Source organism: Rhodococcus sp. NPDC059179 (assembly GCF_042754885.1).
Classification (GTDB): Bacteria; Actinomycetota; Actinomycetes; order Mycobacteriales; family Mycobacteriaceae; genus Rhodococcus_G.
This window is the reverse complement of sequence record NZ_JBHZBV010000004.1, coordinates 1-57,671: the sequence shown is the minus strand read 5'-3', so window position 1 is coordinate 57,671 and position 57,671 is coordinate 1. Positions and strand designations below refer to the sequence as shown.

Here is a 57,671-nt window from a genome sequence, read left to right as displayed (position 1 = left end):
CACCAGGGCGGCGATAGAGGCGGGCATCTCGCGCACGGTCACCGTCCGGGAGGCCGATGATTTCTTCTTCGAGGTCTCCCGCTTCCTCACCGCCGTCGAGGGCCTTCTCGGTGGCGATCGTCAGCTCGCGGACGTGCCGCACGCGATTGTGGGGAGGTCTGCCTAGCAGGGGATCTGCGGCGGAAATGAAATAAGTTGGCATCTCGTCGATGGACTAGGTGGTACGCCGCGACGTGTACTCGTATCATTGACGACAGGTAGCCGCCAACGTCGGAAACCCGCCGATTCGTCCCAACGGATCGGTCGCCATCTTTAGTGCCGGAGGAGGTACCGTGCCACTCTCCGAGCACGAGCAGCGGATGCTCGATCAGATCGAGAGCGCTCTCTATGCCGAAGATCCGAAGTTTGCCTCTTCTGTGAGGGGAGGCCGCATGCGTGCGGCTTCAAGCAAGCGTCGGCTTCAGGCGGGGGCTCTCTTCTTCCTCGGACTCGTCCTATTGGTCGCGGGCGTTGCGCTCCCGTTCAAGCCGGGCGGATTCCCGATCATCAGCCTGCTCGGTTTCGTCGTGATGTTTGGAGCCGGGGTCCTGTTCCTCATGCGGGGATCGAAGAGGGGCCTCTCGGCAGTGCCCGACGAGTCCGGTGGGCCCGTGAAGGGGCCGGTCGGAGGCAAGCGCTCGGACGGCCGCAAGGGCGGCAACAGCGGCGGCGGAGGGTTCTCGTCGCGCATGGAAGATCGTTTCAAGCGGAGATTCGAGCAGGAGTAGTCGGAAGGCCGTCGCGGAGGCAGGGGGCCGGGCGGCGGGCGACGAACACGGCGGCGTGACACCAGTTGGTGTCGCGCCGCTTTTGCGTTGACGCCCCGGCGGCCCGACTTTCCCCCACATTCCTCCACGCGGCGTCCCGTCGCGATACGAGCGCATCTCGGTGCCCCTCTGAACTGGCGATTTCGGTGGGGTCGGGCGGCGAAACTCATCCGACGCCCCGATGGTGGGGAAGATCGCACAGTTTTTCCCCACTTTGCACCACCGCTGTGAGCTGGGTCTTTAGGGCGATTTCGGGACGTGGAGCCCTAAATTGGCATTGAAAGTGGAGGAAAGTGGGGTAACGTGGTGCGCAGCGGAACGCGGAAGCGGACCGCAAGGGCCTAGGGCGTTCGAGTTGGAGCGCAGGGTGGAGGTGTCGAGTGTTTCTCGGTACCTACACGCCGAAGCTCGACGACAAGGGGCGACTGACGTTGCCCGCGAAGTTTCGAGATGCACTGGCGGGAGGGTTGATGGTCACGAAAGGGCAGGACCACAGCCTCGCGGTGTATCCCCGAGAAGAGTTTGCAGCTCTCGCACGCCGAGCCGCCGCAGCATCACGCAGCAACCCGGAGGCCCGCGCGTTCGTGCGCGGCCTGGCGGCAGGCACCGACGAGCAGCACCCCGACGCCCAGGGACGGATCACCCTCTCCGCCGACCATCGCCGCTACGCGGGGCTGTCGAAGGAGTGCGTGGTGATCGGATCGGTCGACTTCCTCGAGATCTGGGACGCGCAGGCGTGGCAGGGCTACCTCGAGGAGCACGAAGAGAGCTACTCCCAAGCCAGAGCCGAGTCACTGAGCGAGATCTTCTAGCTCAGCCAGAGCCACACGGCGAGTGCCGCGAGGCCTCTGCCCGAACGCCGACCCTGACGCACTTCCCCAGCGCCAGGTTCGGTCAATCGGACAGGGACCTCGAGGCATTCGTCAACTCTTCCCCTTCGCGATCGGAAATTCCCGCAGTACTTCAAGACCCGGAGGCAGCCATGGTGGACGATGAGGCAGACGGCCCCGCCTCCACCGGCGAGTTCGGGCACGTCCCGGTCCTGCTCGGTCGCGCGGACGAACTGCTCGGACCGGCGCTGACGGCGGTTGCGCCAGATGCCGCCGGGGCGGTGATGATCGACGCGACACTCGGCCTCGGCGGCCACTCCGAGCACTTTCTGCGGACCTACCCGGGTCTGCACCTGATCGGGCTCGACCGTGATCCCGCCGCGCTGGCCATCGCAGGCCGTCGACTGGAGCCGTTCGGTGATCGAGTCACGCTGGTGCACACCAGATATGACGGAATCGTCGCCGCGCTCGAGCAGGCCGGACTGCCGCCGGTGGAGTCGGTGCACGGAATCCTGTTCGACCTCGGCGTCTCGTCGATGCAGTTGGACGAGGCCGATCGTGGCTTCGCGTACTCCGTGGACGCGCCGCTGGACATGCGGATGGACCCCACCCGCGGATTGACCGCGGCGGACGTGCTCAACACCTACAGTCACGGCGATCTCGCCAGGGTGCTCAGCACCTACGGCGAGGAGCGCTTTGCCGGCCGGATCGCATCAGAGATCCTGCGCCGCAGGCAGATCGAGCCGTTTACCACCAGTGCGCAGCTGGTCGAGGTGCTCTACGCGTCGATTCCCGCGGCGACCAGGCGTACCGGCGGTCACCCCGCGAAGCGGACCTTCCAGGCACTGCGGGTGGAGGTCAACGGAGAACTCGATTCGCTCCGCGCGGCGATCCCGGCGGCGCTCGATTCCCTCGCCGTCGGGGGTCGTGTGGTCTTCATGTCGTACCAGTCGCTCGAAGACCGAATCGTCAAGCAGGAACTGACGCCGCGCACCAAATCCCGCAGCCCGGAGGGACTTCCGATGGAGCTGCCGGGAATGGGCGCGGAGTTCGCGCTGCTCACCCGTGGGGCGGAGCGGGCGAGCGAGCAGGAGATAGCGGAGAATCCGCGGTCGGCCCCGGTCCGATTGCGTAGTGCCGAACGGATTTCCAGGAGGGTGACGGCATGACAGTTCCCGTGAGGCCGGGCGGTTCTCGATCCGGCGGTGCCGGAGTGGTCAGGCCAAGGGGGCGCGGCCGTGTCGCGGTTGCCGCGGGCAAGCGTTCCACCGCGGCGCAGCGCGCGTACGAGCGCAGGCAGCAGCGTGCCGCAATCCATCCGGTAAGCGAGGTGGAGGACCGTCGTCGCGGCAAGTTCACGGCGCGAATCCCGTTCGTCGCCACCATCATCGGCATGCTGTCCGTCGGACTGGCGCTGACCCTGCTGCTGACCACCAGGGCCGCGGAGGACTCCTACGAGCTCAGCGCCGCCAAGGCGCACAATCAGAGCCTGATCGAGCAGCGGTCCGCACTCGAGCGCGACGTCCAGGAGGGCAACTCCGCGCCGGAACTGGCCCGCAAGGCGACGGCACTCGGCATGATCCCGGCGAAGGATGTCGCCCGGCTCGTCGTGCACCCGAACGGCGCGGTGGACATCGTCGGCAAGCCGACACCCGCGCAGGGCGCGCCGGCCGCGCCGCTGAACGCGCCGGCGCCGGCGCAGGCTCAGGCTCAGGCCAACGCGCCACGGGTCACGGCGCCGATCACCAGGCCCGCCGCACCGACCACGACGGCGCCACGTCCCGGCGCGCCGTTGGCGGCCAATCAGCCGGAGCTGCAGGCACAGGGTGAACAATTGGTACCCATGAACAGGCCCACCCCGGACACCGGACAGGCAGGTAACGCAGGCGGTCGCGGGTGACCCGAGGTACCGCGCCCGCACCGCCGCCGCGTCGCGCGCCGGTCCGCCGCGGTGCCAGGCAGGACGACACCTCCTCGTTCCGGTTCCGGTACCGGACCGGGCGGGTGGTCATGTTCATCGCACTCGGGATCGCCTCTGTGCAGTTGCTCTGGATCCAGGGCATCCAGGCGCCGACGCTGTCGGCCGAGGCCGCGAACCAGCGGTCGGTGACGGTGATCGATCCGGCCACAAGGGGATCGATCACCGACCGCCGCGGCAATCCGATCTCCTTCACGATGGAGGCGAAGGCGCTGACCTTCCAGCCGTCCAAGGTGCGCAAGGAGATCGAGGCGGCCCGCGCGAAGAGCGACAAGGCACCGAAGGTCGACGATCGGCTCGAGGCCATCGCCAAGGCGGTCAACGCCAAGCTCGGCGACTCGGCCCCGAAGAAGGACGTGCTCGCCAAGCTCAAGAGCAAAGAGACCTTCGTGTACCTGGCTCGCAGCGTCGACCCCGCGGTGGCGGCGAAGCTCAGCGAGGACTTCCCCGAGATCGGGCTCGAACGTCAGGACATCCGTGAGTACCCCGGCGGCTCGCTCGCCGCGAACCTGGTGGGCGCCACCGGGTGGGACGGTCACGGGCTGCTCGGGCTCGAGGATTCGCTCGACTCCACCCTCGCCGGTACCGACGGCTCCCAGACCTACGATCGCGGCTCGGACGGCGCCGTCATCCCGGGTAGCTGGCGCGACAAGCAGCCCGCCGTCGACGGCTCCACCGTCGAGCTCACGATCGACTCGGATCTGCAGTACTACGTGCAGCAGCAGGTGCAGCAGGCCAAGAACCTCTCCGGCGCGAAGAATGCCTCCGCGGTGGTACTCGACTCACACACCGGCGAGGTGCTGGCGATGTCGAACGACAACACCTTCAACCCGTCGCTTGGGGTCGGTAACAGCGGCAAGGCCGAGCTGGGCAACCTGCCGGTGAGCACGCCGTTCGAGCCCGGTTCGGTGAACAAGATCGTCACTGCTGCCGCGGCGATCGAGTACGGGCTCACCAAACCCGATGAGGTGCTGCAGGTTCCGGGTTCGATCCAGATGTCGGGAGTGTCGGTGAAGGACGCCTGGTCGCATGGTGTCGCGCCGTACACGGCGACCGGAGTGTTCGGCAAGTCCTCCAATGTCGGCACGCTGATGCTCGTGCAGCGGGTCGGGGAGGACCGTTTTGCGGACATGCTCAGCCGCTTCGGCCTCGGCCAGCGCACGGACGTGGGCTTGCCCGGCGAGAGCGCGGGCGACGTGCCCAGCCGCGATCAGTGGTCGGGCGGCACCTTCGCCAACCTGCCGATCGGCCAGGGCCTGTCGATGACCCTGCTGCAGATGACCGGCATGTACCAGGCGATGGCCAACGACGGCGTCCGGATCCCGCCAAGGGTGGTGCGCGCGACTGTCGACGCGGACGGGAACCGCACCGAGACCGAGCGGCCGGAGGGCGTCCAGGTGGTCAGCGCGCAGACCGCGGCGACCGTGCGGGACATGTTCCGGGCGGTCACCCAGCGGGACCCCATGGGATACCAGCAGGGCACCGGCGCACCCGCCGCCGTCGACGGCTACCAGATCAGCGGCAAGACCGGCACCGCACAGCAGGTGGATCCCGCGTGCAAGTGCTACTCGAACTCGAACTACTGGATCACCTTCGCCGGTATCGCCCCCGCGGACAATCCGCGCTTCGTCATCGGGATCATGCTCGACGCCCCGGTGCGCAGCGCCGACGGCTCCGGTGGCCAGTCCGCTGCGCCGCTGTTCCACAACATCGCCTCGTGGATGCTGCAGCGGGACCGCGTTCCGCTCTCAGCCGATCCCGGGCGACAACTGGTGCTCCAGGCCGACTGAGCTCCACATGCGCCTGGTCAGCGGCGTATTCGATCACCGAGTCCAGTCTGTGACCGTTCGCCGGTAACCTGACACGTCGGCCAGCCGCCCAGCCACCGATCCGAACCCGAGAGGAGCCACCTGCCCGTGCATGGGACGAACACTCCGCAGCACTCGACGGGAGAGGTGGGACGCACAGGAGGCGGCCTGCGCCCCGAGCACCCGCCGCAGACGCAGGTGGCCGCGCTGGCCGAGCTGACCGGGGCGACGCTGCACTGGATAGGCGAGCCCGGTCCCGTGTCCGTCACGGGAGTGGAACTGCGCGCCCAGGGAATCGAGCCCGGCGACCTGTTCGCCGCGCTGCCCGGAGCCCGAGCGCACGGCGCCGAGTTCACCGCGACCGCCCTCGAGCGCGGGGCCGTCGCGGTGCTGACCGACGCGGCGGGCCTCGCCGCGGTCCAGGGGCTCTCTCCGGCGACCGCCCTGCCCGTGCTGGTGCACCCGGATCCGAGGTCGGTCCTCGGCGAGCTCTCGGCCACGATCTACGGGCGTCCCGCGGACCGGCTGCAGGTCATCGGGATCACCGGGACCTCGGGCAAGACCACCACCGCGTACCTGATCGAGGCCGGGCTGACCGCGTCGGGCCGTCGGGCCGGACTGGTCGGGACCATCGAGACCAGGATCGAGGGTCGCCGCGTGCCGAGCGCGCTGACCACCCCCGAGGCCCCGCAACTGCACGCGCTCTTCGCGGTGATGCTCGAGCGCGGGCTCGACACGGTGGTGATGGAGGTGTCGAGTCACGCCCTCTCGCTCGGCCGGGTGGACGGAACCGACTTCGCGATCGGCGCGTTCACCAACCTCTCTCAGGATCACCTCGACTTTCACGACGGGCTCGACGACTACTTCGAGGCCAAGGCCCGACTGTTCGCACCGGACTCCACCGTCCGGGCCCGCCGCGCCGTGGTGTGCATCGACGACGAGTGGGGCATCCGGATGGCGGAGGTCGCGGCGGCGGTGCCGCCAGAATCCACCGCGGCGGCGGTGCCGCCAGAATCCACTGCGGGCGAGGCCCCGCCCACGACCGTCTCGACAACGACCGATGGCGCGGACTGGACCGCCTCCGAGGTGGCAGCGGCCGACGACGGTTCGCAGCGGTTTCTCGCGCACGGTCCCAACGGATCGTTGTCGGTCGGGCTGCGGCTGCCCGGCCACTACAACGTGGCCAACGCCCTGCTGGCGCTGGCGACCCTGGACGCGGCAGGCGTCGATCTGTCGCAGGCCGTCGACGGCATCGGGTCGGTCGACGTCCCCGGCAGGGTGCAGCGCGTCGACCGCGGGCAGGATTTCCTCGCGGTGGTCGACTACGCACACAAGCCTGCGGCACTCGAGGCGGTCATCGCGACCCTGCGCGGGCAGTCGGCGGGCCGGGTTGCGGTGGTGATCGGCGCCGGTGGCGACCGTGACCAGGGCAAGCGGCCGATGATGGGTGAGGTGAGCGCAAGGGGAGCCGACCTGGTGATCATCACCGACGACAACCCGCGCACCGAGGACCCGGCCACGATCCGGGCCGCGGTTCGCGAGGGGGCGCTCACAGTGCCCGAGTCGACACGAGCGCAGGTCCGCGAGTTCGCGGACCGGGCGGAGGCCATCGCCGACGCGGTGCGCTGGGCCGAGCCGGGGGACGTGGTCCTCGTCGCGGGCAAGGGACACGAGATCGGACAGGAGATCAACGGGGTGAAGCACCCATTCGACGACCGCGAGGTCCTCGCCGCGGCGATAGACAGGGAAGCCGGGGGATCACGATGATGCCGATGAGCCTGGCCCGGATCGCCGAGATCGTCGGCGGCACCCTGCACGACGTGCACGATCCCGACACCATGGTGACCGGAACGGTGGAGTTCGACTCCCGTGAGGTCACCGAGGGTGGGCTGTTCCTCGCGCTGCCCGGCGCCCGCGTGGACGGGCACGATCACGCCGCGGCCGCCGTCGCCGCAGGGGCGGTGGCCGTGCTCGCCGCGCGCCCGGTCGGCGTGCCCGCGATCGTGGTCGCCCCGCTGCCGCCCGCGCAGACCAACGCGATGGCCCTCGAACACGACACCGACGGCTCCGGGGCTGCGGTGCTCGCGGCGCTGGCCGCGTTGGCGCGGGCGAGCACCGACGACCTGGCCGCGCACGGCCTGACGGTGGTCGGGGTCACCGGGTCGTCGGGCAAGACCTCGACCAAGGACCTGCTGGCCGCGGTGCTGGCGCCGCTCGGCTCCGTGGTCGCGCCGCCCGGATCGTTCAACAACGAGCTCGGCCACCCGTGGACCGCGCTGCGCGCCGACGCGGGCACCGACTTCCTGGTGCTCGAGCTGTCCGCACGGGGCACCGGGCACATCGCCGCGTTGGCCGAGACGGCCCCGCCGCGGATCGGCGTCATCCTCAACGTCGGCACCGCCCACCTCGGTGAGTTCGGCTCTCGGGAGGCGATCGCGCAGACGAAGGGCGAACTCGCCGAGGCGCTGCCCTCGGCGGCCGACGGTGGGGTGGCGGTGCTCAATGCCGACGACCCGCTGGTCGCGGCGATGGCCGAGCGCACCCGCGCCCGGGTTGTGCTGGTCGGGCAGTCCGAGCGCGCGGATGTGCGCGCGATGGACGTGCGACTCGATGCGGAGGCCCGTCCGGGCTTCACGTTGCAGTGTCGCTATCCCGAGGGCTCCGCCCACGAGGGCGACATCGCGACCACCTCGATCCAGCTCGGTGTGCACGGTGAGCACCAGGTCGGCAACGCGTTGGCCGCCGCCGCGGTGGCGCTGGAATGCGGTGCGACCCTGGGTCAGATCGCCACGGCGCTCGGCTCGGCGACCGCCGCGTCGGTGCGCCGGATGGACGTTCGCCATCGCGCCGACGGCGTCACGGTGATCAACGATTCGTACAACGCCAACCCGGATTCGATGCGCGCCGCGCTCAAGGCCCTCGTCTCGATGGGCCGTTCGGGCGAGGGCACGCCGCGCCGTACCTGGGCGGTGCTCGGGGAAATGGCCGAGCTCGGGCCAGAATCAGTGATCGAACATGACGCGATCGGGCGGCTGGCGGTGCGGCTCGACGTCAGCCGGTTGATCGTGGTCGGCACCGGCCGACCCTCCCGCGCGTTGCATCAGGGCGCGGTCATGGAGGGTTCGTGGGGCGAGGAGTCGATCCTCGTTCCCGACAAGGCGGCCGCGATCGCGGTTCTCGAGGCCGAACTGGCCGGCGACGACATCGTCCTGGTCAAGGCCTCGCAGTCGGTCGGATTGTGGGCGGTGGCGGACACACTGCTGGGTGGGCAGCGGACGAGTACGGAGGAAGACCAGTGAGACAGATCCTCTTCGCGGGAGGCATCGCGCTCGCCGTGGCGATCCTGCTCACCCCGGTCCTGATCAAGGCGTTCTCGCGCCAGGGCTTCGGTCAGGAGATCCGGGTCGAGGGTCCGGCCAGCCACCAGGCCAAGCGCGGCACACCCACCATGGGCGGCGTCGCGATCATCGCCGGCCTGTGGGCCGGTTACTGGGGTTCGCACCTGATCGGCATCGGCTATGACGCGGACGGCCCGAGTGCCTCCGCGCTCCTGGTCCTCGGCCTGACGACGATGCTCGGCGGCGTCGGCTTCCTCGACGACTTCATCAAGATCCGCAAGCAGCGCAACCTCGGGCTGAACAAGACCGCGAAGCTGGTCGGCCAGTTGATCGCGGCGGTCCTGTTCGGAATCCTGGCGCTGCAGTTCCCCGGCGGGACGGGCCTGACGCCCGGCAGCACGAACCTGTCCTACGTCCGCGACATCACCACGGTGTCGATGGGTTCCATCGTCTTCATCCTGTTCTGCTACCTGCTGGTCAGCGCCTGGTCGAACGCCGTGAACCTCACCGACGGCCTGGACGGGCTCGCTGCCGGGTCGATGACCCTGGTGCTCGGGGCCTACACGATCATCACCTTCTGGCAGTACCGCAACTCCTGCGAGACGAACCCGGCCAACGGCTGCTACGACGTCCGCGACCCGCTCGACCTGGCGCTGATCTGTGCCGCGGCGGCAGGCGCGTGCATCGGCTTCCTCTGGTGGAACGCCGCGCCCGCCAAGATCTTCATGGGTGACACCGGCTCGCTCGCTCTCGGTGGCCTGCTCGCCGGGCTGTCCATCGTCACCCGCACCGAACTGCTGATGGTGGTGGTCGGCGCGCTGTTCGTCGCCGAGGCCGCCTCGGTGGTCGTGCAGGTCGCGGTGTTCCGCTCGAGCAGGCGCCGAGTGTTCCGGATGGCGCCGTTCCATCACCACTTCGAGCTGGCCGGGTGGGCGGAAACCACGGTGATCATCAGGTTCTGGCTGCTCGCCGCGATAGCCTCGGCCATCGGACTCGCGCTGTTCTACAGCGAGTACCTCGCCGACATCGGGGGCTGAGCTTGTCACTGCCAGACGCCACAGCACTTCCACCCGAATTCGCCCGCCTGCGCGGCAGCCGGGTCCTCGTTGCCGGATCAGGGATCTCCGGCCGCGCCCTGATCACTCCGCTGCGTGAGTTGGGTGCAGACGTCACCGTCACCGACGGCAACCAGAAGTCGCTCGACGGCCTGGCAGCAGCGACCGGGGTCACGGTCGCGGCGCCCGCGGAGGCGGCGGCCGGGATCGGCGACTTCGCGCTCGTCGTCACCAGCCCCGGTTGGCGCCCCGACGCGCCGGTGCTGTCTGCGGCCGCGGGTGCAGGGGTACCGATCTGGGGGGACGTGGAGTTCACCTGGCGGATCGACCGAGCGCAGGTCTACGGCCCCACCCGGCGCTGGCTCGTGGTGACCGGCACGAACGGCAAGACCACCACGACCTCGATGCTCGAATCCATCCTGCGGGCCGCCGGGATCGCGACGGTTGCCTGTGGAAACATCGGCCTGCCGATCATCGACGCGCTCCGCGCCGACAGCCCCCGCAACGACGTGCTGGCGGTCGAGCTCTCCTCGTTCCAGCTGCACTGGGCGCCGTCGGTACGCCCGACGGCTGGGGTCATCCTCAACATCGCCGAGGACCACCTGGACTGGCACGGCGGCATGCAGGGCTACATCGACGCCAAGGCGCAGGTGCTGACCGGGGACGTCGCGGTGCTCGGGCTCGACGACCCGGTCACGGCCGGACTCGCCGGGGTGTCGCCGGCGGGGCGGACCACCGGGTTCCGGCTCGGGATGCCCGCGCCAGGCGAACTCGGCGTTGACGGTGACCGGCTCGTCGACCGCGCCTTCGCGGACGACGAGACGCTCGCGCTCGTCGACGAGATCACCCCGCCAGGGCCTGCCGGCCAGATGGATGCGCTGGCCGCGGCCGCGCTGGCCAGGTCGATCGGCGTCGCCGCCGCCGCAGTCCGGGAGGGTCTGCGCAGCTACCAGGTCGGACCGCACCGGGCGGCGCTCGTCGCCGAGGTGGACGGCGTCACCTACATCGACGACTCGAAGGCGACGAATCCGCACGCGGCGCGTTCCTCGTTGCTCGCGCATCCGCGGGTGGTGTGGGTCGCGGGCGGGCTGCTCAAGGGCGCCAGCGTCGACGAACTCGTGGCCGAGGTGGCGGATCGGCTCGTCGGCGCGGTCCTGCTGGGCCGCGATGCGATACAGATCGCACAGGCGCTCGCGCGACACGCACCCCAGGTGCCGGTCGTGCGGGTGGATGCGGGAGACGATGCAGGGGTGAGTGCCGCGCAGAGCCCGGAATCGCCCGACGCCGTGATGGCGCGCGCGGTCCGAGCGGCCGCGTCGATGGCCCGGCCGGGGGACACGGTGCTGCTGGCGCCCGCGGCCGCCTCGCTGGACATGTTCACCGACTACGGCCACCGCGGCCGCAGTTTCGCGCAGGCCGTGGCGGACGTGCCGGGTCAGTCGCGATGACCAAGGCCGCGGGACCCCGTACCCGGTTCGGTGCCTGGCTGGCGCGTCCGCTCGCGTCCTTCCATCTGATCGTCACGATCACCGGACTGCTGACGGTGCTCGGGCTCGTGATGGTCCTGTCGTCCTCGAGCGTTGAGGCCTATGCCGACACCGGCTCCGCCTACAGCACCTTCACCACGCAGGTGATCTTCGTCGCGGTCGGGGCCGTGCTGTTCTACGTGGCGCTGCTGCTGCCGGTGCGGGTGATGCGCACCATGGCGCTGCCCGCGTTCACGGTGTCGGTGGTGCTGTTGGCTCTGGTGCTCATCCCCGGCGTCGGTACCTTGTCGGGCGGCGCAAGGCGCTGGTTCACCCTTGGCCAGCTCTCGTTTCAGCCCTCCGAACTGGCGAAGGTGACCCTGGTGGTGTGGGGGGCTCACCTGCTGGCCTCCCGTCGCCGGGAGAACGCCACCGTCAAGGAGATGGTGGTGCCGCTGGTGCCCGCCGCACTCCTGGTCTGCCTGCTGATCGTGCTGCAGCCGAACCTGTCGACCACCATCGCGTTCGGCATCATCCTGGCGGCGCTGCTCTGGTTCGCCGGCCTCCCGCTGCGGCTGTTCCTCGGCATCGTCGGGGCAGGTATCGCGGCGGCGGTGGTGCTGGCGTTGACCGCAGGCTACCGATCCGACCGCGTCAAGGCCTATCTGAATCCCGGCGCCGACCCGCAGGGCATCGGGTACCAGGGCAGGCAGGCCAAGTTCTCGCTCGCCGACGGCGGATTCTTCGGGCGCGGGCTGGGGCAGAGCCGGGCCAAGTGGAGCTACCTGCCGAACTCACACAACGACTTCATCTTCGCGATCATCGGTGAGGAACTGGGCTTTCTCGGCTGCATGCTGGTGATCGGGCTGTTCGCGCTGTTCGTCTACGCAGGCCTGCGGATCGCGATGCGCTCGGTCGACCCGTTCCTGCGCCTGCTCACCGCGACCGCGACCACCTGGATCCTGGCCCAGGCGCTGATCAACATCGGCTACGTGATCGGGATGCTCCCAGTGACCGGGCTGCAGCTGCCGCTCGTCTCGGCGGGCGGCAGCTCGATCGCGATCACCCTGTTCATGTTCGGCGTCATCGCCAATGCCGCCAGGCACGAACCGGAGGCCGTCGCCGCGCTGCACGCCGGGCAGGTGGGTCGTTTCGGCAGGCTGCTCCGGCTGCCGATGCCGGAGCAGTACTCTCCCGCCAAGGCAGAGGCCGCCCGCAGGGCCGCACAGGCGAAGGCGGCCCAGAAGCGAGCGGCCCAGCAGCGCGCCGCCGCCGCGCCGCCGCGCAGGCGGGCGGTGTCGGGCAGGGGCGAGGACCCGCGGCGCGCGGATCCGCGGCGCGGGCGGGCACTAGCATCAGACGAGCGGACACGACGATCGAGTGGCCGCACAGGAGAGCGAGGATTTCGTAGGTGAGCGGCACATCAGAGACTTACCCCGTCGCTTCGCCCGCCTCCACCGGCCCGTCCGTCGTCGTCGCGGGCGGTGGCACCGCCGGGCACATCGAGCCCGCGATGGCGGTGGCCGATGCGTTGCGCCGACTCGACCCGACCGTGACGGTGACCGCGCTCGGCACCGAGCGTGGACTCGAGACGACCCTGGTCCCCGAGCGCGGCTACCGCCTGGAGCTGATCCCGCCGGTGCCGTTGCCGCGCAAGCCGTCCAAGGACCTGCTCCGGCTGCCCGGTCGGGTCGTGCGCTCGGTGCGACGCACCCGTGAGGTGCTCGAGGAGACGAATGCCGACGTGATCGTCGGTTTCGGTGGTTACGTGGCGCTGCCCGCGTACCTGGCGGCAGGCCGGGGGCTCACCCGCCGCCGTCGACGGGTCCCCGTCGTGGTCCACGAGGCCAACGCCAGCGCGGGTATCGCGAACAAGATCGGTGCCAGGGTCGCGGCCAGGGTGCTGGCCGCTGTCCCGGGTTCCGGGGTCGCCGCGCGCGGGGCCTCGGACGCGGAGGTCGTGGGGATCCCCGTGCGCGCCTCGATCACCGGGCTGGACCGCGCCGCGCTGCGCGCCGAGGCCCGAGCCCATTTCGGTCTGCCCGCGGACGGTCCGGTGCTGCTGGTGTTCGGTGGATCCCAGGGCGCGCGCTCCCTGAACGAGGCCGTCTCCGGAGCCGCAGCAGCGCTGGCCGAGGCCGGGATCTCCGTGCTGCACGCACATGGCCCGAAGAACACCATCGACGTGGCGCAGCTGAGCCCGGCCGCGCCGTACGTCGCGGTGCCGTACCTGTCCCGGATGGACCTGGCGTACGCGGCTGCCGACGCCGCGATCTGCCGCTCCGGCGCGATGACCGTCGCGGAGGTCTCCGCGGTCGGGCTGCCCGCGGTCTACGTGCCGCTGCCGCACGGCAACGGCGAGCAGGAGCTCAACGCCAAGCCGCTCGTGCAGGAAGGCGGTGGCATGATCGTCGCCGACGCGGACCTCACGCCGCGGTTCGTGGCGGATACGGTGGTCCCGTTGCTGGGCGACGCCGCCCGGCTGGGCGCGATGGGCAGGTCCGCCGCAGGAGCCGGGCACCGGGACGCCGCGGATGCGGTTGCCCGGATCGTGCTCGACGTGGCGAGAGGGCTCGGCCCGGACGGGCAGAAGTCGGAGGGTGGTCGATGACCGAGGTGCGCGGGGCGCAGTTGCCCCCCGAATTGCAACGCGTCCACATGGTCGGCATCGGTGGCGCGGGCATGTCCGGCATCGCCCGGATCCTGCTGGCCAGGGGCGGCCAGGTGTCCGGCTCGGATGCCAAGGAGAGCCGCGGGGTGCTCGCGCTGCGGGCCCGCGGTGCGCAGGTCAGGATCGGGCACGACGCGGGCGCGCTTGACCTACTGCCCGGCGGACCGACCGTCGTGGTGACCACGCACGCGGCGATCCCGAAGGACAACCCGGAGCTGGTCGAGGCGCACGAGCGCGGCATCCCGGTACTGCTGCGCCCGGCTGTCCTCGCCTCACTGATGCACGGCCAGCGCACGCTGCTGGTCGCGGGCACGCACGGCAAGACCTCGACCACCTCGATGCTCGTGGTGGCGTTGCAGCACTGCGGCGTGGACCCGTCTTTCGCGGTCGGCGGCGAGCTCAACGAGGCGGGTACCAACGCCCATCACGGGTCGGGGGACGTCTTCGTGGCCGAGGCCGACGAGAGCGACGGCTCGCTGTTGCAGTACGACCCCGACGTGGTGATCGTGACGAATGTCGAGGCGGATCACCTCGACTATTTCGGCACCACCGAGGCCTACGTCCAGGTCTTCGACGATTTCGCCGAGCGGATCGCCCCCGGCGGACTGCTCGTGGTGTGCCTGGACGACCCGGGTTCGGCGTCGCTGGCGCAGCGGGTGGCCGCGCGCGAGCTGCCCGGCATCCGGGTGCTCGGCTACGGCAGCGGCGACGTCGCGGCGCAGGGGATCGAGCTCGGTGCGCGACTGGTGAGCTGGCAGGCCCGCGACACCGGCGGCGTCGCGGAGTTCGAACTATCCGGCGAAAAGGGCGTGCGCACACTGCGACTGGCGGTGCCAGGCAGGCACATGGCGCTCAATGCGATGGGTGCGATCCTCGCGGCCCGCGAGGTGGGCGCGACGGTCGAGGAGATCATCGAGGGCATCGCCGGGTTCGGCGGCGTGCACCGGCGCTTTCAGCTGACCGGCCGCGAGAACGGTGTGCGGGTGTTCGACGACTACGCCCATCACCCGACCGAGGTCCGCGTGGTGCTCGGGGCGGCGCGCGAATTGGTCCGGCCCGGAACAGAATCGGCGAACGGCCGGGTGATCGTGGTGTTCCAGCCGCACCTGTACTCGCGGACGCTCGCGTTTGCCGAGGAGTTCGGCGCCGCGCTCGATCTGGCGGACGAGGTCGTGGTGCTCGATGTGTACGGCGCGCGGGAGGAGCCCCTGCCAGGGGTCAGCGGCGCGCTGGTCGCGCAGGCGGTCTCCAAGCCGGTGCACTACCAGCCCGATCTCTCGCAGGCCCCACGCCAGATCGCCGCGCTGGCGCGGTCCGGTGACATCGTCATCACCATGGGTGCGGGCGACGTGACCATGCTCGGCAAGGAGATCCTCGGCGCACTCGGGGCCACGCCCTCCGCGGGCCGACCGCGGTGACGACGGAAAGCGCGGAGCGCTCCGCGCGCCCCGACCGCAAGGGGGCCAAGCGAGCCGCCAGGAAACCCCGTCGGGGCACCCGTCCGCGTAATCGCAAGCGGCTGTTGATCATCGCCATGTCGGTCGTCGCGCTGCTCGGTCTCGGCGCGGCCGCCTGGTTCACCCCACTGCTCTCGGTGCGGAAGGTGTCCGTGGTCGGCAACGTCGGGGTCCCCGGCGACGAGGTCTTGGCGACCCTCGCAATTCCGGCCGGCAAGCCGCTGTTGCAGATCGACGTGGACGCGGCCGCCAGGCGGGTGGCCGCGATTCCCAAGGTCGATCATGCGCGGGTCGAGCGGCGGTATCCGTCCACGGTGCGGGTCACGGTCGTCGAGCGGGCGCCTGCCGTCTTCTACGACGCGCCGGAGGGTACCCACCTGATGGATGCGGGTGCGGTCGCCTATGCGATCGAACCGCCACCGCCGGGGGTGCCGCGATTGAAGGTCGAGCGGCCGGGGCGGGAGGATCCGGTGACCGTCGACGCGTTGACGGTGCTCACCTCGATGCCGCCACCGCTGCGGGCCCAGGTCGGGGAGATCGCCGCCGGCTCCATCTCGGATATCCGGGTCACCCTGCTCGACGGCAGGCAACTGGTGTGGGGGAGCGTGGAGAACACCGAGCGCAAGTCCGCCATCGCGCTGCCACTTCTCGGCCAACCGGGGAAGGTCTACGACATCTCCAGTCCCGATCTGGTCACCGTCAAATGAGTGGGATGACAAATCGTGTCGCCCGTCGGCGCGCCTGCTGGCGGATCGGCCCTGTCGTGCATAGCGTTTCGTTTCAGTCAGCCACTTGACATAACTCTAACCCTATGGTTGAGGTTGAGGGTTTCTTCATTCACACACACGGAAGGCGAGAGCCCATGACGCCCCCGCACAACTACCTCGCCGTTATCAAGGTCGTCGGCATCGGCGGCGGCGGCGTAAATGCGGTCAACCGCATGATCGAGCAGGGACTCAAGGGAGTCGAGTTCATCGCCGTCAACACCGACGCGCAGGCGCTGCTGATGAGCGACGCCGACGTCAAGTTGGACGTCGGTCGAGAACTGACCCGCGGTCTCGGCGCAGGCGCCGACCCCGAGGTGGGCCGCAAGGCCGCCGAGGATCACAAGGACGAGATCGAAGAGGTCCTCAAGGGCGCGGACATGGTGTTCGTGACCGCAGGCGAGGGCGGCGGCACCGGTACCGGTGGCGCCCCCGTCGTGGCGAGCATCGCCCGCAAGCTGGGTGCGCTCACCGTCGGCGTGGTCACCCGGCCGTTCTCCTTCGAGGGCAAGCGGCGCGGCGGCCAGGCCGACAACGGGATCCAGGCCCTGCGCGAGTCCTGCGACACCCTGATCGTGATCCCCAACGACCGACTGCTCCAGCTCGGCGACGCCGCCGTCAGCCTGATGGACGCGTTCCGCAGCGCCGATGAGGTCCTGCTCAACGGAGTCCAGGGCATCACCGACCTGATCACCACCCCCGGACTGATCAACGTCGACTTCGCGGACGTCAAGGGCGTCATGTCCGGAGCCGGCAGCGCGCTCATGGGCATCGGATCCTCGCGGGGCGAGGGCCGGGCGATCAAGGCTGCCGAGTCGGCGATCAACTCGCCGCTCCTCGAGGCCTCGATGGAGGGTGCGCGCGGAGTGCTGCTGTCCATCGCGGGTGGATCGGACCTGGGTCTGTTCGAGATCAACGAGGCGGCCTCGCTGGTGCAGGAAGCCGCTCACATCGACGCGAACATCATCTTCGGAACGGTCATCGACGATTCGCTCGGCGACGAGGTCCGGGTGACGGTCATCGCGGCTGGCTTCGACGGTGGGACGCCGACGCGTCGCCCGGTCGAGCCGGCCGCCGCCGCCGCGGCGAGCAATGGCTCGATCGGAGCCGGCCGCGCCGGTGAGATCGGTCGGCCGCCGCAGCATCAGGCCCCGGATCCCACGCCTGCCCCGAACGGCCGCGATGGTCGCGACGCCCGCGACGGTCGCGAGCGTCGGGAGAACGCCGGATCCAGCGTGCCGCCTGCTCCGGTGCCAGCCCAGAGTCGAGTCGTGCCGGTCACCGACGACGTGGATGACGTGGACGTGCCTGACTTCATGCGTCGGTGACGGGTGGATTCCGGGTTCGTCGGGTAGTCACCTCTCGAACCGGGGGCGTCTCGGCGCCTCCGTATGACTCCTTCAATCTCGGCGACCACGTCGGCGATGACCCGGCCGCGGTTGCGACGAATCGTCGTCGACTCGCGGCCGGGATCGGGTTGCCGTTCGAGCGGCTGGTCTGGATGGAGCAGATCCACAGTCGGAACGTCACCGTTGTCGACGGACCGGTCGCAGGCGTCGTCGAAGCGACCGACGCGCTGGTGACCGACGTTCCTGACCTCGCATTGGTGACGCTGTCCGCGGACTGCGTCCCGTTGCTGCTCTCGGACGATCAGGCCGGGGTCATCGCCGCGGTGCACGCCGGTCGGGTCGGCGCCCGGATCGGGATCGTGCCAAGGGTGCTCGATGCGATGGTGGCGAAGGGCGCCGCGGTCGAACGGATCGGCGCCTTCCTCGGACCCGCGGCGAGCGGCCGTCAGTACGAGGTGCCCGCGGCGATGCGCGCGGACGTCGAGAGGCATCTGCCTGGCAGCGCGACCACGACGGTCAGGGGTACACCGGGGATCGACCTGCGGGCGGGCCTGCGCCGCCAACTGCTCCAGGCGGGCGTGTCAGGGGTGGCGGAGGATCCGCGCTGCACGATCGAGGACCGCACCCTGTTCAGTCACCGCAGGGGAGCGCCGACCGGACGGCTGGCTGGCGTCATCTGGATGGAGTCGACGAGCGGTGAATGACATCTCGTCGCCGCGGGCAACCGAGATCGCGGCCGCACTCGGCGCGGTCGGCGAGCGGCTGAACCGGGCCTGCCTCGCCGCAGGCCGCGACCCGGCCGACGTCCAGTTGCTGCCGGTGACCAAGTTCTTTCCTGCCTCGGATGTCGCGATCCTGTACGGCCTCGGCTGCCGTGAGTTCGGTGAGTCGCGCGAGCAGGAAGCCTCCGCGAAGGTCGCTGAGTTGGCTGCACTGACCGCCGCCGATCCCAGTGCCGTCCGCTGGCACATGATCGGAAGCGTGCAGCGGAACAAGGCCCGCTCTATCGCCCAGTGGGCCTACGCAATTCACTCCGTGGACAGCCCCAGGCTGATCGATGCCCTCGCGAAGGCCGCGACGGCCGCGATGGCGGAGGGTGGCAGGGAGCAGCCGCTGCGGGTGCTCCTGCAGGTCAGCCTGGATGGCGACCCGCTTCGTGGGGGTGTTCCGCTCGACGAGCTCGCGGAACTGGCAGACCACGCCGAAGCGGCTGCCGGGCTTGAGCTTTCGGGCCTGATGGCAGTTCCGCCGCTGGGGTCCGATCCGGAGCGGGCGTTTGCGGCCCTGCACTCCGCCCACATGGACCTGTTGCGCAGCCACCCGGCGGCAAAGACGTTGTCGGCGGGGATGACCGACGATCTCGAGGTCGCGGTGCGGTACGGTTCCACCTGCGTGCGTGTCGGAACCGCACTGTTGGGTTCCCGGCCGATAACCTCGAATTGATCGGCGCACCGCCCGATTGTCCGCCGCGCCAAGGAAGGTCGACGATGAGCACTCTGCACAAGTTCAAGGCTTACTTCGGCATGGTCCCCCTCGACGATTACGAAGACGATTACCTCGAGGAGCCGCGTCGCGCACCCCGCGGTGGACGCTATGAGGGTGAACTGGATCGTGAGTACGAGGACGCCGGTTACGCGCCCCGCGACGATCTCGACGACCTGGACCGTCCGGCCCCGCCGCGACGGATGGAGCCGCTGCCCGCCCGCACCAGTCGTCCCGGTGCCCCCGTCGGCGCCCGCCAGCCCGCGACCCGCGGCGCGCTCGCGGTCGACTCCCAGCCGCGCGTCGAGAGCCGACGCGCGCCCATCTTCGACGAGGGCGGACCGCTGTCCAAGATCACCACGCTCCGCCCCCGCGACTACGGCGAGGCCCGCATCATCGGCGAGCGCTTCCGCGACGGCACCCCGGTCATCATGGATCTGGTGGAGATGAGCAACGCCGACGCCAAGCGGCTCGTGGACTTCGCGGCCGGCCTGGCGTTCGCACTGCGTGGCTCGTTCGACAAGGTGGCCACAAAAGTGTTTCTCCTCTCACCTGCCGACATCGACGTTTCGGCCGAGGAGCGGCGCCGGATCGCCGAAACCGGCTTCTACAACCAGAAATAGGCGGTCCCGGCCGGTCAGAAGTAGGCTGACCCGGCCGGATGTCCGGAGGCCGGTACGGACCGATCTCGTTTTGATTGGTCCGGCCGTGTCATGCAAAGTGATGGAGTGCCCTTGTTCGCGGTGATCTACTTCCTGCTCTTCGTCTTTTGGTTGTTGCTCATCGGACGGATCATCGTCGAGTTCATCCGGACATTCGCTCGCGATTGGCGACCCACCGGCATTGTGGTGGTCATTCTCGAAGCGATTTTTACGGTCACGGATCCACCGATCAAGCTGCTTCGGCGGCTTATTCCATCGATATCGCTCGGTGGGGTTCGGTTGGACCTATCAATCATGGTCTTGCTGTTCATCGTCTTCATCTTGATGTCGGTCGTTCAAGGACTGGCCGCATGATGACGATGGTTGAGTCGTGGCGCGACCTACGGGTCTGGTGTGACAGAATGGACGCCAGTTACAGTCGGATTGCTTGGTTTTCCACTGTATGCGCTATAACTGAATGCTTGCTCGACCGCCAACAGACGCGTGAAGGGATCCTTCCATGCCGCTGACACCAGCTGATGTGCACAACGTCGCGTTCAGCAAGCCGCCAATCGGTAAGCGGGGCTACAACGAAGACGAGGTAGATGCGTTTCTCGACCTCGTCGAGCAGGAGCTCTCGCGACTGATCGAGGAGAACGCGGATCTCCGCCAGCGCGTGGGTGAGCTCGACCAGGAGCTCGCGGATGCGAAGAAGGCTCCTCGGCCGGCAGGCGCCGCGCCGGAGCCCGTTCGGGTCGTCGAGCCGCCCAAGCCGGTCGCCCCGGTCGCGGCCCCCGTTGCCGCCGCTCCCGTCGCCCGCCCGGGCAACACCGAAGAGGCGAACCTGCAGGCCGCCAAGATCCTGGGCCTCGCCCAGGAGATGGCGGACCGCCTCACCGGCGATGCCAAGTCGGAGTCCGAGCAGCTGGTCACCACGGCGCGGACCAACTCCGAGCAGCTCGTCAGCGACGCCCGGACCCGCTCCGAGGCGATGATCTCCGACGCCAGGCAGAAGTCCGAGGCGCTGCTCTCCGACGCCCAGACGCGTTCCGAGACGCAGCTCCGTCAGGCCAAGGAGAAGGCCGACGCACTGCAGGCCGACGCCGAGCGCAAGCACACCGAGATCATGGCCACGATCAACCAGCAGCGCAGCGTGCTGGAGGGCCGGATCGAGCAGCTCAAGACGTTCGAGCGCGAGTACCGGGTGCGGCTCAAGTCCTACCTGGAGTCGCAGCTCGAGGAGCTCGAGCAGCGCGGCTCCGCGGTCCCGGTGGACGGTGGCCAGGAGGCGTTCGGCAGCGAGGCCTCCAAGCCCGGCCTGAGCCAGACGTTCGCCAAGGGCAACAACTAACCCGATCACGCCCGTGCTGGTCCTGACGCTCGTTATGGCAGCGGTGGGGTTCGCGCTGCTGGTGATCGCCCTGATGACCGGGTCGGTCATCTGGGCCTGGGGATGCATCGTGGTCTGCGTGGCCGGGGCGGTGTTGTTGCTGGTGAGTTCACTGCGCAACACCGCCGCCCCGGACACGGTCGAACCCGACGGCAAGCAATCGGACGGGCGATTTGACCGCCCCGACTAGAATCGGCACTGAGTACATGGCGATGATCCGGCCATCACCGGGGAGCCTTCGGAAGAACAGCACGCGTTCGGCAGAACGAGTAGCCCAGTAGAACCGAACGGGTGGGCCCGTCACAGCCCAACGATGAGAGGTCCGGGACTCGACGCCGTCGCGTCCGGGCAAGCGGGGTGGTACCGCGGTCGCAGCGCAGAGGCGCTGCCGTCGTCCCCGTGCCAGACACGGCACGAGGAGTACTGGGTTGACGAACAACTCGACCGGCAACGGAACCGATCAGACGGGCGCCGGCTATCCGCGAGTTGACCTCGGCGGCGGCAAGGCCAACGCGAACGCGCGTTTCCCCGAGCTCGAACAGCGGGTGCTGGCCGAGTGGGCATCGGACGACACGTTCCGCGCCTCCATCGCCAACCGGGCGGACGCGCCCGAGTTCGTCTTCTACGACGGCCCGCCGTTCGCCAACGGTCTGCCGCACTACGGCCACCTGCTCACCGGGTACGTCAAGGACCTCATCCCGCGATTCCAGACGATGCGCGGCAAGAAGGTCGAACGCCGGTTCGGCTGGGACTGTCATGGCCTGCCCGCCGAACTCGAGGCCGAGAAGCAGCTCGGCATCAAGGACAAGTCCGAGATCGAGCAGATGGGCCTCGCGGAGTTCAATGCCGCCTGCAAGTCCTCCGTGCTGCGGTACACCGACGAGTGGCGTGAGTACGTCACCCGGCAGGCACGCTGGGTCGACTTCGACAACGACTACAAGACGCTCGACCCCGACTTCATGGAGTCGGTCATGTGGGCGTTCAAGGAACTCCACGACAAGGGGCTGATCTACCAGGGCTTCCGGGTGCTGCCGTACAGCTGGTACGAGCAGACCCCGCTGTCCAACCAGGAGACCAAGCTCGACGACGCGTACAAGATGCGTCAGGATCCGGCGGTCACGGTGGACATGCCGCTGACAGCCGAGGGCTCGCCCCTGGACGGCGCGAACGCGCTGATCTGGACCACCACGCCGTGGACGCTGCCGTCGAACCTGGCGATCGCGGTGCACCCGGAGCTGGACTACGTGCAGGTGCGGGGCGCGGACGGCAAGCGCTATGTGCTCGCCGCGGCGAGGGTCGGTCACTACGCCCGCGAGTTCGGCGAGTCGCCGGAGGTGCTCTCGGAGCACAAGGGCACCGAGCTGGTCGGGCTGACCTACGATCCGCCGTTCGATTTCTTCCACGGGCCCGACAAGGGCCACGCGAACGCCCACCGGGTGCTCGCCGCCGACTATGTCACCACCGATTCCGGCACCGGAATCGTCCACCTCGCACCGGCTTTCGGTGAGGAGGACATGGACGTCGCGGCGGCGAACGGGATCGAGATCGTGCAGCCGCTCGACGCGGGCGGCAAGTTCACCTCGATGGTGCCCCCGTATGAGGGCATGCTCGTCTTTGACGCCAACCCGGTCATCTCCAAGGACCTCAAGGCCGCCGGAAAGCTGTTCCGGCACGAGACGATCGAGCACTCGTACCCGCACAGCTGGCGCTCCGGGCAGCCGCTGATCTACATGGCGGTGCCGTCCTGGTTCGTCGCGGTGACCAAGTTCCGGGACCGGATGGTCGAGCTGAACCAGGAGATCACCTGGGTGCCCGAGCACATCCGTGACGGCCAGTTCGGGAAGTGGCTCGAGGGTGCCCGCGACTGGAACATCAGCCGGAACCGCTACTGGGGCAGCCCGATCCCGGTCTGGATGTCGGATGATCCGGCGTACCCGCGGATGGATGTCTACGGCTCGCTCGACCAGCTGGAGGCGGACTTCGGGGTGCGCCCGACCGACCTGCACCGACCGATGATCGACGACCTGGTTCGCCCGAACCCGGACGACCCGACCGGCAAGTCGATGATGCGTCGGGTGCCCGAGGTGCTGGACTGTTGGTTCGAATCCGGCTCGATGCCGTTCGCCCAGGTGCACTACCCGTTCGAGAATCGCGAATGGTTTGACGGTGTCAAGGGCGGCTCTGACGAGCAAGCCGCTGGCCACAACCCCGGCGACTTCATCGTCGAGTACAACGGCCAGACCCGCGGCTGGTTCTACACGCTGCACGTGCTGGCAACCGCGCTCTTCGACCGTCCGGCATTCAAAACGGTTGCCGCGCACGGCATCGTGCTCGGGGACGACGGCCTGAAGATGAGCAAGTCCAAGGGCAACTACCCGGATGTGAACGAGGTGTTCGACCGGGACGGTTCCGACGCCATGCGATGGTTCTTGATGTCGTCGCCGATCCTGCGCGGCGGCAACCTGGTGGTCACCGAGCAGGGCATCCGCGAGGGCGTGCGCCAGGCTCTGATGCCGCTGTGGAACGCGTGGAGCTTCCTGCAGCTGTACGCAGGCAAGCCCGGCCAGTGGCGGACGGATTCGCCGAATGTGCTCGACCGGTACATCCTCGCGAAGCTGTCGGACACCAGGGACGCGATCACCGATGCGCTCGAGGTCAACGACATCGCGGGTGCCTGCGACGAACTGCGTACCTTCTGCGACGCGCTCACCAACTGGTATGTGCGCCGCTCCAGGACCCGGTTCTGGGACGAGGACCGCGACGCCATCGACACCCTGCACACCGTGCTCGAGGTCGTGACCCGTCTCGCGGCTCCGCTGCTGCCGTTGGTGAGCGAGGTCATCTGGCGCGGCCTGACCGGCGGCCGCTCGGTGCACCTGACGGACTGGCCGGAGGCGACCGAGCTGCCGTCCGATCCCGAGCTGGTCAGCGCGATGGACGAGGTCCGCTCGGTCTGCTCGACCGTGCTCGGCCTGCGCAAGGCGCAGAACCTGCGGGTGCGGTTGCCGCTGCCCGAGGTGACGGTGGCGGCCGAGGACGCGGAGCGGCTGCGCCCGTTCATCGGCATCATCGCCGACGAGGTCAACGTGAAGAAGGTCGACCTGACCGACGACGTCGACGCGCACGGCAAGTTCGAGCTCGTCGTCAACGCCCGTGCCGCGGGCCCGCGCCTCGGAAAGGACGTGCAGACGGTCATCAAGGCGGTCAAGGCCGGGGACTGGTCCGAGGTGGACGGGGTGGTGACGGCCGCGGGCATCGCCCTGCTCCCGTCCGAGTACACCCAACGGCTGGTCGCCGCCGAGCCCGAGTCCACCGCCGCGCTCCCGGAGAACGCGGGACTGGTGGTGCTCGACTCGGTGGTCACCGAGGAGCTGGAGGCCGAGGGCTGGGCCAAGGACCGCATCCGGGAGCTTCAGGATGCGCGCCGCGCGGCCGGGCTGGAGGTCTCGGACCGGATCGTGGTCACCCTGCAGGTGCCCGCGGACCGGCTCGACTGGGCGGCCAGGCACCGCGAGCTGATCGCTGGGGAGATCCTCGCGACCAGCCTCGTGCTCGGCGAGGCCAACGGTCCGGATGCCGTCGACCTCGGCGAGGGCACCCGGGTCGTGATCGCCAAGGCGTGAGGAGTTCGGTACTCCCGTGTCGGGGTACCGGCGTAACTTCCCACCCATGAGCACCAACAAGGAGACGGTCGCGCACGTCCTCGGGCAGCTCGAGCCCCTGGACGTGCGCGCCCGCGCGATGTTCGGCGAGTACGCCCTGTACTGCGACGACAAGGTCGTCGGGTTCCTCTGCGACAACACACTCCTGGTCAAGCTGACCGACGTTTCGGCCGAGTATGCGGCCGACCTCCCGCTTGGCAGGCCTTACCCGGAGGCCAAGGACTATCACGCGGTACCAGGGGAACGGCTTGACGACACCCGCTGGCTGCACGAGTTCATCCAGCGCACCGCCGACGTGCTGCCCAAGCCGAAGAAGAAGAAACCCAAGGCCAGATGACCCGCCCGTCCACCTCGCGGCGCTGGGTGCTGCACCTCGACATGGACGCGTTCTTCGCCTCCGTCGAGCAGCTCACCCGGCCGACCCTGCGCGGGCGGCCGGTGCTCGTCGGGGGGATGGGAGGTCGCGGGGTGGTGGCCGGTGCCAGCTACGAGGCCCGCGCCTTCGGCGCGCGGTCGGCGATGCCGATGCACCAGGCCCGGCGTCTCGTCGGCGGGGGCGCCGTGGTGCTGCCGCCGAGGGGCGGGCTGTACTCGTCGCTGAGCAAGTCGGTTTTCGACACCCTGCGCACCCGGATGCCGGTGCTCGAGATGCTCTCCATGGACGAGGCGTTCGGCGAGCCGCCGGAGCTGGCCGGGGCCGACGCGGAGGCGGTGCGGGTGTTCGCGGAGGAGCTGCGCGCGCTGATCAGGGAGCGGACGGGGCTGGTGGCCTCGATCGGCGCCGGGGCGGGGAAGCAGATCGCGAAGATCGCGTCCGGCCTGGCGAAACCCGACGGGGTCCGGGTGGTCACCCCTGGCGAGCAGCGCGAGCTGTTCGAGGCGTTGCCGGTCCGCAAGCTCTGGGGGATCGGCCCGGTCGCGGACGAGAAGCTGCGCAGGCTCGGGATCGAGACGATCGGCGGGCTGGCCGCCACCTCCGAGACGGAGATCGTCGCGGTGCTCGGCGCCACCGTCGGGCCGAGCCTGCATCGCCTGGCGAAGGGGATCGACGACCGTCCGGTGGCCGAGCGCGCCGACGCGAAGCAGGTGAGCGCCGAGACCACGTTCGCGGCGGACCTGGTCACCCTGGGGGAGCTGCGCTCGGCGGTGGAACGCACGGGGGCCGCCGCGCACGCCCGGCTGCTCGGCGACGGCCGGGCCGCGAGGACGGTGGTGTTGAAGCTGAAGAAGTCCGACATGAGCATCGTCACCCGGTCGGCCACCCTGCCGTACGCGACGACGGACCTGCAGACCCTGGTGGCCACCGCGCAGCGCCAGGTGATCGATCCGATCGAACTCGGGCCGGTGCGGCTGGTGGGCGTATCGCTCGGTGGACTCACGTCAGTTCGGCAGGGTTCGCTGTTCCCCGACCTGGATCAGGGCGACGTGATGCTCATCACAGAAGTGGAGCGGCCTGCGGTGGCGCCGACCCCTGCGGCCGCCGAGCCGGCGCGCTGGCACCCCGGCCAGGACGTCGCGCATCACGAGTTCGGCCACGGATGGGTGCAGGGCAGCGGCCATGGCGTGGTCACGGTTCGTTTCGAGACCCGCTCGACCGGACCGGGACTCGCGCGTACCTTTGTCGAGGACGACGACGGTCTGGCCCCCGCCGACCCCGAGGCGAGTCTTCATTAAGGATCGCCTTATTTTTGTCGTGTTGACTACTGTCCCAGACGGACTCTGAGCTACAACGAGCACCGAGAACATGTTCACCCGAGAAAAGGAAAAGCATTGATGCTCCGTAAGACCCTCATCGCCGGTGTCGCCGTGGCGGCCGCCCTCTCGCTCGCCGCCTGTGGTGACGACACCACCGAGGCCAAGACGACCACGAAGGCCTCGGCTACCACCACCGCGTCTGAAAGCATCGAGTACCCGGCCGCGCCCACCGCTGTCGAGCTGAACGCGCTGCTGGTCAAGGGCCTCGATCCGGCCACGCCGGTCGCCGAGAAGGTTGTCCTGGTTCAGGACGGCGAGGCTGACCCGGGTCTGTTCGACGCGGTGGCCGCGGCCGCCAAGCAGTCCAACGCCACCGTCACCGTCGTGGACCCGATCCTCGACAACGGCGACGGCACCCTCACCGCCACCGTCAACATGGACATCGGCGGCCAGGTCAGCGCCGGCACCGCCGGCTTCGTGGTCGAGAACGGCACGTGGAAGCTGTCGAAGGAGTACGCCTGCAACATCGTCAAGCTGGCGAACCTCACCTCGCCTGCCTGCGTCTGACGCTCAGCTAGAACCCGACCGAATGCCGGTGCCCCGCAAGGGGTGCCGGCATTCGGCGTCTCAGGAGGTCGTTGCCCCGCGGACCCGGTCGGCGGCGGTACGGGCCAACCGCGTGAGCAGGTCGGGGCCGATCGGCTCCTGGCCGGAGGCGACGAGCTGGACCAGGGTGGAACCGATCTGGATGATCACCACGTCCGAGGTCATCGTCACCCCGTCGCTCGATGTCAGCAGGCGGACCGAGGTCGAGGCGTCGCCCACCGCGGGCTGATCGAGGCCGCCGAGGCGGTACTGCACCGCGAAACCGTCGGCGTCCGTGCCCCGATACTCGGTGCAGCCGGAGAACGTCTCCTGGACCCGAGCCAGCGCCTGCGCGACGCCGCCGTCCGGGTAGCTCGCGGCGTCGATGTCGATGCTGGTGAAGTCGGAGCCGCCGAACCGGGCCACCGCGCGCGCCGCCGAACCCGATGCCTGGTCGGCCAGTTCGCGCAGCACGGACGCGCAGGCCCGCGGATCGGTGCTCGATCGGTCGGCGGCGTCGTACTCCGGTGCGGGAGGCAGTCCCAGGTCCGCCACCGGATCCGCAAGGGGCGCAAAGCCGGTCGGGAGGTCGGCCGCGGTGAGCAGCGCGGCCCGGAGCCGGTCCGGGTCGGTGATCGGCCCCGAGGCCGACGGCTGCTGTGCCGCGACCGGGGCGGGCAGCGGCGGCATCGAGGTCGCCGCCTCCTCGCCGCCGGGTCCGGCGCACGCCGCGAACAGGGGTAGCGCAGCCAACGCGCAGGCGGCGACGCGCGTGGTGCGCATCAACCCGCCCACTGCACCCGGTTGGTGATGGTCTGCCGAAGCGTCGTGGTGCCGTTCGGGTCGCTGTAGCTCTGATGGCCCCCGACGGTGACGTCGCCGCCGACGGGCAGCGGCTGATTCAGGTCGACGACCATCGTGCCGGTTCCCATCATGACGTAGGTGTCGATGTTGAGCCGGCTCGACTTGTCCGGCAGATCCCACACCGAAGACTCGGGCGTCTGGGTCACCGAGACATCGACGGTCAGCCGGTCCCCGTCCCGTTCACGCAGGGTCGCGGTCGTCACCTGGTCGAGCGCGATCCCGCTCATCACCTGCTGCCGGAGGGTCCACACCGCTCCGACCCCGATCTCCGCGTCCGGGAACGACACCGTGCGATAGACGGACTGGTAGAGGGCCTGCTCGATGGCGGAGCGGGCAATGTCCTTCGACTCGGGTGCGGGCTCGATCCGGAGCGAGGTGATGGCACCGGTGGGGGTGACGGTGAATCCGGCGCCCGACCCCTCCGACTCCTGCAGTGCGTCCTCGAGGCGCGGATCAGGGGTGCCGATGGAACCAAGCGTCGCATCCACCTGGACGGCCGGATCGGACTGTTCGCCGCGAACGGTCGCGGTGATCGGGGTGCGCAGCTCCGGGGTCGAGAAGTCCTGCTGTGGCTGATCGTCGATCTGCTGATAGACCAGCGAGCTGGTGGTCAGTGTGGCCCGCTGCTCGCCGCCATTCGGCGGGTGCACGGTCACGCGCTGACGCGGCTCCGCGCCCGGCTCCAGGACGGTGGCCGTCACGGCCGAGACCGGGACGGTGACCTCTTTCGCGGACGCGGTGGGGACGTCGGCGGGGGTGGTGTCACCGCCGGACCCGCACGCCGAGACGAGGGAGGTGAGGGCGAGGGTCGCGGCGACCAGAGCGGTCCTGGCCGTCGCCGTTGCCGGGAGGGCTGACCGAGGAGAGAACACAGACACCCGACCAGGTTAGCCACGGTTGGGTGTGGTGGGGCCCGGCATGCCGCGGTAAGGGATGATGGCGGGGTGAGTGAAGCGGAGAATGCGGACAACCCCGGTATCGGGGCGAGCGAAGCGACGGGGGGTGTGACCGGGGTGGTTGCCGAGCAGGCGCCGCTGAGGATGCCGATGCTGATCGCGATCGCGGCACTGATCCTGGGCCTGGACCTGATCACGAAGATTCTTGCGGTGCGGCACATCGAGCCCGGAAACCCGATCAGCGTGATCGGCGACGTGGTGACGCTGACCCTGGTCCGCAACCCCGGCGCCGCGTTCTCGATGGCCACCGGCATGACCTGGGTGCTGACCCTGGTCGCGATCGGTGTGGTCATCGGCGTCATCAAGATCGGCAGGACGCTGCGGTCGCCGTGGTGGGCGCTCGGCCTCGGGCTGGTGCTCGGCGGCGCGCTCGGCAACCTGATCGACCGACTCTTCCGCGCTCCAGGGCCGCTGCAGGGTCACGTCGTCGACTTCGTGTCGGTCGGCTGGTGGCCGGTGTTCAACGTCGCAGACTCGGCGATCGTCTGCGGCGCGATCCTGCTGGTGGCGCTCACCCTGTTCGGATTCGAACCCGACGGAACCCGCGGCGCGAAGGCGGCGGGCGAATGAGGGAGACACGCTCGATGCCCGTCCCGGACGGGCTGGAGGGCATGCGCGTCGATGCGGGCCTGGCCCGGCTGCTCGGCCTGTCGCGGACCGCGGTGGCCGCGCTCACCGACGAGGGTGCGGTGCAGCTCGACGGCACCGCCGTCGGTAAGTCGGACCGGCTGCCCGCGGGGGCCTGGCTGGAGGTGGAGTTGCCCGAGCCGGCGCGGCCGCTGACCGTGGAGGCGCAGCCGGTCGAGGGCATGGAGATCCTGTATTCCGACGACGATGTCGTGGTGGTGGACAAGCCGGTCGGCGTCGCCGCACACGCGAGCGTCGGGTGGACCGGACCGACGGTGATCGGCGGCCTCGCGGCTGCCGGGTTCCGCATCTCCACCTCGGGCGCGCACGAGCGGCAGGGCATCGTGCACCGGCTCGACGTCGGCACCTCCGGCGTGATGGTGGTCGCGACGAGCGAGCGGGCGTACACGCTGCTCAAGCGCGCGTTCAAGCAGCGCACCATCGACAAGCGCTACCACGCGCTGGTGCAGGGGCACCCCGATCCGAGTAGCGGCACCATCGACGCCCCGATCGGGCGGCACCGCAGCAACGACTGGAAGTTCGCGGTCACCGCGGACGGCAAGCCCAGCATCACGCACTACGACACGGTGGAGGCCTTCCAGGCCGCGAGCCTGCTGGACATCCACCTGGAGACCGGTCGTACCCACCAGATCCGGGTGCATTTCGCGGCGCTGCGGCACCCCTGCTGCGGAGACCTGACCTACGGCGCGGATCCGCGGCTTGCGGAGCGGCTCGGCCTCGAACGGCAGTGGCTGCACGCGCGCCAGCTCGGGTTCGCGCATCCGTCGGACGGCCGCTGGATGGAGATCACCAGCGACTATCCGAAGGACCTGCAGCACGCGCTCGAGGTCCTCAGGAGTGTCTGACCGGGCCAGGGCGGTCGCGGCGGCGGGTTGTGCGCTCGCCCTGGCCGTTCTGGTCGTGACGCTCGGGGTGGTGAACCCGCCGCGGCCGACGTCGATCGTCACCGACCGGCTCGGTCCCGACGGCGGCGAGGAGGTGGCGGACTATCTGGTTCGCGCAGGCGAGTCGGTGCGAGGCTCCGACACCGACAAGCGCTGGGCACTGGTCACCCTCGGCGGCGAGGTGACCGCGGACGAGGCCTACGTGCTCGCCGACGGTGTCCGGATCTCGGGGATGCTGTTCCGGGTGCCGCTCGATCGCGTGCAGACCCAGTTGATCGGGGTGGACGTGCCGTCGAACGAGGAGGCGGTGCGCCGCTCGCCCGGCGTCGCGGCAGGCCGACTGCAGGGATCGGCGGGGGAGTGGGATCGGCAGGCCCGCATCGATGCGGTGTCGGCGGGCCGTCTCGCGACCGGGTGCGCCTGCGTGGTCGGGATGACCGTGCGCGGCGACCTCGCGCAGCTGCGCGCATTGGCGGCGCGGCCGGGCGTGCGGGCCGTCGAGGCGCTACCCGCGGACGCCGTCCACGGCCGCTTCGCGGTCACCCCGCTGCTGCCCGAGCACACCGACGTCGTGCGACCCGGCCCGGACGACGGCGAGGTGCCGCAGCGGTGAGCCACCCGGTCCGGACGGATACAGAGATCGGGGTCGCGTCCGCCGTCGGCGCGCACCTGATGTGGGGGTTGTTCCCGATCTTCTTCGGCCTGCTCGCCCCGGCGGGCGCCGTGGAGATCCTCGCGCACCGGATGCTCTGGACGCTGCTCGTGATGCTGCTGATCGGGGCGCTGTTGCAGCGGCTCTCGCGACTGCGCGCGCTGACCCCGAGGGCCGTCGCGATGGTGGCGGCCGCCGCGCTGATGATCTCCGTGAACTGGGGCATCTACATCTACGCGGTCCTGTCCGGAAGGGTGGTCGAGGCCGCGCTCGGATACTTCGTCAACCCGCTGGTCAGCGTGCTGATGGGAATGCTGATCTTCCGGGAGCGGGTCAACCGGTGGCAGGCGGCCGCGCTGGCTCTCGCGGCGGTCGCGGTCCTGGTGCTCACGCTCGACTACGGCAGGCCGCCGTGGATCGCGCTCGTCCTGGCGCTGAGCTTCGCCGCCTACGGCGTGATCAAGAAGGTGGTCCCGCTCGACCCGGTGACCAGCCTCACCGCGGAGGGCATGGTGACGGCGCCGTTCGCGATCGGCTACCTGGTCTTCCTCTGGGTCGCCGGCACGGGCACGTTCGTCGGCCACGGCCTCGGCCACACGCTGCTGTTGATGGCCGCGGGTGTGGTGACGGCGGCGCCGTTGCTGCTGTTCGGTGCCGCCGCGCAGCGGGTGCCGCTGGTGGCGCTCGGGATCATCCAGTACCTGACCCCGTCGCTGCAGATGCTGTTGGGGGTCGCCGTCCTGCACGAGGACATGCCGGGCTCGCGGTGGGCCGGATTCGTGCTGATCTGGCTGGCGCTGTTGATCTTCACCACCGACGCGGTCCGGCGGGTGCGCCGGTCCCGCCGAGAGGTCCTGCTCCCTGCGCGGTGACCGCTACGGCGCGGTGCGTGCCTTCAGGAACGCGACGGTCTCCACGAGTGCACGCTTGCCGTCCTCGTTGTCCAGGTTGAACTGGTACTCGTGCGGCAGCGCCGGCTCGTGGTCGTCGGGATAGAACAGCGTGGTGACGTCGACGCCGAGCCCGCTGAGCGTGGCGGCGAGCGGCTTCGACTGCTTGTCGGTCAGTGGATCACCATTGCCGCCGCTGAGGTATGTGGGCGGGAACTGGGCCGTGACGTGGTGCATCGTCGACATCTGCCGGACGGCCGTCGAGTTCCCGAAGTCACGGCTGCCGGTGTACGCCCAGATCGATTCGTCCGCACCCCAGCCCACGATCCCCGGCCCGCCGACCATCCCCATGACGTCGTAGATGCCGCAGTTGAGCACGACGCCGCGCAACTGCTCGGGTCGCAGCGCCGGGGTGACGTCGAGCTCACGCGCGTAGTCCGGATTGGTGACCAGGGTGGCCAGCTGGCTGGAGAGCTGCGAGCCGGCGGAGTCGCCTGCGAGCACGATGCGGTTCGGGTCGACGTGCAGGCGCTCGGCGTTGGCGAGGACGTAGGCGTGCGCGTCGTTGAGTTGGTGCACCGCTGTCGGGTAGGTGCGCTCGGGTCCGAGCGAGTAGTCGAGGGAGATCACCGTGAACCCCTCCGACGCCAGCAGCTGGTAGTACGGGGCGTAGTTCGACTTGTTGCCGGAGATCCACGCGCCGCCGTGGGTCCAGATCACCGTGGGCAGGGCGGCAGCGGTGCTCTCCGGGAAGTAGACGTCGAGGAGCGCGTCGTCGTCGCCATCCCGGTAGCGCTGGTCGGTGATGGACGCGACGCCCTGCGGCGCGTGTGCCTCGAGGGCGGTCGTGGTCTTCGCGGCGCCACGGTCGAAGACGAAGCGCACGGCCATCGTGCCGGGCCACGGGCTGAGGGTGAAGGCGAGGACGGCGGACACCACGAGGGCCAGGAGGATCCCGGCCGTCCACAGGAGGCGCCTTCCGCGGCGTGAGCGCGGGCGCCGGGTGGTGCCTTCTGTGGTGGTGGTCACGAGCTCTCCTCGACGCAATTCGCTGGCATCGGCTCAGTATCGCGGGCTGCGTCAGCGAGTCGCGGATAACACACCGGCGACCACCGTCTCGCCCGGCGCGGGTGACCGAGGCTGTCGGCCTCGCCGCCTACACTCAGTCGCTGAAACAATCAGAGCGCTCCAAGACCCTGGAGAGCATGAGAGGCGCGCGTGGCTGACTCGTTCGTACATCTGCACAACCACACCGAGTACTCGATGCTCGACGGTGCGGCCAAGGTCGGTCCGATGTTCAAGGAGGCTCAGCGGCTGGGCATGACCGCGGTCGGGATGACCGACCACGGCAACATGTTCGGAGCCAGCGAGTTCTACAACGAGGCGAAGAAGCACGACATCACGCCGATCATCGGGATCGAGGCGTACATCGCCCCGGAGTCCCGCTTCAACACCAAGCGCGTGCTGTGGGGTGACCGGAGCCAGAAGTCCGACGACGTCTCCGGCTCCGGTGCGTACACCCACATGACGATGCTCGCGGAGAACGCGACCGGCGTGCGGAACCTGTTCAAGCTGTCCTCGCGAGCCTCCGTCGAGGGTCAGCTCGGCAAGTGGGCCCGGATGGACGAGGAGATCATCGCCGAGCACCACGAGGGGATCATCGCGACCACCGGATGCCCCTCCGGTGAGGTGCAGACCAGGCTCCGTCTCGGCCACGACCGCGAGGCGCTCGAGGCCGCCGCGAAGTGGCAGGAGATCTGGGGCAAGGACAACTTCTTCCTCGAACTGATGGACCACGGGCTGTCCATCGAGCGGCGGGTGCGCGAGGGTCTGCTCGACATCGGCCGCCAGCTCGGGATCCCGCCGCTGGCCACGAACGACTGCCACTACGTCACCAAGGACGCCGCCGAGAACCACGAGGCGCTGCTCTGCATCCAGACCGGCAAGACGCTCAGCGACCCCACCCGGTTCAAGTTCGACGGCGACGGCTACTACCTCAAGTCCGCCGAGGAGATGCGTGCCATCTGGGACGACGAGGTGCCCGGCGCCTGCGACTCGACCCTGCTGATCGCCGAGCGCATCCAGCCCTACGACGAGGTGTGGGAGCACCGGGATCGGATGCCGATCTTCCCGGTCCCCGAGGGCCACACCCAGCAGAGCTTCCTGCGGCACGAGGTCCTGCGTGGCCTGGACCGGCGGTTCCCGGACGGTCCGCCGCAGCAGTACCTCGAGCGCGCCGACTACGAGATCGGCGTCATCAACGAGATGGGCTTCCCGGCCTACTTCCTGGTGGTCGGCGACCTGATCAACCACGCCAAGGAGGTCGGCATCTGGGTCGGCCCCGGTCGTGGCTCGGCCGCCGGTTCGCTCGTCGCCTACGCGATGGGCATCACCAACATCGACCCGATCCCGTACGGGCTGCTTTTCGAGCGGTTCCTCAACCCCGAGCGCGTCTCGATGCCCGATATCGACATCGACTTCGACGACCGCCGCCGCGGCGAGATGGTCCGCTATGCCACCGAGAAATGGGGCAGCGACCGGGTCGCCCAGGTGATCACGTTCGGCACCATCAAGACGAAGGCCGCGATCAAGGACTCGGCCCGCGTCCAGTTCGGCCAGCCCGGCTTCGCGATCGCCGACCAGATCACCAAGGCGCTTCCGCCGCCGATCATGGCCAAGGACATCTCGGTCGCCGGCATCACCGACCCGCAGCACGAGCGGTACAAGGAAGCCGTCGAGGTTCGAACCCTCATCGACTCCAACCCCGACGTCGCGAAGATCTACCAGACCGCCAAGGGCCTGGAGGGCCTGATCCGCAACGCGGGCGTGCACGCCTGTGCGGTGATCATGTCGTCGGAGCCGCTGACCGACGCGATCCCGGTGTGGAAGCGGGCGCAGGACGGCGCGATCATCACCGGCTGGGACTACCCGTCGTGTGAGGCCATCGGCCTGCTCAAGATGGACTTCCTGGGCCTGCGGAACCTGACCGTCATCGGCGACACGCTCGAGAACATCAAGACGAACCGGGGCATCGACCTCGACCTCGACTCCCTGCCGATGGACGATCCCGCCACGTTCGAACTGCTCTCACGGGGCGACACCCTTGGTGTGTTCCAGCTCGACGGCGGCGGCATGCGCGAACTGCTGAAGCTGATGCAGCCCACCGGTTTCGGTGACATCGTCGCCGCCCTGGCGCTGTACCGGCCGGGCCCGATGGGTGTGGACGCGCACACCTCCTACGCCAAGCGCAAGAACGGCCTGGAGGACGTCAGTCCGATCCACGCCGAGCTGGAAGAGCCGTTGGCGGAGATCCTCTCGGAGACGTACGGGCTGATCATCTACCAGGAGCAGATCATGCACCTGGCGCAGAAGGTGGCCGGCTACTCGCTGGGTCAGGCCGACCTGCTGCGCCGCGCGATGGGCAAGAAGAAGAAGGAGATCCTCGAGGAGGCCTACGGGGGCTTCCAGCAGGGCATGCTGGACAACGGCTTCTCGCAGCCCGCGATCACCGCGCTCTGGGACACGGTGCTGCCCTTCGCCGGATACGCGTTCAACAAGTCCCACTCGGCCGGCTACGGACTGGTCTCGTACTGGACGGCGTACCTCAAGGCCAACTACCCGGCCGAGTACATGGCCGGCCTGCTCACCTCGGTCGGCGACGACAAGGACAAGTCGGCGGTCTACCTCGCGGACTGCCGGAAGATGGGAATCACGGTCCTGCCGCCGGACGTCAACGAGTCGGCGGTGAACTTCGCTTCGGTCGGCAGCGACATCCGCTTCGGCATGGGCGCGGTGCGCAACGTCGGCGTGAACGTGGTGGCCTCGATCATCAACGCGCGCACGGAGAAGGGGAAGTTCACCGATTTCTCCGACTACCTCAACAAGATCGATGTGATCGCCTGCAACAAGAAGGTCACCGAGTCGCTGATCAAGTCGGGGGCGTTCGACTCGCTCGAGCATCCCCGTAAGGGCCTGTTCTTGGTCCACACCGACGCCATCGAGTCGGTGCTCGGCACCAAGAAGGCCGAGGCGGTCGGGCAGTTCGACCTGTTCGGGGACGCGGGCGGCGCCGACGAATCGCTGTCCTCGGTGTTCGCGATCCGGGTTCCGGAAGAGGAGTGGGAAACCAAGCACCGCCTCGCGCTGGAGCGGGAGATGCTGGGGCTCTACGTCTCGGGGCACCCGCTCAACGGGGTCGAGCACATCCTCCGCCAGCAGTCCGACACCTCGATAGCCTCGATCCTCGAGGGTGAGGTCAAGGACGGTGCCCAGGTGACCATCGGCGGCATTATCGCCTCGGTGGACCGGCGGGTGAACAAGAACGGTCTGACCTGGGCCATCATCCAGCTCGAGGACCTCGTCGGCGGCATCGAGGTGCTGTTCTTCCCACAGGCCTACTCGGTGTACGGCATGGACATCTCGGAGGACGCCATCGTGCTGGTCAAGGCGAGGGTGTCGATCCGGGACGACCGGATGTCGCTGATCGGCAACGACCTCGCGGTGCCGGACCTCTCCGCGGTCGGAGTGGCGAAGCCGGTGGCGGTGAGCCTGCCGACGCGGTTGTGCACCGAGGACAAGGTCGGCGCCCTCAAGCAGGTGCTGACCCGGCATCCCGGCACCTCGGACGTGCACCTGCGGTTGATCAGCGGCGACCGGATCACCACCCTCAAGCTGGACGACAGCCTGCGGGTGGAGCCGTCGTCGGCGCTGATGGGCGATCTCAAGGCACTGCTCGGCCCGGGCTGCCTCGCCGGCTGAGCCGGGCCGGGGGAGCGGGTAGTTCCGTGCACCCGGCAATCCCGTATGTCGTAAGGAAATTGCGGCCACAATTGCTTACCCCGTAAGGAGTTGTTCTCGGTGAGTGTAGTTGCAGGTCAGGGCGATGCTGCCCGATCGATGGCGTTGCTGTGGCGGGCGCCAGGCGCGGGCGGCACGAGGTCGGCGCCGGGTCCGAGGCCGGCGCTGACCGTGGACGAGATCGTCGCGGCGGCCATCGCGGTCGCGGACGAGGCCGGGATGGCGGGACTGTCCATGCGTGCGGTCGGGGCGCGGCTCGACCGGACGGCCATGGCCCTGTACACCTACGTGCCGAGCAAGGGCGAGTTGGTGGACCTGATGTACGACCGGGCGCACGGCGAGCTCCCGACCCACTACGACCTCACCGAGGGTTGGCGTCCGGCCGTCACATCGTGGGCCCGGGACCTGTGGGCGTTCTATGTCCGGCATCCGTGGACGCTCTCGGTCTCCTACGCGCGCCCGGTGCTCGGGCCCGACGAGCAGGCCGTCCTCGAGGCGCTGGTGCGGATCCTGTTCGAGGCCGGGCTGTCCGCCCGGGTCTTGCGTCGCGTCGTCGGCGCGCTGTTCCACTTCGTGCGCGGCGCCGCCGCAACGGTCGCCGATTCGCAGCGGGCGGCCGTCGCGACGGGAATGTCGGACGAGCAGTGGTGGTCGACGCGGTCCGCACTGCTGCAGCAGGTGGCCCCGGATTTCGCCGAACGCTTTCCGATGTTGGTTCGGCTGGGGGTCGAGGCAGCCGCGGAGGAGCGCGCGTTCCTGGAAGGCGGGCGAGCTCCGCATCTCGAGGACGAGGCGACCGAGAACTTCTCGGTCGGGCTCGACGTGCTGCTGGACGGGATCGAGCTCAGTCGCTCGGTGCAGGGTGCGGTGGCTAGCGGCCGGACCGCGTGACCCGGTCGCCTGCCCAGTTCAGGCGGCGTGCCCACCACACGACCACGGTGGTGGCGGCGGCGACGAGCACGGCGGTCTGCAGCGCCTGAGTGATCACGAGGAGGCCGACGAACGCCAGTAGGCCCGCGGCCAGCGCCTCGAGTTTGTAGAGGGGCCATTCGGTCCCCGCCAGATCCACCGAGGCGCCACTGCCGCGCGGCACGCGGGGAGCGTGCGGCGAATAGTCGGCGGTAGTCATGAGTTCAGGCTACAAGGAAATCGAAGTTCGGTCGAGCGAACACTTGAGTTCGCTCTCCGGTATCGACCCGATGGGCTGCACCGCCTCGGGCACGGGTGTTCACTGGGGACATGCCGCTCACCGGAGAGTACGAGCCAAGTCCGACCAAGTGGTCCGCCGATCAGGCCGAGCTGTACGAGAGTTCCGGCGGGACCAAGGGCACCACCATGCAGGGCAAACCCGTGGTCCTGCTGACCACGAAGGGCGCCAAGTCCGGCAAGCTCCGAAAGGCGCCGCTGATGCGGGTCGAGCACGACGGGGAGTACGCGATCGTCGCCTCGCTCGGCGGGGCGCCGAAGCATCCGGTCTGGTACCACAACGTGGTCGCCGATCCGCACGTCGAGCTGCAGGACGGCCCGGTCAAGCGGGACATGGTCGCCCGCGAGGTCACCGGCGACGAGAAGGCCGTGTGGTGGGAGCGCGCCGTCGCGGTCTGGCCCGACTACGCCGACTATCAGAAGAAGACCGACCGCCAGATCCCCGTGTTCGTGCTCACACCGCAGTAGGCAGGGAGGCGTCATGGCCGCGAACACCGTTGCAGACCAGATCGTTTCCCAGCTCGTGGACGCGGGCGTCCGCCGGATCTACGGCATCGTCGGCGACAGTCTCAACCCGATCGTCGACGCGGTCCGTCGCACCGGCGGCGCTGGCGCGGGGGGAATCGACTGGATCCACGTCCGCCACGAGGAGGCCGCGGCCTTCGCGGCGTCGGCCGACGCGCAGATCACCGGTGAGCTGGCCGTCTGCGCGGGATCCTGCGGACCGGGCAACCTGCACCTGATCAACGGGCTGTACGACGCGAATCGCTCGGGGGCGCCCGTGCTCGCCATCGCCTCGCACATCCCGAGCACCCAGATCGGCACCGGCTACTTCCAGGAGACGCACCCGGACCGGCTGTTCGTCGAGTGCTCGCGGTACGCGGAGATGATCAGCACTCCCGCGCAGTCGCCGCGGGTCGTGCACACCGCGATGGCCCACGCGATCGGACGGTCGGGCGTCGCGGTGATCACCCTGCCCGGCGACATCGCCGACTATCCGGCGGCAGGCACGCCGCCGACCCTGGTCAGGACGCGGCCGCCAGCCGTCGTGCCCGCGGAGGCCGATGTCCTGGCCCTCGCCGACGCGATCAACGGCGCCGAGCGGGTCGCGATCTTCGCAGGCATGGGTGTCCGCGACGCCAGGACCGAGCTGCTCGCGTTGGCCGACACCATCGCGGCGCCGATCGGGCACAGCCTGCGCGGCAAGGAGTGGATCCAGTACGACAACCCGTTCGACGTCGGCATGACCGGCCTGCTCGGCTACGGCGCCGCGCACGACGGGATGCAGGGCGCCGACCTGCTGCTCCTTGTCGGCACCGACTTCCCCTACGACCAGTTCCTGCCTGACGACGTCCGGACCGCGCAGATCGACGTCGCGGCGGAGAACCTGGGCAGGCGCACCGGCCTCGACCTCGCGGTGCACGGCGACGCGTCCAGCACGTTGGCGGCGCTCGCCCCGCTGGTGCGCCGCAAGCCGGACCGCGGGTATCTCGACCAGACCCTGACCCGGCACCGCACGCTGATGGAGAAGGTCGTCGGGGCCTACACCAGCCCGGTGAAGCAGCGCATGCCCATTCATCCGGAGTACGCGGCCTCGATCCTCGACGACCTCGCCGCCGAGGACGCGGTGTTCACCGCGGACACCGGGATGTGCAACGTGTGGACGGCGCGCTACCTGAACCCGAACGGGTCGCGGCGGTTCCTGTCCTCGGCGCTGCACGGCTCGATGGCCAACGCGCTCCCGCACGCGATCGGCGCGCAGTTCGCCGCGCCGGATCGGCAGGTGATCTCGGTGTCCGGCGATGGCGGCCTGTCGATGCTGCTCGGCGAACTCGTCACGGTGGCGTCGTTCCGGATTCCCGTCAAGATCGTGGTGTTCAACAACTCGACCCTCGGGATGGTGAAGCTCGAGATGCTGGTCGACGGGCTGCCCGACTTCGGCGTCGACGTGCCCGCGGTCGACTACGCCGCTGTGGCGGGCGCGCTTGGCATCTTCGCCCGGCGGATCGAGGACCCGGCGGACATCGAGACCGGCCTGCGGGAGGCGCTGGCGCATCCGGGACCAGCGCTGGTCGACCTCGTCACCGATCCGAACGCGCTGTCGCTGCCGCCGACGATCACCGGCGGACAGGTCAAGGGCTTCGCCCTTGCGATGTCGAAGATGGTGATGAACGGTGGGGTCGGCGAGGCCGTGCAGATGGCGAAATCCAATCTGCGGAACATTCCCCGGCCCTCCCAGTTCGACGCCCGCGGCTGAGAATCCGGGCCGGGTCTGCGGTTCACAGGCGCAGGTGGCAGCATGTTGTGGTGTCGAAATCCCGGGAACTCGCCGACCTGATGGCCACGCTGCCGCTCGATGCGGATGAGATCGACGCCGCCCAGAAGCGAATTTCCGACGTTGTCGCCGTGACCCCGCTCCAGTTCAGTGCGAGGTTGTCCGCTGCGACGGGCGCACGGGTCTACCTCAAGCGCGAGGATCTGCAGGTGGTGCGGTCCTTCAAGCTGCGCGGCGCCTACAACCTGATGGTCCAGCTCACCGCCGCGGAGCGGGAGGTCGGCGTGGTGTGCGCCAGCGCGGGCAACCACGCGCAGGGCGTGGCCTACGCCTGCGCGGCGATGCAGATCCGAGGCCGGATCTACGTGCCTTCGAACACGCCGCGGCAGAAGCGGGACCGGATCAAGGCGCACGGTGGCTCGTTCGTCGAGTTGATCGCCACCGGGAAGACCTATGACGCCGCCGCAGCCGCGGCCAAGGACGACGTCGCGCGGACCGGGGCGACGATGGTGCCGCCGTTCGACGACCCGCGTACCGCCGCAGGTCAGGGCACCATCGCGGCCGAGATCGTCGAGCAGCTCGGCGAGGAGCCGGGGACCGTGATCGTCCCCGTCGGCGGCGGCGGGCTGATCGCAGGCATCGCCACCTACCTGCACGAGCGTTCGCCGCACACCGCGATCGTCGGCGTCGAGCCGAGCGGCGCCGCATCGATGACGGCGGCGCTCGTGGCGGGCGCGCCTGTGACGCTGCCCGAGATCGATCCCTTCGTGGACGGCACCGCCGTCCGGCGGATCGGCGACCTGCCGTTCGAGGTGATGTCCGCGCTGGGCGCAGGCATCGTCTCGCACGGTTCGCTGCCGCTGGTGACCCAGCCGCGTTCCGGCGTCGCGGGCGACGGCACGTTCGCGATGATCCACACGGACGAGGGCGCGGTCTGCACTGCGCTGCTCGGCCTCTACCAGAACGAGGGCATCATCGCCGAGCCGTCGGGTGCGCTGTCGGTGGCGGCGTTGGAGCTGGTGAAGGTCGAGCCAGGGACCACGGTGGTCTGTCTGATCTCAGGCGGTAACAACGACGTGTCGCGCTACGGCGAGATCCTGGAGCGTTCGTTGGTTCACCTCGGGCTCAAGCATTATTTTCTTGTGGACTTCCCGCAGGAGCCGGGTTCGTTGCGCCGGTTCCTCGACGAGGTCCTCGGTCCGGAGGACGACATCACCCTCTTCGAGTACGTCAAGCGGAACAACCGCGAGACGGGTGAGGCGTTGGTGGGGATCGAGCTGGGCTCGGCGTCGGGTCTGCCCTCGCTCCTGGAGCGAATGCATGGTTCCGGGATGCATGTCGAGCAGCTCGAGCCCGGCTCGCCTGCCTACCGCTACCTCACGTAGGCAGGGTGTCGGCCTGGCCGCCGGGTCAGGGGAGGGTGCGTACGAAGTCCCAGAAGGCCGGTGCCAGGGCGGGATTCGCGTTGCTCGCACCGATGGTGGCGCCGATCGCCGCGCCGGGGATGCAGCCGACGAAGATGAACAGGACGCACCCCACCACCGCTCCGACGCCCGCCCCGACATTTCCGCCACTCATCCAACCGATCTCGAGCTGCGTGATCATGTTGTCGTAGGCGCTCTGGCTGTAGACCTCGTGGGGTGCCAGCACGCCGGACAGCGGATCGGGGTTCTCGGAGGTCTGGTAGGTGACGGCCGCATCCGGGGGTGCCGGGGCGGCGTAGGAAGTGCCGGCGCCTATCCCCATCGTCGCGATGACCAATATGGAAAGCGTCGTGCCTTTGTGAAGTTTCACTTGGGGGCTCCTCTCATTCCAAGGAGACGGCCCCGATCGGGTCAAAGACCGTCCGGAACATCGCTTCGAATGATAACCGCCCGGTAGGCCCAATAGCCATCCTCGAAGTGCCGACGATCGCGATGACGGCGGGCTGCGTGTTACGCCGAAACCGCCTCTGAACAGTGCAATCCCGGATACTCTGATCGCACGCGGGAGGTGGCATCTGATGCCCGAACGGGCTCCTGTCATAACTGTCGGCGAGGGTGTGCCGCCGGTCTGCAGGGGTGTGGGCTGGCTGAAGGCGTACGCGCAGAACGAAACCCACTCCTCGGCCGGATCCGGTACGCCTGCGCGGATGCCGTGATGGGGCGCACACTTGGGGCAACTCGTGAATTCGCAGCCGTCCCTGAGGAGTGGGAATCCATGGCAGTCGACCTGCTCGAGAACTTCATCAACGGTCAGTTCGTCGCTTCCACCGCAACGGATTCGATCGAGGTGATCAACCCGGTGGACGAGACGGTGGTCGCGCGGGCCCCGATCTCCACGAAGGCCGACGTCGACGCCGCGGTCGCCGCGGCCCTGGAGGCGTTCAAGACGTGGGGCAGGACCACCCCGGGCGTCCGGCAGTCGGCGCTGCTCGCGCTGGCCGACGCGATCGAGGCGCACAGCGACGAGCTCGTCGAGGCCCAGTGCCGCAATACCGGTCAGCCCAAGGCGATCATCGCCGCGGAGGAGGTGAAGGTCGGGGCGGACCAGCTCCGGTTCTTCGCAGGCGCGGCCCGCATGCTCGAGGGCAAGTCCGCGGGCGAGTACATGGACGGCTTCACTTCCTACGTCCGGCGAGAACCGATCGGTGTCGTCGGTCAGGTGACGCCGTGGAACTACCCGTTCATGATGGCGATCTGGAAGATCGGGCCCGCCCTCGCTGCCGGGAACACGGTGGTGCTCAAGCCGAGCGACACCACGCCCGAGAGCACGCTGGTGCTCGCCCGGCTGTCGAAGGGGATCCTGCCCGATGGGGTGCTGAATGTCGTGCTCGGCAACGGCGGCACCGGCGCGACTCTCGTCGAGCATCAGGACCTCGGGCTGGTCTCGATCACCGGATCCGTCCGCGCCGGCATCGCGGTGGCGGTGTCGGCCGCGAAGCAGGTCAAGCGCGCTCACCTCGAACTCGGTGGCAAGGCGCCTGCGGTGGTCTTCGCGGATGTCGACGTCGACAAGGCCGCGGGCGGGATCGCGGAGGCCGCGTTCTTCAACGCGGGCCAGGACTGCACCGCCGTGACGAGGGTGCTGGTGCACGAGTCGATACACGACAAGTTCGTCGACGCCCTTGTGTCCAAGGCGAAGGGACTCAAGACCGGGCTGCCGGACGATCAGGACACGTTCTACGGCCCGCTCAACAACGTCAACCACTTCACCGCGGTGACCGGCAAGATCGCTGCGCTGCCCCCGCACGCGACGGTCGTCACCGGGGGGAAGCGGATCGGGGAGCGGGGCTTCTTCCTCGAGCCGACGGTCGTCACCGGCGTGCGACAGGACGACGACATCGTGCAGGAGGAGACCTTCGGCCCGGTGCTGACCGTGCAGGCCTTCGCCGACGAGGAGCAGGCCGTCGAACTCGCCAACGATGTCCGGTTCGGTCTCGCCTCGAGCGTGTGGACGAGGGACCACGGGACGGTCCAGCGAATGTCCGCCGCACTCGATTTCGGGGCGGTCTGGGTGAACTGCCACATCCCGCTTGTGGCGGAGATGCCGCACGGCGGCTTCAAGTACTCCGGTTACGGCAAGGATCTTTCGGCCTACGGGGTCGAGGACTACACCCGGCTCAAGCACGTCATGAGTTCCCACGACTGAGCGCGATTCGCACCCGCTCCCGCACACTCGAGGACAGCCACGATGGATGCACTCCAGTACCGATTGCCGCAGGAGCGAACGCTCATCACCCCGCTGCCCGGACCGAGATCGCAGGCCCTCATGGCGCGGCGCATGGCCTCGGTCGCGGCCGGCGTCGGATCCAGCGTCCCCGTCTATGCGGCGGACGCTGACGGCGGCGTGGTGGTCGACGTGGACGGGAACTCGCTCATCGACCTGGGGGCGGGGATCGCGGTCACGAGCGTCGGCGCCTCCAATCCCGCTATTGCCAAGGCCGTCTCCGAGCAGGCATCTCATTTCGCGCACACCTGTTTCATGGTGACCCCGTACGAGGGGTACGTTCGGGTGGCCGAGCAACTGGCCGCGTTGACCCCCGGCGACCACGAAAAGCGTTCGGTACTGTTCAATTCCGGCGCGGAGGCGGTCGAGAACGCCGTCAAGGTGGCGAGGCTGGCAACCGGGAGGAATGCCGTCGTCGCCTTCGATCACGCCTATCACGGCCGCACAAACCTGACGATGGCGCTGACCGCGAAGGCGATGCCCTACAAGGCGAACTTCGGCCCGTTCGCCCCGGAGATCTACCGGATGCCGATGTCCTATCCGTTCCGGGACGAGGCGGGCCTGAGCGGGGCCGACTCGGCACGCCGGGTGATAAGTCAGATCGAGAAGCAGATCGGCGCCGACACGGTGGCCGCGATCATCATCGAACCGATCCAGGGCGAGGGTGGGTTCATCGTGCCCGCACCGGGATTCCTGCCCGCGCTGGTCGAATGGGCGCGGGCGAACGGCGTCGTGTTCATCGCCGATGAGGTGCAGACCGGTTTCGCCCGCACCGGCGCCTGGTTCGCCAGCGAGGACGAGGCCATCGTGCCGGACATCATCACCATGGCCAAGGGCATCGCGGGCGGGCTGCCGCTCGCCGCGATCACCGGCAGGGCCGAACTGCTGGACGCGGTGCATCCCGGCGGGCTCGGCGGTACCTATGGCGGCAATCCGATCGCCTGCGCGGCCGCGCTCGCCGCGATCGACACCATTCGACTGCTCGACCTGCCCGCCCGGGCTCGGGACATCGGCGACATCGTCGTCGGTCGGCTCCGAACGCTGGCCGCCGAATTCGACGTCATCGGCGACGTCCGCGGCCGCGGGGCCATGCAGGCGATGGAGTTGGTGAGGCCGGGCGGCTCCGAACCGGACCCGGACATCACGAAGGCCATTGCGGCGCAGGCGTTCGAGCAGGGCGTCATCGTGCTCACCTGCGGCACCTACGGCAATGTGATCCGGCTGCTCCCGCCGCTGGTGATCGGCGAGGAACTGCTCGGCGAGGCCCTCGACGTGCTCGAAACAATCATCCGATCTCTGGCAGGGAGAAACCGTGGCTGAGGCATCGACGACACCACCGGTGACGGACACCTTCCATCCCCTCGACCCGCTGGCGGCCGACGAGTTCAGCGCCGTGTCCGCGTTGCTGACCCGCGAACACGGGGTCGGACCGGGCTGGCGGTATGCCTCGATCGAACTCGCCGAGCCGTCGAAGGCCGACGTCGCCGCGTTCGACGCGCGGTCGGTCGTGCCGGACCGGCGCGCGCATGTGGTGTGCTTCGATCGCGCCGAGAACAAGACCTACAAGGCGTTGGTCTCGCTGACGGCGGACGCTGTGCTGTCCTGGCGGCACATTCCGGGTGTGCAGGCGAACTTCACCGTGGACGAGTGGGAGGAGTGCGACGAGGTCCTGCGCAATCATCCGGACGTCGTTGCCGCGCTGGCGAAGCGGGGGATCACCGACATGAGCCTGGTGTTCATGGACACCTGGACCTACGGCGACGCCGTCATCCCCGACAAGTACCGGGGTCGACGGCTCGGCTGGTCCGACACCTGGGTCAAGGCAGTCGAGGGTGCGAATCCCTATGCGGGACCGGTCAACGGCTTCCACTGCGTGATCGACGTCAACGCCATGGAGTTGCTCGAAATCGAGGACACCTTCGTCGTGGACCGGCCGGAGATCATGGGGGAGTATGTCCCGCGGTACATCCCGGAGCGGATCCGCGACGCCAGCACGAGGGAACCGCTCAAGCCACTGGAGATCACCCAGCCGGACGGTCCCTCCTTCGAGTTGAACGGCAATCGGCTGACCTGGCAGAACTGGTCGCTGCGGGTGGGCTTCAACTACCGCGAGGGTATGACCCTGCACGCGATCACCTACGACGACAACGGCCGTGAGCGCTCGATCGCCAACCGGCTCTCGTTCGCGGAGATGGTCGTGCCGTATCGCGACCACTGCGACGATCACTACCGCCGCACCGCCTTCGACATCGGCGAGTGGGGCATCGGCTTCATGACCACGTCGCTCGAACTGGGCTGCGACTGCCTCGGAGAGATCAGGTACCTCGACGCGGTTCTGCACAACAGCAAGGGCGAGCCCTACACGATCAGGAACGCGATCTGCATCCACGAGGAGGACAACGCGGTCCTGTGGAAGCACGTCGACCACGACGGGGCGCAGGTGCGCCGGATGCGCAGGCTCACGGTGTCCTTCCACGTGACGGTGGCGAACTACGAGTACCTCACCTACTGGCGGTTCTACCAGGACGGCAACATCGAATGCGAGGTCCGGGCGACGGGGATCATGGTGGTCAGCCACTTCGACGAGGGCGTGGCGCACCCGCACGGCACCCTCGTGGACCGGCGCACCTACGCGCCGTACCACCAGCACTTCCTGGTCGCCCGGATGGACCTCGACGTGGACGGCACCGAGAACACGGTGTACGCCACCGAGACCGAGATGGTCCCGATCGGCCCGGACAATCCGTACGGATTGTCGTTGCGACAGAAGAACACCCGGTTGCGGACCGAAGAGGACGGCAAGCAGGACTTCGACTGGCAGACCCAGCGGGCCTGGAAGGTCGTCAACGACAACACCACCAACGGGCTCGGCACCGCACCGTCGTACAAGCTGGTTCCGGGCGGGGCCTTCCCCTCGATGTTCGATCCGGCATCGCCGATCTTTCAGCGCAGCCAGGTGATCGGACACACCGTGTGGGTCACGCCGAACGACCCGGATGAGCGCTGGCCTGCTGGCGAATTCGTCAATCAGAGCGGTGTCGACCACGGACTGCCCGAGTGGACCAGGGCGAATCGGTCGATCGAGAACACCGATGTGGTGCTCTGGTACGTCTTCGGGATCCACCACATCACCCGGCCCGAGGACTGGCCGGTGATGCCCGCGGACACGGTGAGCTTCTGGCTCAAACCGGTCGGCTTCTTCGACCGCAATCCCGCGCTGGACGTGGCGCCGACCCCGTCGAAGGCCTGTCACACGGAGGACCCCGACGAACACTGCTGTCACTGAAGATTGGTTGGCCGACATGCGACTGGTAGTTGGTTATCTCGCGACTCCGAGCGGTGCGGACGGTCTCGCGCTCGGCGTTCAGCTCGCCCGCAGTCTGGGGGCTGAGATCGACATCTGCCTCGTCCTCCCGCCCGAGTCGACGGTCCCCACGAGGATCCCGACAGACTCGTACGAGGACCTCCTCTCCGATCAGGCGGTGGAATGGCTGGTCGAGGCCCGCGCCATGGTGCCGGATGACGTCACCTCCCGGACCCACCTGCGCTCCAACGAGTCCTTCGCGCAGGGCCTGCTGGACATCGCCCACGAACTCGACGCCGAGATGATCGTCATCGGCGCGGCCGGGGACGGGCTGCTCGGGCGGCACTCGATCGGGTCGGTGACCGGCGAACTCCTGCACTGCGCACACCTGTCGATGGCGCTCGCGCCGCGGGGGCTCAGACATTCGACCGCCAAGCGGATTCGCAGCGTCACCTGCGCGCTCGGTACCCGTCCCGGTGCCGAAGTGCTACTGCGAGAGGCGGTGCGGGTGAGTCGGTTGTCGGCATCGCCGCTCCGGCTGGTCTCGCTGGTGCCGCTGGACATGTCCACCCGCAGGCGGTCGGACACTGCGGAGTCGGCGCGCAGGCGCAGCATCGAGCATGCGCGTGACATCCTCGAGACGGCCAAATCCGGTCTGCCCGAGGACATCGCCGTCGACTCTCAGGTCGCGGACGGATCGAGCGTCGAGTCGGCGGTGAGCAAGCTCGAATGGACCGACGGGGACCTGATCATGGTCGGCTCCAGCCGGCTCGCGCGTCCCCGCCACATCTTCCTCGGATCGACCGCGGACAAGATGCTGCGCGTCGTTCCGGTCCCCATGATCGTCGTTCCGAAAGAGGAGGCGGCTGATCATGACTGATCGAGTGGAGGGTCAACCGTCTGGACTGATCTCCAAGGGGCTCGCGGCGAACAAGGTCGGCACCCTGTCCGGCGCGATCATCGGGATCTCGTGTGTTGCGCCCGGGTACACCCTCACCGCGAGCATCGGTTTGATCGTTGCCGCGGTGGGCCTGAAGATGCCGGCCATCTTCATCGCCGGGTTCATCCCGATGTTCCTGACCGCGTACGCGTACCGGGAGCTCAACTCGGATTCACCCGACAGCGGGGCGTCGTTCACCTGGTCCACCAAGGCATTCGGGCCCTACGTCGGTTGGATGTGCGGCTGGGGGATGGTGATGGCGACAATCATTGTGCTGTCCAACCTGGCCGCGATCGCCGTCGAATTCTTCTACCTCTTCGTGGCCCGGGTGTTCGACAGTCCCGGGATCGCCGACCTGGCAGGCAACAGGGCCGTGAACATCGCCACCACGCTGACGTTTCTTGCGGTGGCGACCTGGGTTTCCGGCCGCGGCATCACCACGAGCGAACGTGTGCAGTTCGTGTTGGTCGGATTCCAGATGATCGTGTTGCTGGCCTTCGTGGTTGTCGCCTTCGTGCACGTGGCCAACGGCTCGGCGCCCGCCGACCTGAGCTTCAGCCTCGACTGGTTCAATCCGCTGCACGGCCTCGCGATCGGGGCCTTCGTGGTCGGCGTGACGGGCTCCATCTTCGCGTTCTGGGGATGGGACGCGTGCCTGACCCTCGGCGAGGAGTCGAAGAACCCCAAGAAGACTCCCGGTCGGGCGGGGTTGCTGTGCGTCGTGTCGATCCTGGTGACCTACCTGCTCGTCGCGGTCGCCGTGATGATGTACGCAGGCGTCGGCGAGGAGGGACTCGGTCTTGGCAATCCGGACAACGCGGACAACGTGTTCGGGGCGCTGGCCGAGCCGGTGATGGGCAACTGGGCGGGCTTGCTGCTGTTCCTGGCCGTCCTCGCGTCCTCGGCCGCGAGCCTGCAGACGACGTTCCTGCCCGCGGCCCGGACGATGCTGGCGATGGGCGCCTACCGCGCCTTCCCCAGCAAGCTCGCCGAGGTCAACCCGCGGTTCCTGGTGCCGACCTACGCCACCGTGGTGGCGGGGGTTGTGACGGGCGCTTTCTATACCGTGGTGACGCTGCTCTCGGAGCGGACGCTGCTCGATACCATTGCCGCGCTTGGCATCATGATCTGCTGGTACTACGGGATCACCGCATTCGCCTGCGTCTGGTATTTCCGGCACGAGCTCTTCACCAGCGTCAGGAACGTCGTGTTCAAGTTCCTGTTCCCCCTGCTCGGCGGCCTGATGCTGGCGGCGGTGTTCGTCATCTCGATCGGCGAGAGCATGGACCCGGAGAACGGCAGCGGCGCCTCCATCGGCGGCGTCGGCCTGGTGTTCTACATGGGATTCGGTGTGCTGCTGCTCGGCGCCGTGCTGATGGTGGTCATGCGGCTGACGAGGCCGGACTTCTTCCTCGGTCGGACGCTGACCCGGGACACGCCCGCGCTGTCCGGTTCGGCCGACGTCCTGAACTGAGCGTGCTGCTCAACCCTTCTCGACCGGAACTGCGACCATCGAGCCGTACTCGGTCCACGAGCCGTCGTAGTTGCGCACGTTCGGATAGCCGAGCAGTTCGGTGAGTGCGAACCAGGTGTGGGAGGAGCGTTCGCCGATCCGGCAGTAGGCGATCACCGGATGGTCCGCGGTGATGCCGTTCTCCGCGTACAGGGCCGCCAGCTCGGTCGCGGACTTGAAGGTGCCGTCGTCGTTCGCCGCGCGCGCCCATGGGATGTTGGCCGCCCCGGGAATGTGTCCCGGCACATAGGCCTGCTCCTGCGGCAGGTGGTCGGGCGCCAGCTTCTCGCCGCTGTATTCCTCGGGGGAGCGGACGTCGACGAGCCGGGTCGCTCCGCCCTCCTCGGCGAGGACCTCGTCCCGCATGGCACGGATCTCGGGTCGCTCGGGTCCGGTGAGCGTGACGGCGGTAGGTTCCACGCGCGGCGTGTCCAGGGTCTGGGGTCGATTCTCGAGCTCCCACTTGGTGCGTCCGCCGTTGAGCAGCGCGACCGCGTCGAATCCGCGCAGCCGCAGAATCCAGTAGGCGTATGCGGCGAACCAGTTGTGGTTGCCGCCGTAGAGCACCAGCCGGGTGCTGCCGGTGACGCCTGCCGCGGCCAGGAGCGCGGCCAGGGCGTCGCGGTCGAGGTAGTCGCGCACGACCGGCGTGTGCAGGTCCGTGGTCCAATTCCAGGCGACCGCATCGGGGATGTGACCCCGCTCGTAGGCGGTGGTGTCCTCGTCCACCTCGATGATGCGGAGTGCCGGGTCGTCGAGGTGATCTCCCAGCCACTGCGTGCTGACCAGCGCCTCGGGGTTTGCGTATCCATTGGCGGTCATGCGATTGCTGCCTTTCGTTTCTGACCTAGACCATCGTGATCTCGATGGCGCTGACGGCGTTGTTGCCGAACCCGAGCGCGTTCCACTCCGCGGACGACGGCTGGACGTGGCCGAGTCGGTCGGTGGCCCGGGCCTGCACGCGCAGGCGCCCGGGTTCGGGGGCGGCCGCGGTGAAAGACCAGTGACTCCACCCGCATCCGGCGGGTGTCGCCGGACGGACCTGTGCGCCAAGCCAGCTCGCGCCGCCATCGATGGAGACCTCGACCCGCTCGACGGGGGCCTCACCGGACCAGGCGTGCCCCGTGATGGTGACCGGGCCGCGCGGCAGCACCGCGCCCTCGCGCGGCGAGGAGATCAGCGATTGCACCCGTAGTCGTTGCACCGGCGTCACGGCGGAGTCGTCGGGGCGGCGGTAGACGTACTCGGTCTGGAATCGCCCGCGGAACGGGGTGGTGACGGCGGTGATGTGCGTCAGCCACTTGACGCTCGCGACGCCGTACCAGCCGGGGACGACCAACCGCACAGGGGCGCCGTGGTCCGGGGTCAGCGGCGCTCCGCCCATCTCACCTGCGAGCAGGACGCCGGGGTGCACGGCGTCGGCGACCGCGAGGCTGCGTTCGAACCCGTCGGCCCCGGCGAACACGATTTCGCAGGCAGACCGGTCCAGGCCCGCATGGTCGAGCACCGCGCGAAGCGGCGTGCCGACGAAGTGGGCGCAACCCGCGGCGCGTTGGCCCCATGGCACGCCTGGCGGGCGCGGGCGCATCCGTGCCCGCCCATTGCCTGCGCACTCGAGGACCGCCTCCACCTCGGCGGTAGCCAAGTCCGATAGCTGCCGGTAGGTCAATGTCACCGGTCGGCGGACGGCGCCGTCGACCCGGAGTCGCCAGGCTGGTACGTCCAGGCGCGGGGTGGCGAAGTGGTTGCGGACGAAGAACGCGGCGGGGTCGGTGAGCGGTTCGCCGATCGCGTCGCGCGCGGTCTCCGCGTTGAACGGGTCTGCCGTGACGGTTTCCGGGCCCGGTCCGGGCCGGCCGAGAGGCGGTGATCGCAGCTGTCGCATAGCCACGCCTCCACTAGAGCTACCTCGAATCTACGACCGGGTGGCGGCGAACGCCAGAGTCAGGCGCGTGTCTAGGGCGTGTCTCCCAATCCCCATTTCGGCGCCCCTGACGTCCAATCGCCGCCCTGCGGCGTTGTCGTCGTCGCCGATACAACAGCGGTATCGGCTCCTCCTCCGCCTTACCGGACGACGATTGTCTCGCCAGGTGCATCCGAGAGGGATTAGGAGACACGCCCTAGCCGTCTGTGCGGTTGAGGAGGCGGTCGACGACCTTCCGGTGCAGTTCGGGATGGGGCTGAGGCAGGCCAAGGAGCGCCGCGAGGTAGATGCCGTCGCCGACCAGCCGGACGATTTCGGCCTGGACCGGATCGTCGAACTCGGCGCGCAGGCCCTCGTCCCAGGACCGCATCATGTCGATGACGGCCTGCTGGATCTCGCCCTGTTGGCCGTCCACCGAGCGCAGCGCGGCGATCGTTGACTGGAAGAGGGCGAGCTCGTTGGTGGTGTTGGCGTCCATGGTCTGCAGGTACCACTCGGAGACCGAGGTGCCCGCCTCCGCGAGCTGCTGATCCGAACGCTCGCCGAGCCGTCGGACCATGCCTGCGAGCAGGGCCTCCTTGCTGCGGAAGTGGTAGAGCAGTCCGCCCTTGGAAACGCCTGCCTCGGCTGCCACCGCCTCGAGGGTGATCTGCGAGAGCCCGCGCTCGAGCAGGAGCCGCTCGAGGGCGTCGAGGATCCGGTCACGGGTGTCTGTCACGAGGATCACTGTACCGGCTGGACGGTTGGCTGCTAACCTGAGAGGCGCGACTGTACCGGCTGGACGGTTCAGTCGAATTCTGATTCCGAAACATTTTGGGAGTAACCGTGTCTGTCATCGCAGACAAAGAACTGGCGAACCTGTCCGACGTGCGGGCGAGCGCCCGCGACTGGCTCGGTCTGGTCGTGCTGGCATTCGCAGTCCTGCTGATCTCGGTGGACGCGACGGTCCTGGATCTGGCGCTGCCGTTCATCAGCGCCGACCTCGCGCCGAGCAGCACCCAGTTGCTCTGGATCATCGACGTCTACTCCTTCGTGCTCGCTGGTCTCCTCGTCACGATGGGCACGCTCGGTGACCGGATCGGCAGGCGTCGGCTGCTGCTGATCGGCGCCGCCGGGTTCGGTCTCGCGTCGATGGTCGCCGCGTGGTCGGTGAGTCCGGAGATGCTGATCGCGGCCCGCGTGCTGCAGGGCGTCTCGGGTGCCACGCTGATGCCGGCGACCCTCGGCCTGATCCGCACCATCTTCGTGAACCCGCGTCAGCGCACCACCGCGATCGGCGTGTGGGGTGCGATGGCGGGCGGCGGCGCGGCGGCAGGACCACTGGTCGGCGGCTGGCTGCTCGAACACTTCTGGTGGGGCTCGGTGTTTCTCATCAACCTCCCGGTGATGCTGGGGCTCATCGTCTTCGGCCCGATGGTGATCAAGGAGGCGAAGGACCCGAACCCGGGCCGATTCGACCTGCCGAGCGCCGGTCTGTCCATGCTCGCGATGATCCCGCTGGTGTACGCGGTCAAGGAGTCGGTCGTGCACGGACCCACCACCACGCTGGCGGGGATCGGTGCGGTGGGTGTGGTCGCGGGTTGGGCCTTCGTCCGCAGGCAGCGGACCCTCGAGGATCCGATGCTCGACCTCAGCCTGTTCGGTCGGCCCGCGTTCTCGACCGCGGTGCTGACGAACCTGCTGTCGGTGTTCGCGCTCGCCGGTGTGCTGTTCTTCGGATCTCAGTATCTGCAGTTGGTGCTGGATAAGACGCCGTTGCAGGCCGGTCTGCTGATGCTGCCGGGCACGGCCATGAGCGTCATCTTCTCGCTGCTGGCGGCCTGGCTGGTGCGCCGCTGGCAACCGGGAACAGTGCTGAGCGTCGGCCTGGTTGTCACGGCGATCGGTGCCGCGGCGATGATGTGGCTGAGTGCCGACGGCGGTGCCGGGTTGTTTGTCGCGGGCTTCATGTTGGCCGGTGTCGGCGTCGGTATCGCGCTGACGTTGACCTCGGACCTGGTGATCGGCTCGGTGGAACCGGAGCGGGCGGGTGCCGCGTCGGCGGTGTCCGAGACCGCCTACGAACTCGGTATTGCCCTTGGTGTCGCGGTCCTGGGCAGCGTCGTGCTGGCGATCTTCCGTCAGGGCCTCGACGTGTCCGCCTTCGGTGCGGAGGACGGGCACATCGCGCAGGAGACCCTCGGCGGCGCGGTGGCGGTTGCCGAGGCGGCGCCGGATGCGGTTGGAGCGCAGTTGCTGGAATCCGCGCACCTGGCCTTCGTCGATGGCATGCACGTGGCGGCCTTGGTGACCGCGATCGTCCTGTTGGCCAATGCGGTCCTGGTGTACCGGATGATGCGGTCGCGTTAGCCGGCCGCCGGGGAGCTCCCGGCGTCGAGTACGGCGAAGGAATGCCCGGGGATGACGGTCGCGGCGCCGGTTTCGTCCTGGCTCGGCGGTTCCCACCACAGCAGTGGGTTGCCGCCGACCGGGACGGTCACGGGAGCGGGGCCCAGGTTGCAGGCGACCCGAGTGTCGCCGCGGTGCAGCACGATCCAGCGCGCATCCTCGTCGTAGTCCACGACCAGGTGTTCGAGCCACGGATCGGTCAGGTCGGATCGAGCGGCGCGCAACGCGATCAGGTCGCGGTAGCAGTCGAGCAGCCGTAGGTGCTCGGGATCGGCGATCTCGTCCCAATTCAGCTTGGACCGCAGGAAAGTCTCCGGATCCTGCGGGTCGGGGACGGCGTCGCCCGCCCAGCCGTGCTCGGCGAACTCGCGCCTGCGGCCGGACGCCGTGGCCGCGGCGAGCTCCGGTTCGGGGTGCGAGGTGAAGAACTGGAAGGGCGTTCGCGCGCCCCACTCCTCGCCCATGAACAGCATCGGCGTGTAGGGCGAGCCCAGCACCAGCGCCGCCCTGACCGCGAGCTGACCCGGGGTCAGGTAGTCCCCGGGACGATCGCCGGTCGCGCGGTTGCCCACCTGGTCGTGGGTGCAGGTGTATGCGAGCAGCGAGCTGGCGGGGGTGCGCCGAACGTCGAGTGGCCGGCCGTGTGTCCGGCCGCGGAAACTGGAGTAGGTCCCGGCGTGGAAGAAGCCCTGACGCAGGGTGGTGGCCAGGCACTGGAGCGAGCCGAAATCGCCGTAGTAGCCCTGCCGTTCGCCGGACACCGCGGCGTGCACGGCATGGTGGATGTCGTCGTTCCACTGCGCGCCGAGTCCGTGGCCGCCTGCGGACCGCGGTGCGATGAGGGTGGGGTCGTTGAGGTCACTCTCGGCGATCAGCGTCAATGGTTTGCGCAGGTGCGTTGACAGCGTCTCGGTTTCGACGGCCAGCTCCTCCAACAGATGGGTGGCGCTCTGGTCGACCAGCGCGTGCACGGCATCGAGGCGCAGCGCGTCGATGTGGAAGTCGCGCAGCCAGCGCAGGGCGTTGTCGATGATGTACCGCCGGACCTCACCCGAAGACCGGCCCGCAATGTTGACCGCTGCGCCCCAGGGGTTCTCGCTGTCCGTGACGTACGGCCCGTACCGGTCGAGGTAGTTGCCGGACGGGCCGAGATGGTTGTAGACCACGTCGAGGATCACGCCGAGACCCCGACGGTGGCAGGCGTCGACCAGTCGCTGCAACCCGTCGGGCCCGCCGTACGGCTCGTGCACGGTGTACCAGAGGACACCGTCGTAGCCCCAGTTGTGTTCGCCGTTGAATCCGTTCACCGGCATCAGCTCGACGAACCCGATGCCGAGGTCCACGAGGTGGTCCAGGCGGGCGATGGCGGCGTCGAAGGTGCCCTCGGGGGTGAAGGTTCCGACGTGCAGCTCGTAGACGACGTTGCCCGCGAGCCTGCGTCCGGTCCAGTCCCGGTCCGTCCAGACGTCCGGGTCGACCGTGTGCAGTTGCGAGGGCGCGTGCACGCCATCGGGTTGTCGCGGCGAGCGCGGGTCGGGCAGCACCGCGGGGTCGTCGCCCAGGACGTAGCCGTAGCGGCTGTCCGGGTTCGCGGGCACTGCGGCGCGCCACCAGCCGTCGTCGTCGCGCGACATCGGATGCAGGACTCCGTCCAGGTGCAGCTGAACCTGACTCGGGGTGGGAGCCCAGACCTCGAAACGATGCGCGGAAGTCATCGTCTCAGCATGCCGGACCGTGGCCGCCGGTGCGTGAGGATCCCGGGTGTTGGTCAGGTAGGCGGTGCGGGAAGCGGATTGATGATGTCGCTGTCCCAGGTCACCCGCTGGGTGTCGAGGACGGGCATCGCCAACCGCTCGACGTGGGCCGGGACCTCGACCGCGTTGAATCCTTCCCAGAGCGCGAACCAACACGTCTCGGCCGTCGCGGTGAAGGGCTTCAGTGCATCGGCGAGCAGGCGTACCTCGGCGACAGGAAGCCGACCCTTCCTCGGTTCGTCGTTCCACACGCCGGGCTGCTCCTCAACCCGCCATGAGCCGGTGATCGACCCCCATTCCATCGCGGGGCGGGCCGTGGTTTGCAGACAGCTGCAATCCCCGTGCGCGCCAGGACACGTCATCGTTCACGGATCCAGGATTTCACCTGCGTGTGTTGTGCACGGTCAGGCGCGGGGCGCGAGTCAGAACGGTGGCGGATCCGGCGGTGTCGGCGGTGTCGATGGCGGGATGTAGCCGCGGCGGCCGACGATGTGCGGGGATGGGGTATCGATGGTGTTGTTTCCGTGGGCGCCTGCCGGGAGGGTGACGGCGGTGGTGCCGGTGTTCGAGGTCCAGAGCAGGGCGTGGCCGGGCAGTGCTATCACCCGCCAGAAGCCGAGCGTCTTGAGTTGGTGATGAAACTGGCACAGGCATTGCAGGTTGGTGACGATGGTCCAGCCGCCGGAAGCCGGGTTGTAGAGCCAGTATTCGATGATGTGGTCGAGTTGGCATTGTGCTGCCGGGCGGGTGCATCCGGGGAATCGGCAGTGGCCGTCGCGGGCGCGGACGAGTGCGGTGGTGGCTGCGTCGGGGCGGTAGGTCAGTGCGCCGTCTGGCGGGGTGGTGAGGCCGCCGTGTCCGTCGGGGTATTGCGGGCGGGCCAGGGTGGGGTCGGCCTCGATGGCGGCGGTGATCGCGTCGATGATGGTGCCGACGCTGGTCGGGGCCGGTGTGGTTGTCGAGGTGCCCGGCTCGGCGGTGGTGCCGGTGCCTTGTGCGGTGTCATGCACTGGCTGAGTTGTTGACCCCGGCCGCGTGGTTTCGGGCGGTGGATTCGGGTGGCGGCGTTGGGCTCGCGGTGGTGGTGGTGTGATGCACGGCTGCGCCGGGGGTAGCGTCCCGAATTCGGGGACGTAGCCGGCCTTGCGGCGGTTGCCGCGGGCGAGGAACGAGCGCAGGCAGAACCGCATCGGAAGCGGCGCGGATGGTGGTGGCGGAGTGCCGGGTTCGTGCGGGTCGGGATCGGGGTTGGGTGGGTCGGGCTCGGCCTGGGCAGACGTGTCCGTCTCCGAGTCGACGTCAGGTTCTGACTCCGCTTCTGGCTCGGGCTCGGGTCCAGCCTCGCGATCCGGTTCCGGTTCCGGGGCAATGTCATCAGGTGGTTCGGCGGCCGCAGCCGATTCGGCCGCGCTGAAATCGGATTCGCCGGAATCACTATCGCGGGTGCACCTCAGGCCGTCATCGCCCCGGGTCGCACCGGCGCCGATAGTGCCATTCTCGGCCTCGGCCTCGGCGCCGTCGGCTGCGCTGTTATCGGCGTCGGCGTTGCTCTCGACGTCGGTATCGGTGTCACTTCCATCGTCGTCGTGGTTGATCAGGCCGAGCTCCTCAGCCAGATCCAGTGCCTCGGTGAGCAATGCCTGCCACGTCCCGTCCGTGGCCAACCTCCGCGCCAACTCCGGGTCGATCAGCCCGTGCCCATGCAGATACGCCGGCCGCGACAGCAACCCCAGCAGCGTCGCCACATCCATCGTGATCTGCGTCAACGGTGCCCGCCGACCGGGCAACGCGGTACGCCCCGCCTGCGAGCAGTCGTCCCGCTCGCAGCTGCACTGCAGGTACGGCTCGCCGTGCATGATCGCCATGATCGCGTCCACCAGCAGGTACTGCTTGCCACGCTTGTCGTGCGGGCACACCGTCGCCGCGAACTCGGCGACCAACTGCATCACCTGCTCCGCCTCCTCCGGCGACACGGTCACCTCGATGGTCGA

Annotated in this window: 51 protein-coding genes (1 of these 51 running past the window's edge); 40 read left to right on the top strand and 11 right to left on the bottom strand. The window is 68.8% G+C overall.

Annotated elements, in window-relative coordinates:
• From ACFXMV_RS10730 to ACFXMV_RS10610, 25 genes are all read left to right on the top strand, one after another.
• A protein-coding gene (locus tag ACFXMV_RS10730; RefSeq protein WP_378502984.1) for an SAV_6107 family HEPN domain-containing protein crosses the window boundary here: on the top strand, nt 1-166 show its end. Its footprint begins 332 nt before the window's first position; the window shows 166 of its 498 coding nt (coding positions 333-498); its start codon lies off the left edge, out of view; it ends in the stop codon at nt 164-166.
• 166 nt (nt 167-332) lie between these two features.
• Nucleotides 333-767 carry a DUF3040 domain-containing protein gene (locus ACFXMV_RS10725; RefSeq protein WP_378502212.1) on the top strand — a complete coding sequence of 145 codons (435 nt, stop codon included), beginning with the start codon at nt 333-335 and terminating at the stop codon, nt 765-767.
• Between the two features lie 419 nt (nt 768-1,186).
• Nucleotides 1,187-1,618, top strand: a complete 432-nt coding sequence (gene mraZ, locus ACFXMV_RS10720) for a division/cell wall cluster transcriptional repressor MraZ (protein WP_378502983.1) — start codon at nt 1,187-1,189, stop codon at nt 1,616-1,618.
• 170 nt (nt 1,619-1,788) lie between these two features.
• A complete protein-coding gene (gene rsmH, locus ACFXMV_RS10715) occupies nt 1,789-2,805 on the top strand; it encodes a 16S rRNA (cytosine(1402)-N(4))-methyltransferase RsmH (RefSeq protein WP_378502982.1) in 1,017 nt (338 codons plus the stop codon).
• Nucleotides 2,802-3,536, top strand: coding sequence for a hypothetical protein (locus tag ACFXMV_RS10710; protein WP_378502152.1), 735 nt, complete (start codon nt 2,802-2,804; stop codon nt 3,534-3,536). The genes rsmH and ACFXMV_RS10710 overlap by 4 nt, the downstream gene beginning before the upstream one ends.
• Nucleotides 3,533-5,404: a peptidoglycan D,D-transpeptidase FtsI family protein gene (locus ACFXMV_RS10705; RefSeq protein WP_378502981.1), complete on the top strand. Its 1,872-nt coding sequence runs from the start codon at nt 3,533-3,535 to the stop codon at nt 5,402-5,404. Before ACFXMV_RS10710 ends, ACFXMV_RS10705 begins: the two co-directional genes overlap by 4 nt.
• A gap of 165 nt (nt 5,405-5,569) precedes the next feature.
• Nucleotides 5,570-7,189 carry a UDP-N-acetylmuramoyl-L-alanyl-D-glutamate--2,6-diaminopimelate ligase gene (locus ACFXMV_RS10700; protein WP_378498918.1) on the top strand — a complete coding sequence of 540 codons (1,620 nt, stop codon included), beginning with the start codon at nt 5,570-5,572 and terminating at the stop codon, nt 7,187-7,189.
• A complete protein-coding gene (gene murF / locus ACFXMV_RS10695) occupies nt 7,186-8,721 on the top strand; it encodes a UDP-N-acetylmuramoyl-tripeptide--D-alanyl-D-alanine ligase (RefSeq protein ID WP_378498917.1) in 1,536 nt (511 codons plus the stop codon). The genes ACFXMV_RS10700 and murF overlap by 4 nt, the downstream gene beginning before the upstream one ends.
• Nucleotides 8,718-9,797, top strand: coding sequence for a phospho-N-acetylmuramoyl-pentapeptide-transferase (gene mraY, locus ACFXMV_RS10690; protein WP_378498916.1), 1,080 nt, complete (start codon nt 8,718-8,720; stop codon nt 9,795-9,797). Before murF ends, mraY begins: the two co-directional genes overlap by 4 nt.
• Nucleotides 9,798-9,799: 2 nt before the next feature.
• Nucleotides 9,800-11,263 carry a UDP-N-acetylmuramoyl-L-alanine--D-glutamate ligase gene (murD, locus tag ACFXMV_RS10685; RefSeq protein ID WP_378502980.1) on the top strand — a complete coding sequence of 488 codons (1,464 nt, stop codon included), beginning with the start codon at nt 9,800-9,802 and terminating at the stop codon, nt 11,261-11,263.
• The gene (gene ftsW, locus ACFXMV_RS10680) at nt 11,260-12,696 is read left to right on the top strand and encodes a putative lipid II flippase FtsW (RefSeq protein WP_378498914.1); all 1,437 of its coding nucleotides are present in this window, start codon (nt 11,260-11,262) and stop codon (nt 12,694-12,696) included. The genes murD and ftsW overlap by 4 nt, the downstream gene beginning before the upstream one ends.
• Nucleotides 12,693-13,892: an undecaprenyldiphospho-muramoylpentapeptide beta-N-acetylglucosaminyltransferase gene (murG, locus tag ACFXMV_RS10675; protein ID WP_378502979.1), complete on the top strand. Its 1,200-nt coding sequence runs from the start codon at nt 12,693-12,695 to the stop codon at nt 13,890-13,892. The genes ftsW and murG overlap by 4 nt, the downstream gene beginning before the upstream one ends.
• A complete protein-coding gene (gene murC / locus ACFXMV_RS10670) occupies nt 13,889-15,370 on the top strand; it encodes a UDP-N-acetylmuramate--L-alanine ligase (RefSeq protein ID WP_378498912.1) in 1,482 nt (493 codons plus the stop codon). The genes murG and murC overlap by 4 nt, the downstream gene beginning before the upstream one ends.
• The gene (locus tag ACFXMV_RS10665) at nt 15,367-16,116 is read left to right on the top strand and encodes a cell division protein FtsQ/DivIB (protein WP_378502978.1); all 750 of its coding nucleotides are present in this window, start codon (nt 15,367-15,369) and stop codon (nt 16,114-16,116) included. The genes murC and ACFXMV_RS10665 overlap by 4 nt, the downstream gene beginning before the upstream one ends.
• 155 nt (nt 16,117-16,271) lie before the next feature.
• Nucleotides 16,272-17,501: a cell division protein FtsZ gene (gene ftsZ, locus ACFXMV_RS10660; protein ID WP_378498910.1), complete on the top strand. Its 1,230-nt coding sequence runs from the start codon at nt 16,272-16,274 to the stop codon at nt 17,499-17,501.
• On the top strand, nt 17,498-18,226 hold the full coding sequence (pgeF, locus tag ACFXMV_RS10655; protein WP_378502977.1) for a peptidoglycan editing factor PgeF: 729 nt from the start codon (nt 17,498-17,500) through the stop codon (nt 18,224-18,226). The genes ftsZ and pgeF overlap by 4 nt, the downstream gene beginning before the upstream one ends.
• Complete coding sequence (locus ACFXMV_RS10650) at nt 18,219-18,965, top strand: YggS family pyridoxal phosphate-dependent enzyme (protein ID WP_378502976.1); 747 nt, start codon at nt 18,219-18,221, stop codon at nt 18,963-18,965. The genes pgeF and ACFXMV_RS10650 overlap by 8 nt, the downstream gene beginning before the upstream one ends.
• 44 nt (nt 18,966-19,009) lie before the next feature.
• A complete protein-coding gene (locus ACFXMV_RS10645; protein ID WP_378498907.1) occupies nt 19,010-19,627 on the top strand; it encodes a cell division protein SepF in 618 nt (205 codons plus the stop codon).
• Between the two features lie 105 nt (nt 19,628-19,732).
• Nucleotides 19,733-20,020, top strand: coding sequence for a YggT family protein (locus tag ACFXMV_RS10640; protein ID WP_378498906.1), 288 nt, complete (start codon nt 19,733-19,735; stop codon nt 20,018-20,020).
• 145 nt (nt 20,021-20,165) lie between these two features.
• Nucleotides 20,166-20,996, top strand: coding sequence for a DivIVA domain-containing protein (locus tag ACFXMV_RS10635; protein WP_378502975.1), 831 nt, complete (start codon nt 20,166-20,168; stop codon nt 20,994-20,996).
• A gap of 13 nt (nt 20,997-21,009) precedes the next feature.
• Nucleotides 21,010-21,225, top strand: coding sequence for a hypothetical protein (locus tag ACFXMV_RS10630; RefSeq protein ID WP_378502366.1), 216 nt, complete (start codon nt 21,010-21,012; stop codon nt 21,223-21,225).
• Between the two features lie 238 nt (nt 21,226-21,463).
• Nucleotides 21,464-24,658 carry an isoleucine--tRNA ligase gene (ileS, locus tag ACFXMV_RS10625; protein ID WP_378502974.1) on the top strand — a complete coding sequence of 1,065 codons (3,195 nt, stop codon included), beginning with the start codon at nt 21,464-21,466 and terminating at the stop codon, nt 24,656-24,658.
• Nucleotides 24,659-24,704: 46 nt separating this feature from the next.
• The gene (locus ACFXMV_RS10620; RefSeq protein ID WP_378502973.1) at nt 24,705-25,034 is read left to right on the top strand and encodes a TfoX/Sxy family protein; all 330 of its coding nucleotides are present in this window, start codon (nt 24,705-24,707) and stop codon (nt 25,032-25,034) included.
• On the top strand, nt 25,031-26,371 hold the full coding sequence (locus ACFXMV_RS10615; RefSeq protein ID WP_378500466.1) for a DNA polymerase IV: 1,341 nt from the start codon (nt 25,031-25,033) through the stop codon (nt 26,369-26,371). Before ACFXMV_RS10620 ends, ACFXMV_RS10615 begins: the two co-directional genes overlap by 4 nt.
• Nucleotides 26,372-26,467: 96 nt before the next feature.
• The gene (locus tag ACFXMV_RS10610; protein ID WP_378500467.1) at nt 26,468-26,959 is read left to right on the top strand and encodes a hypothetical protein; all 492 of its coding nucleotides are present in this window, start codon (nt 26,468-26,470) and stop codon (nt 26,957-26,959) included.
• A 60-nt stretch (nt 26,960-27,019) separates the two neighbouring features.
• On the opposite strand, the gene ACFXMV_RS10605 is transcribed toward ACFXMV_RS10610, so the two are convergent.
• Together ACFXMV_RS10605 and ACFXMV_RS10600 are read right to left on the bottom strand one after the other, a co-directional pair.
• Entirely contained in the window at nt 27,020-27,760 is a 741-nt protein-coding gene (locus ACFXMV_RS10605) for a sensor domain-containing protein (RefSeq protein ID WP_378500468.1), read from the bottom strand.
• Nucleotides 27,760-28,662 carry a hypothetical protein gene (locus ACFXMV_RS10600; protein ID WP_378500473.1) on the bottom strand — a complete coding sequence of 301 codons (903 nt, stop codon included), beginning with the start codon at nt 28,660-28,662 and terminating at the stop codon, nt 27,760-27,762. Before ACFXMV_RS10600 ends, ACFXMV_RS10605 begins: the two co-directional genes overlap by 1 nt.
• Nucleotides 28,663-28,881: 219 nt before the next feature.
• On the opposite strand from ACFXMV_RS10600, the gene lspA reads away from it, so the two are divergent.
• From lspA to rarD, 4 genes are read left to right on the top strand one after another with little or no spacing between them, the layout of a single operon-like run.
• Entirely contained in the window at nt 28,882-29,367 is a 486-nt protein-coding gene (gene lspA / locus ACFXMV_RS10595; protein ID WP_378500474.1) for a signal peptidase II, read from the top strand.
• Complete coding sequence (locus tag ACFXMV_RS10590; protein ID WP_378500469.1) at nt 29,364-30,290, top strand: RluA family pseudouridine synthase; 927 nt, start codon at nt 29,364-29,366, stop codon at nt 30,288-30,290. Before lspA ends, ACFXMV_RS10590 begins: the two co-directional genes overlap by 4 nt.
• Nucleotides 30,283-30,942 carry a hypothetical protein gene (locus ACFXMV_RS10585; RefSeq protein ID WP_378500470.1) on the top strand — a complete coding sequence of 220 codons (660 nt, stop codon included), beginning with the start codon at nt 30,283-30,285 and terminating at the stop codon, nt 30,940-30,942. Before ACFXMV_RS10590 ends, ACFXMV_RS10585 begins: the two co-directional genes overlap by 8 nt.
• On the top strand, nt 30,939-31,853 hold the full coding sequence (rarD, locus tag ACFXMV_RS10580; RefSeq protein WP_378500471.1) for an EamA family transporter RarD: 915 nt from the start codon (nt 30,939-30,941) through the stop codon (nt 31,851-31,853). The genes ACFXMV_RS10585 and rarD overlap by 4 nt, the downstream gene beginning before the upstream one ends.
• Nucleotides 31,854-31,856: 3 nt before the next feature.
• Here the strand turns inward: rarD and ACFXMV_RS10575 are convergent, their stop codons facing one another.
• Entirely contained in the window at nt 31,857-32,900 is a 1,044-nt protein-coding gene (locus ACFXMV_RS10575) for an alpha/beta hydrolase (RefSeq protein ID WP_378502972.1), read from the bottom strand.
• Between the two features lie 189 nt (nt 32,901-33,089).
• Between ACFXMV_RS10575 and dnaE the strand changes: the two genes are divergently transcribed.
• Nucleotides 33,090-36,629: a DNA polymerase III subunit alpha gene (gene dnaE / locus ACFXMV_RS10570; protein ID WP_378499896.1), complete on the top strand. Its 3,540-nt coding sequence runs from the start codon at nt 33,090-33,092 to the stop codon at nt 36,627-36,629.
• A gap of 99 nt (nt 36,630-36,728) precedes the next feature.
• On the top strand, nt 36,729-37,559 hold the full coding sequence (locus tag ACFXMV_RS10565; RefSeq protein ID WP_378499895.1) for a TetR/AcrR family transcriptional regulator C-terminal domain-containing protein: 831 nt from the start codon (nt 36,729-36,731) through the stop codon (nt 37,557-37,559).
• Here ACFXMV_RS10565 and ACFXMV_RS10560 read toward each other — a convergent pair.
• Complete coding sequence (locus ACFXMV_RS10560) at nt 37,540-37,797, bottom strand: hypothetical protein (protein WP_378499894.1); 258 nt, start codon at nt 37,795-37,797, stop codon at nt 37,540-37,542. The genes ACFXMV_RS10565 and ACFXMV_RS10560 overlap by 20 nt on opposite strands.
• Before the next feature lie 110 nt (nt 37,798-37,907).
• On the opposite strand from ACFXMV_RS10560, the gene ACFXMV_RS10555 reads away from it, so the two are divergent.
• The 3 genes from ACFXMV_RS10555 to ilvA all read left to right on the top strand — a co-directional run bounded on the left by ACFXMV_RS10555 (nt 37,908) and on the right by ilvA (nt 41,534).
• Nucleotides 37,908-38,342, top strand: coding sequence for a nitroreductase family deazaflavin-dependent oxidoreductase (locus ACFXMV_RS10555; protein WP_378499893.1), 435 nt, complete (start codon nt 37,908-37,910; stop codon nt 38,340-38,342).
• 13 nt (nt 38,343-38,355) lie between these two features.
• Nucleotides 38,356-40,131 (top strand): pyruvate dehydrogenase, encoded by a 1,776-nt coding sequence (locus ACFXMV_RS10550; protein WP_378502971.1) that lies wholly within the window; start codon nt 38,356-38,358, stop codon nt 40,129-40,131.
• An 80-nt stretch (nt 40,132-40,211) separates the two neighbouring features.
• Nucleotides 40,212-41,534 (top strand): threonine ammonia-lyase IlvA, encoded by a 1,323-nt coding sequence (gene ilvA, locus ACFXMV_RS10545; protein ID WP_378503035.1) that lies wholly within the window; start codon nt 40,212-40,214, stop codon nt 41,532-41,534.
• Nucleotides 41,535-41,559: 25 nt separating this feature from the next.
• Here ilvA and ACFXMV_RS10540 read toward each other — a convergent pair whose 3' ends face one another.
• The gene (locus tag ACFXMV_RS10540; protein WP_378499891.1) at nt 41,560-41,943 is read right to left on the bottom strand and encodes a hypothetical protein; all 384 of its coding nucleotides are present in this window, start codon (nt 41,941-41,943) and stop codon (nt 41,560-41,562) included.
• A gap of 405 nt (nt 41,944-42,348) precedes the next feature.
• On the opposite strand from ACFXMV_RS10540, the gene ACFXMV_RS10535 reads away from it, so the two are divergent.
• Genes ACFXMV_RS10535 through ACFXMV_RS10515 form a run of 5 tightly spaced genes read left to right on the top strand, consistent with a single transcriptional unit; the run spans nt 42,349 to nt 49,575 of the window.
• Complete coding sequence (locus ACFXMV_RS10535; protein WP_378502970.1) at nt 42,349-43,779, top strand: gamma-aminobutyraldehyde dehydrogenase; 1,431 nt, start codon at nt 42,349-42,351, stop codon at nt 43,777-43,779.
• Between the two features lie 42 nt (nt 43,780-43,821).
• Complete coding sequence (gabT, locus tag ACFXMV_RS10530) at nt 43,822-45,177, top strand: 4-aminobutyrate--2-oxoglutarate transaminase (protein ID WP_378501764.1); 1,356 nt, start codon at nt 43,822-43,824, stop codon at nt 45,175-45,177.
• A 19-nt stretch (nt 45,178-45,196) separates the two neighbouring features.
• A complete protein-coding gene (locus ACFXMV_RS10525) occupies nt 45,197-47,143 on the top strand; it encodes a primary-amine oxidase (RefSeq protein WP_378503034.1) in 1,947 nt (648 codons plus the stop codon).
• Nucleotides 47,144-47,159: 16 nt separating this feature from the next.
• A complete protein-coding gene (locus ACFXMV_RS10520) occupies nt 47,160-48,041 on the top strand; it encodes a universal stress protein (RefSeq protein ID WP_378501180.1) in 882 nt (293 codons plus the stop codon).
• Nucleotides 48,034-49,575: an APC family permease gene (locus ACFXMV_RS10515; RefSeq protein ID WP_378501179.1), complete on the top strand. Its 1,542-nt coding sequence runs from the start codon at nt 48,034-48,036 to the stop codon at nt 49,573-49,575. The genes ACFXMV_RS10520 and ACFXMV_RS10515 overlap by 8 nt, the downstream gene beginning before the upstream one ends.
• A gap of 9 nt (nt 49,576-49,584) precedes the next feature.
• On the opposite strand, the gene ACFXMV_RS10510 is transcribed toward ACFXMV_RS10515, so the two are convergent.
• The 3 genes from ACFXMV_RS10510 to ACFXMV_RS10500 all read right to left on the bottom strand — a co-directional run bounded on the left by ACFXMV_RS10510 (nt 49,585) and on the right by ACFXMV_RS10500 (nt 52,262).
• Nucleotides 49,585-50,436, bottom strand: a complete 852-nt coding sequence (locus tag ACFXMV_RS10510; protein ID WP_378501178.1) for a sulfurtransferase — start codon at nt 50,434-50,436, stop codon at nt 49,585-49,587.
• 25 nt (nt 50,437-50,461) lie between these two features.
• Entirely contained in the window at nt 50,462-51,499 is a 1,038-nt protein-coding gene (locus ACFXMV_RS10505) for a sulfite oxidase (protein ID WP_378501177.1), read from the bottom strand.
• Between the two features lie 235 nt (nt 51,500-51,734).
• Nucleotides 51,735-52,262, bottom strand: a complete 528-nt coding sequence (locus tag ACFXMV_RS10500; protein ID WP_378503033.1) for a TetR/AcrR family transcriptional regulator — start codon at nt 52,260-52,262, stop codon at nt 51,735-51,737.
• Nucleotides 52,263-52,363: 101 nt separating this feature from the next.
• On the opposite strand from ACFXMV_RS10500, the gene ACFXMV_RS10495 reads away from it, so the two are divergent.
• Entirely contained in the window at nt 52,364-53,887 is a 1,524-nt protein-coding gene (locus ACFXMV_RS10495; protein WP_378502022.1) for an MFS transporter, read from the top strand.
• On the opposite strand, the gene treZ is transcribed toward ACFXMV_RS10495, so the two are convergent.
• From treZ to ACFXMV_RS10480, 3 genes are all read right to left on the bottom strand, one after another.
• Complete coding sequence (gene treZ / locus ACFXMV_RS10490; protein WP_378502969.1) at nt 53,884-55,641, bottom strand: malto-oligosyltrehalose trehalohydrolase; 1,758 nt, start codon at nt 55,639-55,641, stop codon at nt 53,884-53,886. The two genes, ACFXMV_RS10495 and treZ, sit on opposite strands and share 4 nt — an antisense overlap.
• A gap of 53 nt (nt 55,642-55,694) precedes the next feature.
• Nucleotides 55,695-55,931 carry a hypothetical protein gene (locus ACFXMV_RS10485; protein ID WP_378502483.1) on the bottom strand — a complete coding sequence of 79 codons (237 nt, stop codon included), beginning with the start codon at nt 55,929-55,931 and terminating at the stop codon, nt 55,695-55,697.
• Between the two features lie 171 nt (nt 55,932-56,102).
• Nucleotides 56,103-57,671, bottom strand: a 1,569-nt coding sequence (locus tag ACFXMV_RS10480; RefSeq protein ID WP_378614261.1) for an HNH endonuclease signature motif containing protein, incomplete at its 5' end; no start/stop codon positions are given.

Excerpts from the sequence above, each read along its gene's own strand:
- ACFXMV_RS10605 (WP_378500468.1), bottom strand. The coding sequence starts at position 27,760 with ATGCGCACCACGCGCGTCGCCGCCTGCGCGTTGGCTGCGCTACCCCTG.
- ACFXMV_RS10505 (WP_378501177.1), bottom strand. The coding sequence starts at position 51,499 with ATGCGACAGCTGCGATCACCGCCTCTCGGCCGGCCCGGACCGGGCCCG.
- lspA (WP_378500474.1), top strand. The coding sequence starts at position 28,882 with ATGCCGATGCTGATCGCGATCGCGGCACTGATCCTGGGCCTGGACCTG.
- ACFXMV_RS10620 (WP_378502973.1), top strand. The coding sequence starts at position 24,705 with ATGAGCACCAACAAGGAGACGGTCGCGCACGTCCTCGGGCAGCTCGAG.
- ACFXMV_RS10710 (WP_378502152.1), top strand. The coding sequence starts at position 2,802 with ATGACAGTTCCCGTGAGGCCGGGCGGTTCTCGATCCGGCGGTGCCGGA.
- ACFXMV_RS10510 (WP_378501178.1), bottom strand. The coding sequence starts at position 50,436 with ATGACCGCCAATGGATACGCAAACCCCGAGGCGCTGGTCAGCACGCAG.
- ACFXMV_RS10520 (WP_378501180.1), top strand. The coding sequence starts at position 47,160 with ATGCGACTGGTAGTTGGTTATCTCGCGACTCCGAGCGGTGCGGACGGT.
- ACFXMV_RS10590 (WP_378500469.1), top strand. The coding sequence starts at position 29,364 with ATGAGGGAGACACGCTCGATGCCCGTCCCGGACGGGCTGGAGGGCATG.
- ACFXMV_RS10515 (WP_378501179.1), top strand. The coding sequence starts at position 48,034 with ATGACTGATCGAGTGGAGGGTCAACCGTCTGGACTGATCTCCAAGGGG.
- ilvA (WP_378503035.1), top strand. The coding sequence starts at position 40,212 with ATGGCCACGCTGCCGCTCGATGCGGATGAGATCGACGCCGCCCAGAAG.
- ACFXMV_RS10615 (WP_378500466.1), top strand. The coding sequence starts at position 25,031 with ATGACCCGCCCGTCCACCTCGCGGCGCTGGGTGCTGCACCTCGACATG.
- ACFXMV_RS10645 (WP_378498907.1), top strand. The coding sequence starts at position 19,010 with ATGAGCACTCTGCACAAGTTCAAGGCTTACTTCGGCATGGTCCCCCTC.
- ACFXMV_RS10555 (WP_378499893.1), top strand. The coding sequence starts at position 37,908 with ATGCCGCTCACCGGAGAGTACGAGCCAAGTCCGACCAAGTGGTCCGCC.
- ftsW (WP_378498914.1), top strand. The coding sequence starts at position 11,260 with ATGACCAAGGCCGCGGGACCCCGTACCCGGTTCGGTGCCTGGCTGGCG.
- murC (WP_378498912.1), top strand. The coding sequence starts at position 13,889 with ATGACCGAGGTGCGCGGGGCGCAGTTGCCCCCCGAATTGCAACGCGTC.
- rsmH (WP_378502982.1), top strand. The coding sequence starts at position 1,789 with ATGGTGGACGATGAGGCAGACGGCCCCGCCTCCACCGGCGAGTTCGGG.
- gabT (WP_378501764.1), top strand. The coding sequence starts at position 43,822 with ATGGATGCACTCCAGTACCGATTGCCGCAGGAGCGAACGCTCATCACC.
- ftsZ (WP_378498910.1), top strand. The coding sequence starts at position 16,272 with ATGACGCCCCCGCACAACTACCTCGCCGTTATCAAGGTCGTCGGCATC.
- ACFXMV_RS10560 (WP_378499894.1), bottom strand. The coding sequence starts at position 37,797 with ATGACTACCGCCGACTATTCGCCGCACGCTCCCCGCGTGCCGCGCGGC.
- treZ (WP_378502969.1), bottom strand. The coding sequence starts at position 55,641 with ATGACTTCCGCGCATCGTTTCGAGGTCTGGGCTCCCACCCCGAGTCAG.
- ACFXMV_RS10635 (WP_378502975.1), top strand. The coding sequence starts at position 20,166 with ATGCCGCTGACACCAGCTGATGTGCACAACGTCGCGTTCAGCAAGCCG.
- ACFXMV_RS10550 (WP_378502971.1), top strand. The coding sequence starts at position 38,356 with ATGGCCGCGAACACCGTTGCAGACCAGATCGTTTCCCAGCTCGTGGAC.
- murF (WP_378498917.1), top strand. The coding sequence starts at position 7,186 with ATGATGCCGATGAGCCTGGCCCGGATCGCCGAGATCGTCGGCGGCACC.
- ACFXMV_RS10535 (WP_378502970.1), top strand. The coding sequence starts at position 42,349 with ATGGCAGTCGACCTGCTCGAGAACTTCATCAACGGTCAGTTCGTCGCT.